The sequence below is a fragment of the Pseudoalteromonas sp. BZK2 genome, from assembly GCF_014349195.1.
GTDB lineage: Bacteria > Pseudomonadota > Gammaproteobacteria > Enterobacterales > Alteromonadaceae > Pseudoalteromonas > Pseudoalteromonas simplex.
The window spans coordinates 57,672-115,342 of record NZ_JACSOG010000010.1; the positions used below are offsets into that span (position 1 = coordinate 57,672).

Genomic DNA, 57,671 nt, shown 5'->3' on the forward strand with positions numbered 1-57,671 from the left:
ATTAAAGAGTCTATTAGCGTTGATGGTGTGATGGATGAGTCACACTGGCAATACGCCACTAAAGTGCCATTAAAATATCAGAACGAACCAACCGAAAAAGGCACACCGCTCGTGCAAACCGATGCTTACATGTACGAAGATGGCAAGTACTTGTATGTGGGTTTTATTGCAAAAGATAATGATCCTTCGCAAATTCGTGCCGCTCTTCGAGATCGCGACACACTTTGGCAAGACGACAATGTTGCCTTGATGATTGATACTTTTAATGATGAACGAACTGGCTATGAGTTTTATGTAAACCCATTGGGTGCGCAAGGCGATATGCGCATGACAGATATTGATGATTGGGTGGAAGATCCATCATGGGATGCTATTTGGGATAGCGCAGGGCAAATAACAGAGGACGGCTATGTTGTTGAAATGCGTATTCCATTCACTGCACTTCGCTTTCCAAAAGACCAGGCCGAATTAACGTGGAGTTTTGCAGTATGGCGAAATTACCCGCGTGATGTGTATTATCAAATGTCGAACGTTGGTTTTGACCGAGATGTAAAATGTAGCTTTTGTCAGTTTGATAAACTCACAGGTTTTGCCAACATGACAGAAAGCCAAAATATTCAGCTTACTCCCACTTTAACGGCGCTTCGTCATGATAGCAAAGACACAGTGCCGGGTGATTGGCAAAATGGCGATATAGATACTGAAGCGGGCTTGGACTTACGTTGGGGTGTGACGCAAGATGCGGTTATTAATGCCACCATTAACCCTGACTTTTCGCAAGTCGAGGCAGATTCACTTGAACTTGATGTAAATACTACTTACTCAATTTATTATGCTGAAAAGCGTCCATTCTTTTTAGATGGTGCGTCTTATTTTAATACCAGCCAACTAGAGCTTTTATATACGCGAATGATTGCTGAACCTGATGTAGGTTTAAAATTAACAGGTAAAACCGGCGCGCACAGCTATGGCTTTATGTACGCTGATGATCAGAATACCAGTGTTTTACTTCCGACAAATCAAGGATCGGGCTTTGCTAATCTGGCAGATAAAACGCAAGCAGTAGCGGGGCGTTATCAATTTGATATTGGCCAAAAAGGCACAATTGGTGTGATGAGCACTCACCGTGAAAATGATGATTACCATAATACCGTGTTATCGATTGATGGTAGTTATTGGTTTAACCAATCAGATAGTTTGCAGTATCAAGTTGCAAGCACAGATACCACTAACTCAGAATTTTTAGTTGATTATTATGGCGTTGATAAGAATCAATCCGATCAAGTTTATGCTATTGAATTTACTAGAACTAAGCGTGATTACGAAGTCTACGCTAATTACGAAAATATAGGTAAAGAATACCGCTCTGATTTAGGCTACCAAGCTAAAGTTGATTACGAACAAGTACAATTAGGTGGTGGGCAAACTTGGTATCGTGATGCTGATGATGCAATCACAGAGTACAGCTACAATGTAGAGTGGGATAAAACGTGGGCACAAAATGGCGACTTACTCGAAGAAGAATACGATGGCTTTATTACTTTTAAAGGTAAGATGCAGTCGCAAACAGAAATTGGCTTTATTCATCGTAATGAGTTTTATGCCGGCGAGTTCTTTAATCAAAATATAGGCTATATCTACGGTGGTTTTAGACCTATTCGTGATGTGCGGTTCTTATTGTATGCTCAATATGGCAGCAAAATTGATTACAGTAATGCAGCTTTAGGTACCATGGTTCGTATTGAACCTGAGATGACATGGGATATTAACGATCATTGGCAGGTTCAACTAGAGCACAGTTACAGCTATCTAGATAACGAACAAAATGATCGTGTTTATACTGCAAATTTAACTGATTTACGTGTTTATTATAAATTTAATATGCGCTCAATGCTAAAACTCGTTTTGCAGTTTGAAGATATCGATCGAAACAACGAAGCTTATCGATTTGATGTCAGTCAAACTAACCGCGATTATGGCAGTCAGCTGGTGTATTCATACAAAATTAACTCTCAGACGCTGTTTTACTTAGGTTATTCAGACAAAGGATATCAAGACGACTCTTTGAAAAGTCTTGAGCGTGACGAGCGTACCTTCTTCACTAAACTAAGCTATGCATGGCAGCTCTAAGTAATTATAAAAAGAGTCAGAAAAAAGCAATATAAACTAATATGTTGGTCAGCTTATGGCTGACCAACCTCTTCGTTAACTTTGCTTCTTACCACCCCTTCAAGGCTTTTTAAGCCCCATTGTTTACCAATCTCAACAGCTTCATCAATTGGCTTTTTCAAGGTTACCGCATTGTATAGCGCAACGAGAGCACCGACACGGTTGCTGCTCGCGCAGTGAAGTAAGGTGGTTTGTTGTTGCTGTTTATTGAGTAAGGCCTGAAGTTTCGTAGCATTTTCAATGGTAATATCAGCTTTAGATTGCACAGGAATATGGTAATAGTTCATACCAAGCTCAGTGACTAACTCTTGCTCAGACCAATTCGTTTCGTTATCACCACGAAGGTTTATGACGTTCTGAACACCAAGTTGTTTTAACTTGGCAAAATCCGTTTGACTTGGCTGCCCAGAAGTTAGCACATTCTCAGACTGCGCCTTAAGATTTAAAATATCCAGTTTTGTAGTAACGGTTTGTGCTGCAAATGCAGAAAAAGACAGCAGCGCAGCACAGGCTAATTGTATGAACTTATTCATGTTACTCCTTAAAGTGTGTTTAATTTTTGCTGTAGACGGTTTCACCACGACTAATGGTTTCTAACACTTGTAAGTTATGTAGCTCTACAGGCTTTATCTTTAGCGGATTCTTATCAAGAATTATCAAGTCTGCTTGCATCCCTTGTTTTAATTGCCCTTTTGAACTTTCTTCAAAATGTTGATACGCAGGCCATGTGGTCATTGCTTGTAGTGCAGTATACACAGAAACACGTTGCTCTGGCCCTAATACTTGATCTGTACGGGTTGTGCGGTTAACCGTTGCATCTAATACACGTAGTGCATCAGGTAGGGCGACTGGTGCATCATGATGGGTGCTAAACATTAATCCTTGTTTGCGAACAGCTTGAGTGGGTGAAATAAAATCGGCACGGGGGTGACCTAGCACTGAATTTACATGCCAGTCGCCCCAATAAAACGTATGCATTGGGAAGAGCGATGGAAATATGCCTAATTCTTTAAGACGATTTACCTGATCTTGTCGAATTGTTTGACCATGAATGAGTACAGGGCGGCGATCTTTTTTGCCGAGCTTGTTATTGGCACTTTCAACGGCATTTAAAAACTGCTCAATGGCGGCATCACCATTTGCATGCGTCATTACCTGCCAGTCATTGGCAAAGGCCGTTTCAATATACTGATAAGCTTGCTCATTATTAAAAGTAGGGTAGCCTGCATAACCTTGCTCTTGGCCTTCGGGGGCTTTTAAGTATGGCTGAGATAACCAAGCGGTTTTACCTTGCGGTGAGCCATCAAAGTTAAGTTTTACACCCCCAATGCGAAAATGATTTGTGTAGTTTTTACTGTTATAGGCTGAGTCCATAAATCCGCTGCTGGTGGCCATATCGGCATAGGCAACTATATCAATCACGAATTTATCTGCCTTTGATGCTCTTACCATCGAGTCATAAGCTTCTTGGGTAGCACGTCCTTCTTGGGCCGTTGTGTAGCCGTATTTTGTATAGAGTTTTTGCCCTTCTTGCAGCATTAAATCTTGTAAATCAGGATCAACAGATTTCATCAGTTTGAACAGTAATCCAAAGTGCGCGTTTTCTTCGAGCACCCCATTAGGCTCTTGTGAGTTTGTCATGCGACGAATTATCCCGCCGTCAGGATTTTCTGTGTTTTCATCGATGCCAGCCATGGCTAACGCTTTAGTGTTTGCCACACTTAAGTGCCCTGAGGTATGAATGATGATCACAGGCTTTTCGGTGCTAACTCGGTCTAAGTCCATTTTTGTAGGGTATCTATCAAGCTCAGCATCATCGTACCCAAATCCTAAGATAGCGCCGGTTTTTTCAATAAAAGTGGTGTAATCAGGGTTGTTCTGTGCAGCTGTGAGAATATTAACGATTTGTTCAACGCTGTTAGCATCACCATCTGGACTAGGTAATACATTGGCTACCATGGCTTGTAAGCCTACCGCGTACACATGACTGTGGCCATCTACAAAGCCAGGCATTAGGGTCTTGCCTTGTAAATCAATCAGCTTCGTTTTACCAAACTTATGCTCAAGGGCTTTAGTTTTATCACCCACAAAGATAATTTTGTCGCCTTGCGTTGCGATTGCTTGCGCATACTCTGGTTCATCGCCAGTCATTGTAAGAATATCACCACCATAATAAATGGTATCTGCTGCACTCACTTGCAGTGGAAGCGTTTTAGCTGTTTGTTCAGAGGTTTTATCGCAAGCCGTTAAGGCAAGCAATGAACATGCAATTGCGAGGTGATGTTTCATATAATCTTCCTTGAATTCTAAGTATGTCTAATAATATAGTCTGTTTGCTCAGTTTGTGTTTTTATATTGGACTTAAATTTCATTAAAGTACAAGACAATAGCGGCGCCATCTAGGCTACTGCCATTGTGAATGTTGATACCAATACCAAAGTTATCGAACCATGACGTCCATTTTCTGCTATCCCATAAAAAGCCAATACCGTATTCATAAAAGTGATCGGTCCCAAATGCTACCCGACTATCGCCGCCTAAATCGATACGTTGGCCTTTGATGTAAAAAGCTTGCTCAAAAACCCCGATTTTGAACATGTTAAATTTAGCTTTAATACCATTGAGTGTGCGCCATGTCTCAGGCGCCGCATTATTTATTCCATCAGGGTGAGAGAGTGCCCAGCCATAGTAATAATTAAAGTTAAGTTTGTACTCGTAATAGCCCCAATGCCTAGGTAAGCGATAGATCATGGTCGCATTAGGGTTTAACACCAGTGCATTACTATTGAGGTTGGTGTAAAGATTTTCAGCTAAAGGCTTAAAATTACGTCTAGACTCGGGAGAGTTGTACTCATAATCATTGTTGTAATGTAAGTAGTGAGTATTAAAACCAAATTGATATGACCATTTAGAGCCAAGTGCTTTTTCGGCATTAAAACCGATCATCCCGTTATACACTGTTTCTGAAATATAGTCGTCAGCCACATTATCAAAAAGCGAAATGAAATCTGATTGATTTAAATAGCTTACTTTGCTGGTCAGGCTTAGTTTGTGTTGATAAACAGGCTCATCAAGCTGCCAAGTGTAAGGAATACTGTAAAGTTTGAGTTCTTTTCTAAGCGCAATACTGTCTTCATCTTTGTTGGCATGTTGCGAGTCAAACAGTGTTTGTGGATCAAAATCACCAAAACCTAAGGTAATACTATCACCATCGGTTAAAACCAACGACGTGGCAAAGGCCGATTCGAGCTGCTTAGTCGGGTTTGCACATAAATTAAATACACTTAAAGTGTGCAGTAGAAGCCACAGCTTAAATAGTTTTCTCATAAAAAATAACAATAAAAATTAATGTCTTAATAATAGTCGCAAAGTTAGCTTTCAACAATCTCAGGTACAAAAAAGCCAAGCTTCAAAGCTTGGCTTTTTTACACCTTTAAGAAGCGCTTTAAGGCTGATAGTAAATCGGTGATTCAGGGCCAACTGGGAAACCCAGAACAAATACCCATAAGTAGAATAACGCGACCCAACCAACAAAGAAGATCATGCTGTAAGGAAGCATGGTCGCAACCAATGTACCAATCCCCATGTCTTTCTTATACTTAGTCGCAACAGCCAGTATCAAACCAAAGTAACTCATCATCGGGGTGATAAGGTTAGTAACCGAGTCACCAATTCGGTACGCCGCTTGAATAGTCTCTGGCGCATAGCCGATTAGCATTAACATTGGTACGAAGATGGGGGCCGTTACAGCCCATTGTGCAGATGAAGAACCTAAGCTTAAGTTTACTAATGCACACATTAAAATGAATAGCACGAATACTTCAGGGCCAGTTAGGTTTAATGCTTGTAAAAGAGCAGCACCGTTAATGGCTAAAATTGTGCCTAGGTTGGTCCATTTAAAGAAGGCAACAAACTGTGCTGCAAAGAAAACCAGCACAATGTACATACCCATCGAGCTCATACTTTTACTCATGGCATCGATGACATCTTTATCGTTTTTCATGGTGCCAACAACGCGGCCGTAAACAAAACCCGGAATACCAAAAGTCACAAAGATAAATACCACAATGCCTTTTAAAAATGGTGAATGTGCCACAAGGCCTGTTTCTGGATTACGTAAAATGCCGTCTTCAGGGACAATTGTCCAAGCAAGTAATAGTGACACCACTAACAGTGACACACCCGCCCATTTTAGTCCTGACTTTTCTTTATCGGTTAAACCGGCAATATCATTTTTAGGCAAATCGTTGCTTGCTTCATCAGGGTTGTACTTACCAAGGCGCGGCTCAACGATTTTCTCGGTAACAAACGTACCTAAAATGGCAATTAAAAATACCGAAATCATCATGAAATACCAGTTTGCTTCAGCGCCAACTTGATAATTTGGATCAATCATTTGTGCTGCTGGCGTGGTGATACCAGCAAGTAGCGGGTCAATGGTACCGAGTAATAAATTGGCACTGTAACCACCAGAAACACCGGCAAATGCCGCAGCAAGACCGGCAAGAGGGTGACGACCAAGGCTGTGAAAGATCATGGCTGCTAATGGAATAAGTACGACGTAACCAAGCTCAGACGCCGTATTTGATAAAATCGCAGCAAACACCACCATAAAAGTAACTAAACGCTTAGATGCGCCCATTACCATGCCGCGCATAGCAGCAGAGAGTAAACCTGAGTGTTCTGCAACACTTACACCTAATAAAGCGACTAATACCGTACCAAGTGGTGCAAAGCTGGTGAAGTTCGTAACAAGGCCAGTAACGATACGCTGCAGGCCTTCGGCACTAAGTAGGCTGACAACTTCAATAACACCATCAGGGTCTCGACCAGCAGCGCCTTCAGGGCGTGGGTCGATAGCGCTTAAACCATACCAATCGGCAATGCCGCTAAAAACGATAATAGCAACGCAGAACATTGCAAATAAAGTGATTGGGTGGGGGAGCATATTACCCAAAAATTCAACGGTGGCTAAAAATCGGTTAAACAACCCATTATTACCACCTTCATGGGTGTTGTGAGAGTTTATAGTTTTTGACATGTCCAGTTCTCGTTATTTCAAAATGGCGCTAACCTAGCATTTTTTACCGGACAGATCATGTTTTAGCGGTGGGAGAACTAATAGGTACGTTCCAAAATGCCCTTGTACAGCAAGGGATAGCGGCGCAAACGTTTGCCAATGTAATCATCGGCTAGAATTTGCGCACAGATTTGCTCTACATCGTTACTTGCTTCAAATACCCAATCAAAGCGCTCAATAGCTAGTAGAAAACCACGCTTGAGGAACTGTTGTTCACGATAGTAACTAAGGTTTTCGCGAATGATATCTAACTTATCTGGGTTAGATTTTAGCTCATTAATAACTTGGTTAATAAACGCTTGCTGTTGCTTTGACTCAGCTTTTACCCGTCGTTTCATTACTTCTTTACAGTTCCTGTTCTGCGATATAAAGCACTTTCTTTAAAAAGTCCTCTTTGTTCTTTTCATGTTGATAGTCAAGGTGATAAGTATTGTGAAAACCAAAGCGCAGTAACACGCCACTGCCTTTTAGATAGACCGTATAACCATCGATATCCGAAAAAGCGCAAATACCCTCATAAAGCTTTCCATCTTCATGGTCTTCACCGTGTTGAATGATTTTTTCATACACTGAGAGGATCAATTTACCGTCTAGTTCATTTTTCATGATGACTCCTTTTTGAAGTAATACGTTTCAGATCTATAAAAAGTTTAGTGCTATTTTATGTAGGTATTAATTGTGTTGTTGTATTTTTAAAACCTTACTTTGCGATAAATCACTAAAATCACATTTAGATAGCAGATGTCGAAAATTTACAATATTTTCTCTTACCTTAAACTTAAGATAGATTTTATTTGAGGGACACACAATGAAATATAAGTTTATACCCCTGATACTACTAACAGGCTTGTTGCTTGTAAGCAAAAGCATATCAGCAAATACAGCTCCCCTGATGTTAGAAAATGAAGCGGGGAAAATAGTTAAACTTGACAGTTACTTAGGCAAGAAGCCCGTTTACTTAAAGTTTTGGGCGACTTGGTGCAAGCCATGTATGGAGCAAATGCCACATTTTCAGCATGCATATGAGCAATATGGCGATAAAATTCAATTTGTGGCTATTAATATTGATCTCAATGATGATGCAGACGCTGTTGCTAAGGTTAAAGAGCGTTTTTCACTTACTATGCCAATTTTTACTGATCACACAGGGCAAGTTGCTAAACATTATGAATTTATGGGCACCCCTTTTCATGTATTGATTGATAGTGATAAAAAGGTGATTTTTCAAGGCCACGAAGCTGATAAACCGCTTGATAACACATTACGTTTGTTATCACACAATGGCAAAGTTGATGAAGCGCGCTTATTAAACGAAAAGCAAGGCCAAGCCACTCCTTTGCTTATTCCGAACAAAGGAAAAAAAGCCGTATTATTTACCGCAACATGGTGCGACTGGTACTTAGTCGACACGCGCCCTGCAATGGCAAAACAGTGTGAATTAGCACAGCAACATGTTAATCAGTTGGCAGAGCAAGGAGTTGATGTCGAGGTTAAAGTGAGTCAGTTATGGACTGACCAAAGCGCAGTGCAAGAATATGTTGATAAATTCTCTGCAACCATGCCAGTTTCAATCGATTATGGTAATGATTTATTTATCGAAAATGGCATTAATTCGGTACCCAGTTTACTTCTCTACAACGACGGAAAATTAGTCTCTAAAAAAGCTAAATTTTAGCTAAAAAACGCTTAATTTTGCTTTGTAATTATGCAAATTTAGCCTATGCTCTAGGCTCATTACACAGTGAGCCTAGAGCATGATAGATAAGGCATTATTAGCAAAAACACGCGAGTTATCTGACCGATTAATCGCACTGCAAACACCCATTCGTATCCTTGATGCGATTAATTGGGATAAACAAATCAAAGAAGAGTTTTTTAAGCATAAGTGCCAAAAGAACCCAACAGTTGATCAAGCCTATTACCAACAGCGTGACCTTGGTTTTGTACCAAGTGAGTTACGTCGTGCGTTTTCTGATTTAAATCGCGATATCATCAGCCAGCTAGGGCAATTAAACCCAATTGCGCAATATATGAGCAAGATGTGTGCTGAATATAAAACCGTACTCAGTATGATTGAATATCGTGGTACTCCTGAATTTCATGATTTGTCTGTTGAGTTGTTTGGTCATCCAAAAGATTTATTCCATGCTGGAGAGCCTTCACTTTCTGAACTTGCAACCATGCTTGAGCAGCCGCTAAAAAGCATGCTTGATGCTGATATCTTGCCTGATGATCCAAAAAACATTGATGCAGAAGATGCAGTAAAAATTTTAGCATCACAAGTAGCTCAAACGATGCCGGGCATCGACGTTGAGGTTATTCTGAGTGATGGTATTGTGAGTGATGCTGCGGCAGGTGCAAATAATATTAAACTTAATCAAGATGTTAAATTCTCTCAAAGAGAGCTAGATATTCTTGAGGTGCATGAAGGCTGGATCCATGTTGGGACCACGCAAAATGGTCTTGCACAGCCATATTTAACTTGCTTAAGTAAAGGCACTCCGAGCTCTACGGTCACCCAAGAAGGTCTTGCTGTCTTGACCGAAATTATTACCTTAAAGTCAACGCCACGACGTTTAGCAAAATTAGTGAACCGTATTCAAGGTATTACTAAAGTCATTGATGGCGCAGAATTTGTTGATATTTATCGTGATTATGTAGCGCAAGGGTTGAGTAAAGACGAAAGCTATACACTTACTCAACGCGTGTTTAGAGGCAGCACAGCAACAGGCTTACCTTTTACCAAAGATATCGCCTACATCAAAGGTTTCGTGTTGGTGTATAACCTTATTCGGGTTGCCATTCAATTAGGCCGAATTGATCAATTGCACTTATTATTAGTCGGTAAAATCTCAATTGATGATTTCAGGCTGATATCGCAATTACATGATTTAGGTGTGATTGAAGACCCTAAATTTATACCACCACACTTTAAAGACTTACGAGGCCTAGCAACGTGGCTAAGCTTTGGCCGTTTTATTGGTAACTTGTCGTTTGAACAATTAGAAAACGATTACAAACCACTCTTTCTTTAAACAAAGAAATAAAAAAATGCAGCTGGAATGAGCAGCTGCATTTTAAGAGTTAAAGCATGTTGCCTTACATGCTTTTAGTCGAGGAAACGATTAACCGGTGAGTGCGTCAACCTGTACTACATCATTCAGTACGATAACTTCTGCACGTTTGAAGAAGTTAAAATCTGTTGCAGTTGCTAATGTGTAAGCACCCATCATACGGCTGATGATTAAATCGCCATTGTTTAATTTTGGTAGCATGATTGATTCACTTACTACGTCGATGCTATCGCAAGTCGGGCCTGCTAACACGGACTCAACACGTTCGTTTGATTGTTTGAACGAGTCGATAGGGTATGAGGCTTCATCAAACAATAAACCACTGAATGATCCATAAATACCATCATCTAAATAGTACCAAGGCTTACCATCACGCACTGCTTGACCCATGACCGATGCAACACTGGTAACCGCACTGGCTACAATAAAGCGACCTGGTTCAGCAATTACGCGAACTGTCTCTGGTAACTGTGCTAAGGCATCATTGATTGGCGCACAAAATTCCTCAATTGGCAGCACGTCTTTGTGGTAAGGCACAGGGAAGCCACCGCCAATATCAAGTGTACTAAGCGCAGGTAATCCTAATGCGGCTACGTCGTTAATCACTTGATTACATGCAGCAATGGCAGTGACATATTTAGCTGGGCTTGCTGTTTGCGAGCCAACATGGAACGACAACCCTTTAATACGAATACCTAATTGTTGCGCGTAGCTAATGATTTCAATAGCCATTGCTGGGCTACAACCAAATTTTTTCGATAAATCAGCGAATGCTTCCGCATTACGAAAACTTAAGCGAACAAGTAACTCAACCTGGTCTTTGTATGCAATGAACTTTTCTAATTCGTTGATGTTATCAACCACAAACACATTACAACCGTATTCAAGTGCATCACGAATATCACGATCACGTTTGATTGGGTGCGTGTGAATAGTATGATCACTTGGTACGCCTTGGCTAGCGACTAAGTCAACTTCACCGCTGGTTGCTAAATCAAAGCTGGCGCCTTCTTCTAAAAGCGTACGAACAACCGCAGGATGAGGAAGTGGCTTTAATGCAAAGTGTAATACAACGCCAGGCAAAGCACGGCTTAATGCACGGTATTGATGACGAATAGATTCACAATTAAGCACCATTAATGGCGCGCCATGTTGCTCAACGAGCTGCTCAATAAATTGGTTTGAAGGTTGTGCTACAGGTTCGTTTGCAGCAACCGACGCTGCAGGTACTTTGATTGTTAAATCTTGTGTAAGTGTTGAAATAGCCATTTTACTCTCCGGCAATTAAGCAACTGCTCGGAAAAAAATGGAAGTCCGAGTCAGTTGAGTGTTATTAAGCGCACAGTTTGTTCTGTGCAATCAAATACACTCTTGGATAGTTGCTCTATCGCCTTGCTACAAACAGGGTTTGTAATGTACTCGGATTGGCTATCATCAAGAAGCGGCGAGATAATAGATCTGCGTTTTAATTTACGCAAGTGTTTTTTGCTAATATTTTGAGTTATTTTTATGCAAAAGTTAGAGGCTGCTTAGTCGTTTTGAAAGAGTATTCCATACTTATTAGAATAGGTTTCAAGCATTGAGTTTAAAACCTGCTCTGAGTTCCCTTCTTTATGGATCTGCTTTAGATATTTAGCCATTCTTTCGCTAAGCATGAAGCTATCCATTAGTTGTATAGCCTTACGGCCTTCAGGGGTTTTACTACAAGTAAAAAAACCATCAATAAATTCTGGATACTCAGCAATTTTTCTTGAAGTTAATCTTGCTAATTGCTCTGAAGATAAGTGAGCTTCTAATGCTTCTCGATAAGCTATTATGTAGTCAATGCGTTTATTCATTAATAATAAACTCAGTTGAAGAAATGCATTTTCACCATAAATATAAGCCACATTAGTTTTTTGGTTCGCAAAAACAGTATCAAGTTCGCGATAGCTTGCGGAGCCAATAACACCAAAAATTCGTTTTTTGTTTAGTAAAGTTACCACCGAGACAGGGTTTAGTTCATCTTGGATTGTTTCATTTAGAGCAAATATTTCACGTTGGACATGCATAAAAGTTGGGATGGTGGAAAAAAGCATGTTTTTAGCGCGTTTAGGCGATTTTATTGCGTTAAAAGTACAACTAGGTTCATTACTGGCTAGTCGTTTCATTAATCTTGCGTGATTTGTTAAGTCAGGTACTAAGTTAAAGTGATCAGCTAGAGCAGGCTGTAAAACATTATCAAGATGGCGGGTAAGAGTTTGTGTATCTACCTCGTTATCATAGTATGCATGAGACAAAATTGTCAGCTTAGGTTTTTCTTTTGCCGTCGCAGTGTTTAGAGTAAATAAAATTACGATAAACCCAATTAGCCTCATACATAAACTCTTTTTAGTTATCGAGCATTGGTGCTCTCAAAAATTTTGTCAGCTGATGCTGCAACAAAGCCAGTGTATAGCTCACCATCTGGTTTTGCGTAGCGCAAAGCAAACTCATAAAAACAACTTGGTACGGCAACAACACCATCGCTAAATTCAACTTCGCTGTCATCAGCAAGGGTTGAAGATTGCTCGAGTAATACCTCTGGTGAACCTTTGATTTCGCCGCCAGATGTATTTAGCGCAAAACCCGCATCTTTAAGTGCTTGGTTTACACTTTCGATATCATCGAATTTAGCCAATTCATTGATGCTCACCGTAAAGTGATTAGCACGGTAACCCCATGCTGACATCCATGCTGCATATTCACTTTCTGCGAGCAGTTTTTTGTAAGTGTCTGAACTTACTTGCCAGTGCGTACCTGAATACAGGAAATTATCGGCTGTAACAGCGTTTTCGTCAATCTGTGCAACCATGTCGTTGACAATCGTTTGCAGCTCTTCTGAACATTGCTCAACAAGTAATTCAGAAATGAAAACTTTAGGTTGCTTAGGATCTGAGTGTTCGAAGTGCTTTGCGTATAGTTTTTTCGCTTCGAAGTGGTACTCGCCGCATTCTTTGTAGCCAACTGCTAAAAAGTGCGCTGCTAGTTTTTCTAAGCCGATTTTTTCATGGTTAAAAGTACGTAAAGCAATGTGATCGTTAATCACGTCATCTTTTTGTGTTGAGCCAAGTAACTCATGTACTTTTACCGCCGATGGCGTAACTGATAAATAGTTGTCCCATAGGTTTTCAAATAGGGCGTTTACATCTGTGTGCATGTTTAATTCCTTCGATTAAGGCGGCGAGGCCGCCAAACAATTATTCAATAATTAAGCCCGGCGCAAGGGTCTGTGGTAAGTTAACTTTTTCGGCTTCAACAGAAGCAACAGGGTATGCACAGTAGTCAGCAGCGTAATAAGCGCTCGCTCTGTGGTTACCACTGGCACCAATACCACCAAATGGGGCAGCGCTTGATGCGCCTGTAATTGGTCGGTTCCAGTTAACAATACCGGCACGAATACGTTTTAAGAAATGCTGGTAGTCATCGCTATCATCACTTAATAAACCAGCAGATAAACCAAATGAGGTGTTATTTGCTTCATTAATCGCGCTATCGAAATCTGTGTAGCGATAAACTTTGATAAGAGGACCAAAGTGCTCTTCATCAGGCATATCTTTAACAGCCGTTACATCAATAATACCAGGGCTTACAAAACCAGTACCCGGTTCAAGATGCTTAAGTTCGACAAGAGAGGTTGCTCCCATATCAAGTAACTGCTGCTGAGCTGCAACCATACCTAGTGCTGCTTTTTCGCTGATCATTGCACCCATAAATGGTTGATCTTCGCTAAAGCTGTCGGCGACTTTAATTTGTTTTGTTGCAGCAATTAATTTTTCTAAAATTGCATCACCATTTGCCGAGTTCTCGATAAATAAACGACGAGAACAGGTACAACGTTGGCCAGAAGTAATGAAACCAGACTGGATAATGTCGTGAACAGCGGCACTTACATCTGCGACATCTTTTACGATCAGTGGGTTATTACCCCCCATTTCCAGCGCTAAAATTTTACCTGGGTGACCTGCAAATTGCTTATGTAATAGGTGACCTGTATTTGAGCTACCCGTAAAGAATAAGCCATCAATATCTTGATGAGAGGCAAGTGCAATACCTGTGTCTACTTCACCTTGAACAAGGTTGATGACACCGGCTGGTAAGCCTGCTTTAAGCCAAAGTTTTAAGGTGAATTCAGCAACATGTGGTGTTAGTTCTGATGGCTTAAATACAACGGTATTACCTGCTAAAATAGCTGGCACAATATGACCATTTGGTAAGTGACCCGGGAAGTTATAAGGACCAAACACTGCAACAACACCATGTGGCTTATGACGAATAAATGCTTTGGCGCCAGGCATTGGGTTTTCTGTGGTACCCGTACGTTCGTTATAGGCTCTGATTGAAATGGCGATTTTACCCGTCATTGCACCTACTTCAGTACGTGTTTCCCAAAGCGGTTTACCTGTTTCGCGGGCAATGATCGTTGCAAATTCTTCGCTATGCTCTTTAAGCTCTGCTGCAAAGTTTTCAAGAATAACGATACGCTCTTCAAGAGTCATATCAGCCCAGCCTAACTGCGCACTACGAGCTGCTTTGATTGCATCAGCGACTTGTTCAGCTGTGGCTGTTTTACCTTGCCAAACAACCTCGCCATTACTTGGGTTGATTGAACTAAAATCATGACCAAGGCCTGCTTGCCATTGGTTATCGATAAGTTGAGTTGTGACACTCATTTTAAACTCCTTAAGTGGTTACAAACGGAAAAACCGTGCTGCATCCCCTTGTTTTAATTTAAGTGCATCTGCCACTTCTTGGCTGACGATTAATGTGTGCTTAGCGTGGTTATAATGAGCATGCTTGGTGAATGTGGCTCTAAAATCATTCACGCCTTGGTTGCAAATAGCTAATGTATCTGAGCTTTGCTCATTGATATGCGCAAGCTCACCAATGCTGATAGGGCAAACTTGTGACTCACGGACACTGCGAATATTGCCAAGCTTTGCTTCTACCGTTGGCCCTGCATCGAATAGGTCGACATAACCACGGTGCTCAAACCCTTCTTTTTCCAAAAGTTTAAGCGCAGGCTTGGTTTTTTCATGAACCTTACCAATCACAGCTTGTGCTTTTTTGCTCAGTAAGTTGGCATAAATAGGGTACTTCGGCATCAACTCGCTGATGAAGACTTTATCGCCTAAACCGACTAAATGGTCAGCCTGTGGGAACTCAATGCTAAAAAAGTGTTCTTGTAACCACTGCCAAAAAGGTGAATGGCCATCTTCATCACTTACACCACGCATTTCTGCGATAATGGTGTCAGCAAAACGCTCGCTATGCTGGGCCATAAATAAAAAGCGAGAACGCGATAAAAAGCGACCTGTTAAACCTTTGCGGTTTTGCTCACGTAAGAACAAGGTACAAATTTCAGAGCAACCAGTGTAGTCATTACACATACTCAGAATATCAACCGTGTTATATACATTGAGAGTAGGTGAATGGTGAACAGTTTTACCTTGGTGGTAATGATATAAAGGAACCGACATTCCTACAGCAGCTTCGATAGCCGTTGTGCCGATAACATCACCCGTTTTACTGTCTTCTAAAACAAATAAATAGGTTTCGTCTTGTGGTTTATTAATGTCTTTTGCAAAACTGCGTTCTGCGCGTTCAATTTTTTCTTGTAGTAAATTGTCGTCAACTGGTAACGAGGTAAAACCATGACCAGATTCAACAGCAATTTGTTTTAACGCAGCAAAATCATTTGCTGTTATAGGACGTAATACTTGCATTAAGTGCACTCCAATGGCGCATGCTTTAAGCATGCGCCAACTAGGATTAACCGTTTACAACGTCTGCAACCGCTTTTTCAAAGCGAGCTAACCCTTCTTTGATATCCTCTAGAGGAATAACTAAAGATGGCGTAAAGCGCACAACGTTTGTACCAGCAACAAGGCTCATTAAACCGTGCTTAGTGCTTGCTACTAGGAAATCACGTGCACGGCCTTCAAATTTGCTGTTAAGAACTGCACCTAATAATAGACCTTTACCACGTACTTCACTAAATACGTCGTATTTTTCGTTGATTGCAGCAAAGCCATCGCGTAACAGCTGTTCGCGCTCTTTAACGCCAGCAAGTACTTCTTCGCTGTTCACAGTATCAAAAGCAGCTTCAGCTACCGCACATGCAAGCGGGTTACCGCCGTAAGTAGAACCATGTGTACCTACTTTTAAATGCGCTGCAATGCTTGCTGTTGTGATCATCGCACCAATTGGGAAACCACCGCCTAACGCTTTTGCTGTTGTAAGGATGTCTGGTGTTACATCTAAGCCTTGGTATGCGTATAAATCACCTGTACGGCCAACACCTGTTTGTACTTCATCAAAAATAAGTAAAGCATTGTGTTTATCACATAATGCGCGAACACCTTTGATAAAATCGCTCGTTGGCGAAATGATACCGCCTTCACCTTGTAGTGGTTCCATCATTACGGCACAGGTGTTGTCACTGATAAGTGCTTCAAACGCAGCTAAATCGTTATAATCACAGTGATCAACAGCAGCAGGCTTAGGACCAAAACCGTCTGAGTAAGCAGCTTGACCACCTACGGTAACAGTGAAGAATGTACGACCGTGGAAACCTTTGTTAAACGCGATGATTTGGTTCTTTTGCTCGCCGTGGACATCTAATGCCCAACGACGCGCTAATTTTAATGCCGCTTCGTTCGCTTCTGCACCTGAGTTTGCAAAATATACTTTATCTGCAAATGTAGCGTCAGTTAACTTTTTAGCTAAGCGAAGTGCAGGTTCGTTTGTCATTACGTTTGATAAGTGCCAAATTTTTTCGCCTTGCTCTTTTAGGGCATTGACAAGCGCTGGGTGACAATGGCCTAAACAATTAACGGCAATACCACCTGCAAAATCGATAAATTCTTTACCGTTTTGATCCCAAACACGTGAGCCTTCACCGCGAACAGGAATAACCTCTGATGGGTTGTAGTTTGGTACCATTACGTCGTTAAAAAGTTCTCTTGTTACTTGCATTTATTACACCTAAATCTGGCTTAGTATGAAAAAAGTTAAATTGCAAAAAATAGGTCAGTTAAGCCGTTCCTGCCTAATTAAGCACGATGAGATTATTTTTCTTATCTATTTTTCTTATTATCTGGGTTAGGAACTTAAATTTGCAGTGCTATTTTGTGAAAAATGACTAAAATAAAAAGCAAATTAACGAAAAGAGTAGTCAAAGTGATAACTTTACAAGATGAAAAACTATTAGCTATCTTAAGAACCAACGCGCGTGCGAGTATTTCAGACCTAGCGAGGGCGCTTAACTTATCGCGCTCAACAGTTCAAAGCCGAATGTTAAAATTAGAAGAAACAGGGGTGATCAAAGGCTACAGCGTAGACTATGGTGATGCCTATTTGAGCCAAATGGTATCAGCCCACGTTTCGATTAAAGTGAAACAAAAACTGACCACCAAAACGAACCTTGAACTAAAGCAGATTGATGCTATTTCACAGCTCTATGCAATTAGCGGTGAATTTGATTTGATCGCCGTTGTGCAAGCTCAAAACCTTGAAAAGTTAAGCCACTTGTTAGATGACATTGGTAACTTAGATGGTGTTGAGCGAACAACGTCGTCGGTGATTTTAGAAACGAAGTTTAAGCGTTAACCTTAACCTTTGATTTAGTTTTTGCCTATAGAACTTAATTTGTATCAGCTTGAGGCGCTTTGCGGATGACCTTCTTTTCGACTTCATCAAGCTTTATAACATAGGCATTACCACCAATGCCTTTAAACTCTTCGTCTGTAAAAACAATCGTGTTGTCATCGTAAAAAGTGATGGCTTCTTTTTGCGTAACAATACCTAAATCAATACGTGATACATCCCCAGAAAAAAACTTATCACCCCGAAAGTTCTCAAATAACCAAATACTGGTGGAATCAAGTAGAACCAACTTAGTTCTATCTGGGCTAAGCGCCGCGGAAGTGATCCAACAAAGCTTTTCCATGGTGGTGCAAGTTTTGAACGAATCAATTAATTCAGCATCAAAATTAGCTGCATGATCGCCAACTTTGTAAACTTTAGTAATGCCATCAAATGGCTCAGTTCGATTTTTGGTAAATAGATACAAATGTCGCCCTAAGGCTACAAAGGCTTCTAAATCAAAATTTCGCTGATCAGGTTGGATGGGGCGACCATCCATTTCGGGGTATGTAAACTTGATAATCTCTGCTTCAGTGGTTTCGCCTTTAATATCGATTGGATTTTCGATTTTATAAATGGTTAACCATTTTCGGTCGTTTTTGTTATTGCCAAAATCACCCAAAAAGAAATGACCAAATTTATTTTGCGTCATATCTTCCCAATCAATGTTTTTAGCATTGGTTACCAAGATTTCTTTTGCAATAGACCCATCTTGATTAAGGCGGTACAACTTGGGTTGATCGCCACTGTCGTTTATGGCCCAAAGTCGATTAAATTTATCAAATTCAATCCCTGAGATTTCTTTGACTTTGGGGTCTACAGACAATCTTTTCTTACTATAGAGAGTGTAAATAGATGAACCAATGAGTAGGCTAGTGATCGCGAAGGAAACTAAAAAAATGGTTAATAGGCTTTTTTTTAACATCAACAGGGTAAAAGTACAGATTAATAGCTGGGATTATAGCGGTTTATGCTATTTTTGTATATTCCAAACACCACGGCCGGTGGCTGATATAAAGTTTAAGTTATCTTGCAAAACTTTGTGCCCTACATTTAAAGATGACTCTGGGTGACTTATCAAATAACCTTGAATACTGTTGATACCCATAGATTTTACCAATTCAAATTGTTTTACATCTTCAACACCTTCAGCCACGACTTTTAAACCGAGCTTAGCACCTAGCTCGCTTACAGAGTGCATTATTTTATGGTATTTAGCGTTATCTTTAGCTTGCGATACGAATAGACGATCTAATTTAATAACATCAATTGGAAGATCTGCAAGCGTACTTAACGAGCTAAAGCCAGTCCCAAAGTCATCAATTGCGATAGTAATACCTTCTGCACGCAATTGTTCGAGTGTTTGAATAATCTTATTGCTTGCTTCAATAAAAGTAGATTCAGTGATTTCAAGCATTAATGCGTGGGCAGGGAGGCCTGTTTTTGATAGTTTATCCATAACCCAATCATAGATATTGCAATGCTTTAACTGTACTCCTGAGATATTTACAGATATTTTAACTTTTCTCATACCTGCGTTGTACCATGCCGACATTTGCCTACATGATTCGAGCATTATCCAGTCTCCAAGTTCTAGAATAATATTCGACTCTTCTGCGATGGGAATAAACTCCTCGGGAGAAATAAGTCCTTCTTTTGGGTGCTCCCACCTAACAAGCGCTTCAAAATAATCAATGGCGCAGTCATCAACATCAACAATAGGTTGAAACGATAAATGAAAATTTTCGCTTGCAATTGCAAGACGCATTTCGTCAAGTAAATAATGATATCGCCTAATTTTCTTGCCCATATCAGGTGAATAGACTTTAAAAATGCCTCGACCATCGGTTTTTGCTCTATACATAGCAACATCAGCCATCTGTAACAGTGATTGTGGTGTGGCTGCACTATCTGGGTAAACCGCAATGCCTATACTTGCACTAATTTTTATTAGTTTATTACCTAAAACGAAGTCACGTTCTATTTCGTGTAAAACATTTTGCGCTACATCTAAGGCTCTATTTTTACATTCTTTAAGGTCAATAAATATCGAAAATTCATCACCACCTAGTCGGGCTAAGTTTTGATCTAGTTGGCTCGTCGGAGATAAGTTAGATAACTTATGGTGTCGCATTATGCTACTTAAGCGTGATGCGACTTGTATTAGAATTTCATCCCCAAAACTATGACCAAAAGAATCATTTACTTGTTTAAAACCATCTAAGTCAATAAAAAGTAATGCGCAACGATATTTTTGTCGCTCTGCGATTCTAAGTTGTTTGGCTAAATGCTCTATGTATGCGTGGCGGTCAAGCAGGTGAGTGAGCTTATCTTGAAATATACTTATTTCAGACTCTTTAGTGTAGTTAGTGATATGCGTGCTAAGAGCGTCATAGTTGACGCGGAGTTGCTCAATATGTGGTTGTTTAGCTGTAGAGCTGGTAGCTAAGTTTAGACTTTTAAGTAAATCAGATGCTTGAGTATTAAGCAATTTGAGAGTGTAACTCTCATTTCGAGTTTGTACTCTTATATTTACTATCCAGCTTACTGCCATTATCAATAATAATAGTATAATTATATTTATTGGAGCTAACAGTGTAGATAATATTATATCTGATGAAAGTGCCGCGACAGTCAGCCCTTGCTCAGAATTTATTACTATATAGGTTTCATTCTCTTTTCTTATTATGTTTTGCCCACTTAACAAAATATTATACCAAGCTGTTTTTGTTATCTGTGATTCTACACCAGTTAAATAGTACAGCTTTATTCCGCTATCAATATAATTTAAATCATTGATTTTTTTTGTTAATAAGATACTCATCCCATAAACGAAAGCAATTATGGTAATAATAATCGTGAATGAAGTTCGTATTGCATTTGTCATCTAGAGTACCATTTTGGTGCATTTTTATAAGTAGTGCTCACCTTTATAATGTCAGTAATTATATTGTTACAGATAAGTTAGCAAAAGCGTTTTATTGATAATGGTGTTTAGATTGGTACAAAATGTGAAAATTCACATCGTTTAGAGTATAAGCTCTATTTGTGGGGTGGTAGTGAGCTAATAATATTCGCTTAGCGTTTACGATGTAAAATAAATTTACTTCACTGGAAAAACGTCCGGTTTTAAATTTTTAAAAGGTTTTTATTTTTATTTTAAAGCTGGGTCTGATGTTGGTTTTATAACTAGTTTTAAATTTTAAATTTACGATTTTGTACTTATTGTTTTTGTCTTTCTGCTTGGGTAGTTTTTAAATAAGTTAATTGGGTAGTAAAAATTAACGGTTGGTTTTGCTTTGTTTTGTAGGTTTTTTCTGGAAGGAATAACGATTTATATATGTCTCATATAGATTTATATAATTTACCTTACAGAAACAATGTAATTTATTTTTGTAAATTATATGCTTATATTTTTTACGAAATGAAATAGTGTCTTTTTAGTGTTTTTGCTCTAATTGTTCACTTCAATTTAATTCACTTTACCCAACCCAATTTGTTATCTACTTTTTATAAGTCATTACGAGAGTAGATAAAACATACTGAAATTAAAGTGTATTTTATCATCAACTTGGTTCAGTTATTGCTCGTAATAATACAGCAATATGATTGTTGTAATTTTTGTTTAATTTACGCACTATCTTGGTGCGAAAAATAAACAGTTGCACTGTCATAATGCGTAAATATAGGTTTGATTTACTTAATGAACTTGATGATTTGGTAATCAAGTTTATGAAACCTGGAACGCACAGCCTCCGCTTATAGAGTCGTTGAATGCGGTACTGTGGCAAGGATTAATTTACCAATTGGTTGAATTGGAGCCCACTATGCTAAGCAAACGTTTTTTTAAAACTAAAGACGAAACCGAAGTTACTTTTGAATTTAAGCATCCTGATGCTGAAGATGTGCAATTAGTTGCGGAGTTTACAGATTGGCAGCCTGTGCCAATGAAGTTCAATAAAAAAGAGCAAGTTTTCAAATGCAAGCAGCGTTTACCACTTGATCAAGAGTTTCACTTCCGTTACCTAATCAATGGCGAGACATGGGACAACGACCACCAAGCTGATGGTTATATTCCTAACGGTTTTGGTACTGATAACAGCATTGTTAATACCCAGCGCGCTTAGGTGTTTTGATGCACTCACTATCTCAGTTATATTACCTGCATGGCATAGGCTATGAATATACTAAATACACTGGTGAGCATGTTATTTTCGATGAAAGTACACGCAAGCAGGCGCTTAGTTGTTGCGGTATAAATACCCAAGATTCTGATGTAATAAACCAACTTAATTTTGCATTAGATGCAGGTACTTGGCTGAACTTGTTGCCTCATACAAGCATTATTGAGGCACACCATCCAATTTTGAAAGTACGCGTTGATGAGCGTTTATTAACACGCTCATGTACTCTAAGCGTGCCTTCGCTTGATATTCATTTTACTTGTGAAAACTTGCAAGGTTTAGCTGTACTAGGTGATTACGGCCTAAACGGCATTCGTTATCTTGAGCTTGCATTGCCAGTTCCTGAAATGCCAATCGGTTACCATGATGCACTCATTACAGTGGCAGATCAGCAAGCTCACAGTCAGCTATGGATCACACCTAAAGAAAGCTTTTCTATTGATGATAAAAAGCGTTTGGGCTTATCCATTCAGCTTTATAGCTTATGCAATGAAGAGGGGTTAGGAATTGGTGATTTCGCTGATTTAACAAAACTTATTAAAGCAGCCGCGACTAATAATATGGATTATGTGTTGCTTAATCCGCTGCATTTACTGTTTGAACACAGTCCTGAGAGGGCGAGTCCTTATAGTCCAAATAGCCGAGCGTTATTGAACCCGCTGTATATTGCTGTGTCATTATGCGAAGACGCCAAAAATAATAATGCACTTGATAAATTATTGGCAAATAAACCGCAAACCGATGCGACTTACATTGATTATACATCGGTTAGTGATTTTAAATATCAAGTGTTTAGCTGTTTATATCAACAATTTTGTGAGTTTGCTTCAGAAGAGCGAAAACAGCAGTTCGCTCGTTTTTGTGAAACCCATAAACGCAGCCTGTCGACCATGTTGGTTGGCGACCGTGATTATGCTAGCTATTTACAATGGCAAGCTCACCTTCAATTAAATATCTGCCAGCAAGCTGCCCGTGATAGCGGTATGGCAATTGGCCTTATTAATGACTTAGCCGTTGGCTGTGCAGGTGATGGCAGTGAGTTCAAAAGCCAAAATGAGCTATTTGCCGAAAATGCTCATGTTGGAGCTCCGCCAGATCCTTGGGCTGAACATGGTCAGAATTGGGGCTTGCCGGCACTGAATCCACAAAAGTTAAGTAAAGACAACTTTGCTTTTTATCGCTCACTTATCCGCGCCAATATGGAAGATGTGGGTGGTCTTAGAATTGACCATGTAATGGCAATTCGCCGTCTTTGGTGGTGTTTTGAGAATAATTCCCAGCAAGATGGTTGTTATGTTTATTATCCGTTTGAACAGTTATTAGCAGTGCTTAAAATTGAATCTCATCTTAATCAATGCGTCGTAATTGGTGAAGATTTAGGTGTGGTACCTAATGAAGTGCGTGAAGCATTAAAAGCAAGTGCAATCTATTCAAATGGGTTGTTCTACTTTGAAAAAGATTATCTAGGCGAGTTTTTAGCGGCTGAGCATTTTGCGCCTCATAGCCTTTTAATGATAGCCAACCATGATGTACCACCATTCAAAGGCTGGTGGATTGGCCACGATATTACGATTAAACAACAATATGGTTTGCTTGATGATGAGCAAACTCGGGCTCAATTCGATGCGAGAAACATTGAAAAGCATCGTATGCTTAATTTTATCGCACGAGAGTCACACCAGCATTTATCGTTAGAAACAGATGCCTTTACGGTTTATGAAGCGTTGGCATCCTCATTAGCGGCAGCACCAGCAAAGTTATTTACTATTCAAATAGATGACTTAGACCAGCAAATACTGCCTGTAAATATCCCCGGTACTGATAAAGAGTACCCAAATTGGCGGCGTTTATTGTCGCGTCCAGCTGCGCAGATTATCGAAGCGCAACAGTCATTCTTAGCCAATTTAATTTCGATAAGGAATCAATAATGCGAAGTCGTGTTCGTCAAGAGCAAAGTGCACAATCTGTTATTTATCAAAAACAAATCGATGCATTAGCCAGTGGTTGTTTTAGAGATCCTTTCAGCTTTCTTGGGGCGCATAAAAGTGGCCCTACAAGCTATGAAATTCGTTGCTTTTTGCCTGGCGCAAGCAGTGTTTCGATTCTGCTTGGCACAGAAAAAATCGTTGCGCAGCAACAAGGTGATAGTCATTTATTTGTCGCAAATATCAAATCAAAAACGAAACCTGACTACCAGCTGGATGTTAGCTATAGCAATGAATTTACTCATCAACAATATGATGAGTACAGCTTTGAAAGCAGCTTAGATGAACAGGCAATGTATCTGTTTAATGAAGGCAGTTTAGAGCATGCGTATCAACATTTTGGTGCACATTTTGTGACTCAACAAGGGGTTGATGGTGTTCGCTTTACAGTGTGGGCGCCGAATGCCAGTAGTGTATCGGTTATTGGTGAATTTAATTATTGGCAGCGTAATCGTCATTTTATGCGTTTTCATCCTGCCAGTGGGGTATGGGAGTTGTTTATTCCTGGGCTTAAAGAGCATCAATGCTATAAATTTGCTATCACCACTGTGACCGGAGAAGTGCTTGATAAAGCTGATCCATTTGCGTTTAAGATGCAACAAGCACCGGGTACAGCGTCAGTGCTACAAAAGCTAAAAACAGGTATTCAGCTTTCTGAAAGGGCGTTAGCAAATCGTGCAAAAAGAAACAGTGTTGATGCGCCTGTTAGTATTTATGAAGTGCATGCGGGTTCTTGGCAAAGACGAGATGACGGCAAGCGCTATCTCACATGGCGTGAACTTGCTGATAATCTTATTCCTTACACTAAAGAGCTTGGCTTTACGCATCTACAATTAATGCCAATCAGCGAGTACCCATTTGATGGTTCTTGGGGTTATCAACCCGTTGGATTATTTGCCCCGACCAGTCGCTATGGCAGCTTTGAAGATTTTGTTTACTTCGTCGAGCAATGTCACGAAGCCGATATTGGCCTTATTCTTGACTGGGTACCTGGTCATTTCCCAAGTGATCCTCATGGTTTACATCGTTTTGATGGCACCCATCTATACGAACACGCTGATGTGAGACAAGGTTTTCACCCTGATTGGAATACCTATATCTACAATTATGACCGCGCAGAGGTTCGTAGCTTTCTGATTGCGAATGCAATGTACTGGCTACATGAATTTGGTATTGATGGCTTACGTGTGGATGCGGTTGCCTCAATGCTTTATTTAGACTACAGCCGTGAAGAAGGGCAATGGGTTGCAAATCAATACGGCGGCAGAGAAAACTTAGGCGCTATTGAGTGCTTAAAACAAGTCAATATGCGCTGCTATGCAAAAAATCCGGGCATTATGATGGTGGCTGAAGAGTCAACTGCGTGGCCGGGTGTTACGCGCCAAGTTGACCATGATGGTTTAGGTTTTGGTTATAAGTGGAATATGGGGTGGATGAATGACAGTTTGCATTATATGCAGCGCGATTCCCTTTACCGTTCGCATCACCACCACGAAATGACCTTTTCGATGGTTTACGCCTACAGCGAGAACTATATTTTACCGCTTAGCCATGATGAAGTGGTGCATGGTAAAGGCTCATTAATTGAAAAAATGCCAGGGGACGACTGGCAAAAGTTTGCAAACTTACGTGCATATTATGCCTTTATGTGGGCGCATCCAGGTAAAAAATTATTGTTTATGGGTGCTGAAATCGCCCAGCGTAAAGAGTGGAATCACGACCAATCGCTTGATTGGCATTTACTTGAGCATATTAGCCACAGTGGCATGCAGCAAACGATTAAAGATTTAAATGCTGTTTACACTAGTACGCCAGCTTTATACGAGCAAGATACCAGCCCAGCGGGCTTCGCGTGGCTCGATAGCAATAATGCTGAGCAAAGTATGTTTAGCTTTATTCGCTATGCAAAGAAAGCAGAAGATTTTGTGGTTGTGATATGTAATTTAACGCCACAGGTGTATCACGACTACGTGATAGGTGTGCCAAAAGCTGGTACTTATCAAGTTATTTTGAACACAGATAAAGCGGACTATTTTGGTTCTGGCGTTGATGCAACTAGTCACGCAGAGCAAATCATCGTAAGCCAAGCGATTGAAAGCCATGGCTTTAATCAAAGCATCAGTGTGTCTTTGCCTGGTCTTGCGACAATTTACCTTAAGAAGGTGAGCGATGAGTCATAGTGTTGAACTCGAAGTTGGGGTGAGCTCGCCTTTAGGGGCATCTGTTGTTGGTGAGGGCGTAAACTTTGCTGTGTACGCACCACAAGCACAACATATGTCTTTATGCTTATTTGATAGCAGTGGTCATTCAGAAATTCTCACCCTAGCGATGCATATGAACGAAGGCGGTATCTGGACACTAAAAGTGAGTCCTCTGAAAAGTGGCGCCTTGTATGGCTTTCGCGCTGATGGTGAGTACGCACCCGAAAAAGGACTATTTTTTAATAATCACAAATTGCTGTTAGACCCTTATGCGCGTGATTTATATGGCGAGTTTACGTGGAGTGAACGTCACTATGGGCAAATGCCTGTAGGAAAGTTAAGCCAGGTTAACAATGCTATTGATATTCCAAAATCTCGAGTTCGTGAGTTGGCACCTTACACAGGTAAAAAGCCGAATCACAGCTGGGGTAAAACGGTTATTTACGAATGTCATGTAGTTGGTGCAACCTGTCGTCATCCTGAGATCCCAAAATCGTTACAAGGTAAGTTTTTAGGTTTAAGCCATCCTAGCTTTATTGAGCATTTACGCACTATTGGGGTGACTTGCCTAGAATTATTACCTATTCATGCATTTATCAGCGAGCAGTTTCTTACCGCTAAAGGTTTACAAAATTACTGGGGCTACAACACGCTTAACTTCTTTACGCCGCATAAAGAGTATCTCGTTAATGATGATATTAGTGAGTTTCAAGAAATGGTGGCAGCGCTTCACAAAGCGGACATAGAAGTAATACTCGACGTGGTTTATAACCACACAGCTGAGGCGGGCACAGATGGGCCTATTTTATCACTACGTGGCTTAGACAATTTAGGTTATTACCGCACTGTTGCTGATAAACCGCAGCATTATATTAATGATACCGGCTGTGGTAACACGGTAAATATTGATTCGCCTCGTTCTTTACAGCTGGTACTTGATAGCTTGCGTTATTGGGTTGAAGTGATGGGGGTCGATGGCTTTCGTTTTGACTTAGCAACCATTTTAGCGCGTAACCCAAATGGCTTTAATCAGGCACATGCGTTTTTCCAAGCGATTAATCAAGACCCCGTACTCAGCCAAGTTAAACTCATTGCAGAGCCTTGGGATATAGGCCCAGGAGGTTACCAATTAGGGGCTTTTCCGGCACCGTGGCGTGAATGGAATGATAAATATCGCGATACGATAAGACGCTTTTGGAAACAAGAACAGGGCGTAATTGGTGAGCTTGCAAAACGTTTACATGGCTCGTTTGACTTGTTTGAGCATAACCTACGTGGGCCACTTAACAGTATCAATTTTATCACTAGTCATGATGGTTTTACGCTTGCAGATTTAGTTAGTTACGAGAATAAACATAACGAAGCCAATGGCGAGCAAAATCGTGATGGACACAGTGACAATCACTCATTCAATTGTGGCGTTGAAGGGTTTACCAATGACCCACAAGTGAGCAAATTACGCTTACAGCAACAAAAAAATATGCTGTTAACTTTGTTGCTTTCTAAAGGCGTGCCTATGCTTTCATTAGGAAGCGAAATGGCACACTCACAAGGTGGTAACAACAACGCCTATTGTCAAAACAATCGCACAAGTTGGCTTGCATGGAAAGACTCACAATTTAGTCATCCTCTTACACGTTTTATTGACGATGTTTTGCGCATTCGTAAGCAGTTCAGCATTTTTAAACACCGCTTTTTTGTTCACGACAATGACCCGCGTTATGACGTCGCGTGGTTCACTGAATCAGGCACCAATATGCAACAAGACGATTGGCATCAAGGCGATCGCCAGGTGCTGATATACAGCCTGACTGACAAGCACACAAATCAAGCTTTATTGATCATATTAAATGCAGGATCAGAGCCTGTAACTTGCCAACTTCCTAACTTAGATAAAGGAAAATGGCAGTTAGCGCTGACCAGCATTCATCCAATGTCAACTCAGTTTGTTGACAAGGAACACGAGATTGCTGCAATGAGCAGCTGGGTTTTTACCGCCAATTCAGAGGATCTTAATCATGGCTAAAAATGCCGATCAAGTATGTGTTGTTAAGGGCTGGCAGGATGCGCCTACAGTTGATGAAAGTACCTTAGACGATGATTTATCACGCCATTTTTATTACACCCTTGGACGTGACAAAGTAGGTAAATCACAACTGTATTTATACCATGCATTAGCATTAACTATTCGTGACCGATTAGTTGCTCGTTGCCGAATAACAAAACAGCAAATTCATGAACAAAAACGCCGTAAAACAGCTTACTTGTCACTTGAATTTTTAATGGGCCGCGCCCTTGGCAATGCGATTTTAAACTTAGATTTAGATGAGCAAGTAGCTAAGGCGTTGCAAGAATACTGCACCGAACTTGAGCAAGTTGCGGAGGCTGAGCATGATGCAGGTCTAGGTAATGGTGGCTTAGGGCGCTTAGCTGCATGTTTTTTAGATAGCTGTGCAAGTCTTGCATTACCAGTGGTTGGCTATGGTATTCGTTATGAATATGGCATGTTTAATCAAGCTATTGAAAATGGTCATCAAATTGAACAACCAGATAATTGGTTACGCGAAGGGCACCCGTGGGAGCTGAGTGCACCTGAGCAATCAAAACGCGTAAAATTCTTCGGTCATGTTGAAAGCTATACTGATAAACAGGGTCGTGAACACCGTCAATGGCTAGATTCTCATGATGTGTTAGCTGTTCCTTATGATGTGCCGATTCCGGGTTACAAGAACGATATTGTAAACACCCTACGTTTATGGAAATCAGAAGCCACTGACGAATTTGATTTAAGCGAGTTCAATGCGGGTAGTTACTCAGAAGCTGTAGCGCGTAAAAACTTAGCTGAACAAATCACAATGGTACTTTACCCAAATGATAGTAGCGAGAACGGTAAAGAGCTGCGTTTACGTCAGCAATACTTCTTATCATCGGCGAGTCTACAAGACATCATTGATACCTGGGTTAGCAAACATGGCGAAGACTTCTCTGACTTTGCTGATTACCATGTTTTTCAATTAAACGATACGCACCCAAGTATTGCTGTTGCTGAGCTTATGCGTATTTTGGTTGATGAGTATGAGCTAGATTGGCAAGAAGCGTGGTCTATCACGACTAAGACCATGGCTTATACAAACCACACTTTACTTCCTGAAGCATTAGAGAAGTGGTCAGTATCTTTATTTGCCCGATTACTACCGCGTATCTTAGAAATTATTTATGAAATCAATGCGCGTTTCTTAGCCGAAGTTGCGTTAGCTTGGCCTGGTGATGTTGAAAAACAGCGTGCACTATCGCTTATCGAAGAAGGCCCTGAGCCGCAAATTCGCATGGCATATTTAGCGATTGTAGGTAGTTATTCGGTTAATGGTGTGGCTGCACTTCACACTGAGCTGCTTAAAGCTGGCTTATTTAACGAGTTTTATCAGCTATGGCCAGATAAATTCAATAATAAAACCAATGGTGTAACACCGCGTCGTTGGTTAGCACATTGTAACCCAGAGTTGGCTAAACTGCTTAATCAACACATTGGTGATGAATGGGTTGCTGACTTTAGCAAAATTAGCCAGTTACGCCGTCTATATGACGACCCTAAATTCCATAAACAATGGCAAGCTGTAAAGCACACTAATAAGCAACGCCTTGTTGAATTAGTAAAAAACCGCTGTGGTGTACAGTTTGACGCTGAAATGATGTTTGACGTGCAAGTTAAACGTATTCACGAATATAAGCGTCAGCTATTAAACGTACTGCACGTTATTCACCTTTACGATCGTATTCGCCAAGGCGATACAGCAAACATTGTTCCTCGTTGCGTGCTACTGGGCGGTAAAGCTGCACCAGGTTACTACATGGCGAAGAAAATTATTAAATTAATTAATAACGTAGCAGAAGTGATCAATAAAGATCCGCTTGCTAAACCGTATTTAAGAGTTGCTTTTTTACCTAACTACAACGTAACAGCCATGGAAACTATTTGCCCAGCAACTGATTTATCTGAGCAAATTTCTACAGCAGGTAAAGAAGCATCTGGCACAGGTAACATGAAGTTCATGATGAACGGTGCTTTGACTATAGGTACGTTAGATGGCGCTAACATTGAAATTCGTGATGCAGTGGGTGCTGATAACTTCTTCTTATTTGGTGCACGTGCAGAGCAAATTGACGATATCAAAGCACATTATAATCCTGAGCAGATTATTCACCAAACTGACAGCCTCTATAAAGTAATGCAATTACTTGAGAGCGGTCATTTTAACCTGTTTGAGCCTAATTTATTTGACGACATTATTGCGGCGATTAAGAGCCCGCACGATCCATGGTTAGTCGCTCATGATTTTGCCAGCTTTGTAGAAGCGCAAGAGCAAGTTGAACAAGCCTACTTAGATACTGCTCACTGGACAAAAATGAGTATTTTGAATACTGCAGCCAGTGGCATGTTTTCGAGCGATAGAACCATTAGTCAATACAGTGATGACATCTGGCATTTGGAGCCATTAATGGATACTAGTGCACAGCAAAACACACAGAAGAAAAGCAGCTAGCTTAAGACGGAGAGAGTTATGCCAAGTTATGCAAACCGATATATAAGTAGTTTAACAAGAGAAACGTATGCCCTCATCCTAGCAGGAGGGCGAGGTTCACGTTTACATGAATTAACAGACTGGCGTGCTAAACCAGCAGTCTATTTTGGTGGTAAACACCGAATCATCGACTTTCCACTGTCGAACTGTATAAATTCAGGTATTCGTCGAGTTGGTATTGCTACTCAATATAAGTCGCACTCGTTAATTCGTCACGTAAATCGTGCATGGGGCCATTTCAAAAAAGAATTGGGAGAATCAGTTGAAATACTTCCTGCCTCTCAGCGAAATGGAGATGACTGGTATTGTGGTACAGCTGATGCGGTATTCCAAAATATGGATATTATCCGCCATGAGCTGCCTAAGTATGTGATGATCCTCTCGGGTGACCACGTTTATTGTATGGACTACGGTGGTTTGTTGGCTAAACACGTTGAGACAGGTGCTGATATGACGGTATGTTGTATTGAGGTACCTTGCGAAGAAGCTGCAGATACATTTGGTGTAATGACAGTTGATGAAAGCAATCGTGTTCGTCGTTTTGATGAAAAACCTGCTGAGCCTACTTCTGTGCCTGGTAAGCCAGGGACCTGTTTAGCATCAATGGGTAACTATATTTTCAATACTGAGTTCTTATTTGAACAATTGAAAAAAGACGCAGAAACTGAAGGTTCTGGCCGAGATTTCGGTCACGATATTATCCCTGCTATCATCGAAGAGCATAACGTATTTGCATACCCGTTTAGAGATGTACATGATGGTCAGCCATACTGGCGCGATGTGGGTACACTTGACTCATTCTGGGAAGCCAACATGGAGCTGGTAATGCCACAGCCACAGCTTGACCTTTATGATCCAAAATGGCCAATTTGGACTTATCAAGAGCAGTTACCACCTGCTAAATTCATTTTTGATGATGATGACAGACGTGGTATGGCTGTTGATTCAACAGTATCAGGTGGCTGTATTATTTCTGGTTCTAAAGTTAAGAAGTCACTACTTTTCTCGAATGTATATGTTCATTCATTCTGTGAAATCGAAGAATCAGTGATATTACCAGGTGTTAAGATCAACCGAAATTGTAAGATTAGGCGTGCTATTATTGACCGTAACTGTGAGATCCCCGAAGGACTTGAAATCGGTTACGATAACAAAGTCGACAAAGAAAATGGCTTTAGAGTCTCGAAAAAAGGGATTGTGCTGGTCACTCGTGATATGTTGAATGAGCTTGCAAAGAAGTTAGAGCAACAAGAGCAAGATAATAAACGCCTTGCTTAAGCAATCGCGCTAAGACAAAAAGGGAGGGCATGCCCCTCCTTTATTTATATTTGAATAATACCAGTTTGCTTAATTAAGTATTATTGCCAATTGGTATAAAAGTTTTATGGAGTACTGCAAAGCATGCATGTATTGATGGTAGCTGCAGAGAATGATGCATTACCGAATGCAAAAGTCGGTGGTGTAGCGGATGTTGTTAGAGATTGCCCTAAAGCGTTAGTAGAAAAAGGCCTTAGTGTTGATGTGGTGATCCCAGATTATGGCTTTGAGTATTTAGAGCGGCATCACATAGGTGTAGTGCACGTGCCCTTTGCAGGTCATATGCAAAAACTGGATGTGTGGAAGCTTGCTAAAAGTGAAGAAGGTATAACGCAACTGCTTATTTCTCATTGGGAATTTAGCCGCCATAACGGCGCTGTTTATTGTAATGATGAACCGGGCCGTCCGTTTGCAACCGATGCAAGTAAGTTTGCTCTTTTTAACGCTGCTGTTTGCGAAGCCTTATTACAAGGGCTTATTCGCACGCCGGATGTTGTTCACTTACATGATTGGCACAGTGCTTGTGTTGCTCTATTACTTAAATCAGATAGCCGCTATAGAAAACTAGCGCACTTATTTTTAGCTTACACAGTACATAACCTTGCATTGCAAGGGATACGTCCTTTCAAAGGTGATAGCTCAAGCCTAGAAGCCTGGTTCCCAAGTTTAGGTTATAACGGCGAAAGGTTATGCGATCCGCGCTATTTTGATTGCTTTAACCCAATGCGTACTGCTATTAACCTGGTTGATAAAGTACACCTTGTTTCGCCAACTTATTGCCAAGAAGTACTGCGTCCAAGTGATGCTGAAAAAGGCTTTTTTGGTGGTGAGGGACTTGAAGCTGACTTGCAGGCTGCCTATGAACAAGGGCGTGTAGTGGGCATTCTTAATGGTTGCGAGTACCCAGGAATGAAGCTTGAAGACATCAGCTTAGCGAGTCTTTATCAACATGCCGAAAATGCGTTATTTCAATGGATGGCAAAAAGCCCAGTATTAGATTCAAGCTATTACATAGCGCATCAACGATTACTTCAATTTAAAACACGGCCGTTTTCTGGGCCATTAGTAACCAGTGTGGGTCGTTTAACGGACCAAAAAGCACTGTTACTTCGCCAGCCTTATGATAAAGGGCTTGTGTTAGATGAGTTATGTCAGCGTTTAAAACAACATAACGGCTACATGGTTATTTTAGGCTCAGGGGATACTGAACTTGAGCACATCATGACATCAGTTATGGCACGTCAAGATAACCTGCTATTTTTAAAAGGTTATGCGCATTATGTTGGTGAATACATGTACCACTTAGGCGATTTATTTTTAATGCCAAGTTCATTTGAGCCGTGTGGTATTAGCCAGATGTTAGCAATGCGAGCAGGACAGCCGTGCTTAGTACATGGTGTAGGTGGTTTACGTGATACAGTAGAACATCATGTGAGTGGTTTTAGTTTCCAAGGCGAGAGTTTGGCATCACAAAGCTACGAACTTGTTACTAGTTTTAGTGATGCGCTTGAACTTAAAAAATCGCAACCAGAAAAATGGTGCTCAATATGTGAACAGGCTAGAAATGCCCGTTTTACGTGGCAATCCGTTGCAGAAGGCTATTTATCTGGCTTATATCAATAAAAAGTAAGTGATTCATGGTAATTAGGTGACTTTTTTACCAATTTCAGCTATTAATTACTTAGTGTGATATAAAATAAGAAAAGTAGGTAAAGTGGCTGTATTTGTTGCTAGGCAAGCGGTCTTTAATCGTCGTCAACAAGTTGTCGCCTATGAGCTACTATTTAGAGATAGTTTACAAAATAGTTTTCCTGATGTGTCAGAGAGCACGGCAACGGCTCGCCTAATTATGGAAAACCAGCTCAATTTAGGTACTCGTCATATAACGTCGGGTAAAAAAGCATTGATTAATATTGGTCCAGAGTCTTTGAAGCTGGACCTTTGCGCATTTTTGCCAACAAATGATGTCGTGATTGAGTTACTTGAAACCATTGAGCCAACGGACGAAAATTACGAATATTGCCGTGAGTTATTTCATAACAACTATAAATTAGCGTTGGATGATTTTGTTTACCAACCCGAATGGGACCGTTTTTTAAAACTTATTCGTTTAATAAAGTTTGATGTTCAGCAAACCCCTTTTGAAGAATTGGCCCCGATTGTTCATAAACTAAAAAAGTATCAAAAGATAAAGCTATTAGCTGAAAAACTCGAAACAGCTGATGATTACGAAAAAGCGCATAAAATGGGCTTTGATTTTTTTCAGGGTTATTTTTTTGCTAAACCGAAGATGATTCAGCATCGTGATATTGATTACAATTATGCGCTGGTATTATCGATTTATGCACAAGTCATGCGCCCAGATCCAGATATCAGTGAAATCGCTGGTTTGTTTTCTTTAGATACTGCACTTGCTTATAAACTGTTACGTTTAATAAATAGCGGTGTTTTTCCTATAAAGAGTAAAATTGGCTCATTAAAACAAGCGCTTGTTTATTTAGGTCATGAACGACTTAAAAAGTTTGTTAGCCTAATTATTACTGCCCACAGTGCCCAGTCAAAACCAGCCGAGTTGACTCGGCTTTGTGTTGTAAGAGCCCGTTTTTGTGAATTAATCGCTCAGCGTGTTGCTAAACAGCAAACTGGTGAAGCATTTTTAACAGGGCTATTTTCATTACTTGATGCCATATTAGATCAACCTATGGAAAAGTTATTGGATAGATTGCCGTTTCCTGACGAAATTCATGCCGCTCTCATGCAAGAAAAAAATATCCTCTATTACATACTTGAAACGGTTAAAGCGTACGAAACTGGTAGCTGGTGGGCGCTTGAACAGGCTGTTGCCTATCTAAGCATTGAAAGCGCAGATCTTCCCAAGATATACGAAAATGCAGTAAATTGGAGTGATAGCTGCAGGCAAAACCTATAAGGGATTTATGCGCAATATAAATATGGATGTGTTACGGGGTATTGCGGTACTCGGCTTGATGTTTATGAACATCTACACCTTTGCTGTGTTTGAGTATGACTATACCCCAAGTGCTACGCCACCCTTTTCAGACTCGCTAATTTTCACTATTAATACCGTGTTTATTGATGGGCGTTTTAGAAGCCTTTTTTGCTTGTTATTCGGAGCATCTTTAGTTATTCAATGGCAGCTTTGGCAAAATGTTGAAAAACAACATAAACGGCTAAAAGTTTTGGCATTTATAGGCCTTGCCCATGGTTTTTTATTATGGGCTGGTGATATTTTGTTTATTTATGCTTGTGCAGGCTGGTTAACGCTTAAATTTAGTCAGCAAGATGAAGAAAAAAACTTGCGTATAGGTCTGTTGTTTTTATTTATCGGCGCCTTTATTTCATTCTTACTTGCCTTTGTAGAGCCAGATTTTAACCCTGTAACGAGAAGCTCTGAGAGTTTCTTAATGGCGTATGATGCAGCGTATTCTTCTTACTTCGCAGGATTCGTCAGTAACTTTTTGATATTTATCATAATGCTTATTGCTGTACCCCTTATCACTGTGTGGATGGCCGCAGGGTTAATGATGATGGGTGTCTATTTATACAAGAAAGGCGTATTTGTTCAGGGTTTAACAAACTCCCAGTTCAAGTTGATTGTTCCAGCTGCGATAAGTTTAACGGCCCTGAGATTAATAATCGATCCAAACCAGAGTGTCTTTATGTACGCGATTGTAGAACCAATTAATTGGTTGGCTGCTTTATCCATGGCTATTTTTTATTGCCACATTATTGTGAAAGTAGTTAAGAATATCCCTAATAACTGGTTGCTGCTACAGCAAGCTGGGCGTATGTCATTGACGTTATATTTGATGCAAACAGTCATATTTATATTGTTTTTTAAAGTTGTATTTCCTACTGCTGCGCTTAGCTTTGATAGAATAGATTACTGGTTAGTTATTGCTGTTATGCTTGTTTTTCAATTGTTTTTTTGTAAAGTGTATAGTATGTATTTTAAACACGGTCCGTGCGAGTTAATTTGGCGAAAATTATCTAATTAATTCCTCGTATACAATAATTATAATAGAGTGAGGCGGTAATGCGGATTTGCTTGTTTGTTCTAACCTTGCTTAGCTATTCACCGCTATATGCTGGCGAGCAATTCTCTGTGCTGTTAGTTAACCCCTCAGTTAAAAGTGATTTATTTTGGCAAAGAGTGACTAATGTGATGCAGGTTGCTGCCAAGCAAAATAATGTCGCTCTTACAACAATTTATGGCGGTGGAAATCGCCACATTCAATTAGCTGAGCTGAAACAATACCTTCAATATAACGCTAAACCCGACTACGCAATTTTAATTAATTACCCAGGTGGTGCAGAGCAGTCAATGACCTTGCTTGAGCAGCACAAAATTAAATTTATCACCCTTGAAGAAACGATTGTTGGCGTAGAGCGAAACGAAGTCGGTAAACCCCGTCAGCGCTTTAAGTATTGGTTAGGTGAAGTATTTCACGATAACTTCAAAGCCGGTGAGCAACTTGGCAAAGCCTTACTTGATGAGGCAATAAATACAAAGCAAACGCCTCATTTTGTTGCTATTAATGGCCATTATGGTACTGAATCTGACACCCGCAGTGATGGCCTCGTTCATTATTTACGTAAACAAGATGTTGAGCTTGAGCAAGTTGTCTATGCAAATTGGAGTAAGCAGGAGGCTGCGAATAAAGTAAGCCGATTATTGCAACGACACCCTGATAGCAATGTGATTTGGTGTGCGTCTGATTTAATGGCGCAAGGCGCCCTAGAAGCTGTGAAAGGTAAAACAGATAAAGCCTATTTCATAGGTGGCATAGACTGGCTTGATGATAATTTAGACTTAATTGAACAACAAAAACTCACGGCCAGTGTTGGCGGGCATTTTATGATGGGAGCGTGGGCACTAATTAGCGTGGTCGATCATCATAATGGCAACCCTTATTGGCAGAATCACGATGCGATTAAGTTTAAGCTTGGGGTGATCACAAAGCACAATATTCAAAGTTACCGCTGGCTAAGAAACATCAAAGATTGGTCGGTTATCCCTTTTGAAGCCTTCTTACTGCAAAACAGTAAAAGCACTGAGTACGCCTTCGATTTTGATACGCTACATAGTTTATTGAGCGAAAAGCCCAAAAACGCAGCGCAACACTAAAAGTGTAGTCAAAGAGCCTAGATTCTACCTAGCTTGGTAAAGGCTTCTGGTATAAACTAGCGGCTTTAAAATCCAGACAGAAGTGTGCCATGACAGAGTTAAAGCGATTAAATAAATTTATCAGTGAAACAGGTTTTTGTTCACGCCGTGAGGCAGATAAATATATTGAAGAAGGTCGTGTTACTGTTAATGGCAACTTGCCTGAAATGGGCGTAAAAGTCAGTGATGCCGATGATGTACTCATTGATGGCAAGCCTTTAAAAGCAAAGCCTAAGCTGGTTTATATTGCCTATAACAAACCAGTTGGTATTACTTGTACGACTGAGCGAAAAATCCAAAGCAATATTGTTAAAGCAGTTAATTACCCCGAGCGTATTTTCCCAATTGGACGCTTAGATAGACCTTCAGAAGGCTTAATTTTCTTAACTAACGAAGGCGACATCGTTAATAAAATTCTTCGCGCTGGTAATAATCATGAAAAAGAATACGTAGTAACGGTTGATAAACCACTTAATCGCCAGTTCGTTAATAAGATGGCAAATGGTATCCCTATCCTCGATACCGTTACTAAAAAGTGTAAGGTTAAACAAACCGGCCCGCAGCAATTTACCATCGTGCTAACACAAGGCTTAAACCGCCAAATACGCCGTATGTGTGAATATTTAGGCTATGAAGTGGTGACTTTAAAGCGCACACGAATTATGAACGTGACCCTAAAGGGTTTAAAAGTAGGGCAGTGGCGTCACTTAACCGAACAAGAAATGGCTGAGATCAATAACTCAATTGCCGACTCAGGTAAAACGGAAGAGCGTTCAATTGATGAAAACAAACAGCCAACGCAAGCTCGTGCGAAGCAAAAGCCACGCAATGAAGAAGAAAAAAAGCGCGACTTTTCTAAATACGTGAAAAAAGCACGCAATGATGCCAAGCAAGGTCAATCAAGAACAAAGGCTGGCAATTCTCACTCATCAAAACCAAATCAAACGAAGCGAAGCAGTACTAAACGCACCGGCACATTAAGTCTGAAAAAGTAAGCTTCAGAGTATAGAACCCTGACTAGTATTTGCTCGTAATCTTCAGGGTTCTAAATGATACTGATTTCAACCTTAGCGTTTATTAGGGTAAATAGCATCTTCAAGACGGTCTCTTTTCTGTTTAAATTCTTTTTTAGTGAGTTTTTTCGCGATAATATCGATAAGTTGATGTTTTCTTACAAAGAATAGCTCTTTTGTATGGTCATCTTCAATTAGTAATGTAATAGCGCTACTTTATTGTTTTTAACACTTGCTTCAATCAATTTGAGTCCATTCACAATCAAGTTAGGTCTAAAATACAGAGCAATTTGACTGTGTTGTGGAAAGTCGTAATGAGATTCAACAGCGCGGTTTGAAACAGAATCACACCCGAACTCAAAATCGGGTGATTGTTGCCCTTCACAAATATCTGCGACTGGCGTGCCTATTTCCCCAAAAATCCATCTTGAGTTAGATATCAATCCATTTTGTCCTTCAATTGCTAAAATAGCATCAGATAAAGTTTCAACGGCAACGTGAAAAGCCACATTAGACTCATGCTGATAGTATGCTTTTTCATTGGCACTTAAAGTACCACTGAGTATTGCAATCAATAAGTAAAATACTTTTCTACGCATCTTAGTCCTTCAAGTATTAAATCAGCAGCAATAGGTTAGCACACAAGTTGAACAGTTAATCGTTAAATAGACACCCACCTTAAAATCATTAAATAGACACCCACTTTATTCACAACCATAACCAGACCACCATAAATAGACACCCACTTTAAGCAAACCTTTGGAAGCTAGGAGCTTACCTGCTAAGGTACTATCACTGATAAGCTGACTTATTAAATAAAGCTGGTGCTAATTCTAGGTAGTTAGTGTTGATATTTGGAGAGGCTGTACTGGTTTTATCTGTATAGCATTTTTTAAAGATTGGTGATGGGTTGAATCAGGTGAAAAAATAAATGTTATTTACTTTTCTTGTAATCTCATTTTTGGGATTTATATATTTTAAGTTATTTGCGAGGAAAAGAAATGGGCTTGCGACTTGGTTATTTTATATTTCTACCGTCATTTTTGGCGTCTTTTCGATGAATGCTTTTATGGAGAGTGAAGAAATGTTTTACCTTGGAGTTTTCTCTTTTTTTATCTTCGTAATTACTATTTATTTGATGAGTATGAGAATAAAAAAATAAGTAGAAGCGCATATTTCCATTTCCCATTTGTTACCTTTTAAAAAAATATCAAGCACAGTTAACCTCAGTAGAACTGATGAGCACTTGCTGACATTTGCAATACAATCAGTGCCATTAAGTTAAATAGACAGCCACTTTATTCACAACCATAACTAGACCACCATAAATGGACACCCACTTTATTTAAAACCACAATCAGAACATCAAAAATAGACACCCACCATAAACGGACACCCACTTTAAACGCCGTTAACTAGACACCCACCTTAAAACTAGACACCCACCTTAAATAACAAAATACTTATGCTAGACACAGGCGAGCTCTCGGCATTCGACTTTACCGAGAATAATAAATAAGTTAATGATTGATAGCTGACCAATGTTTCACGACTAATAAACTGGGTTATCAATGGCTACTTTTCAGAATGTATTTATCTTTATTGCATCTCTATTGTTTGTTGGTTATGGGGTGTTGGGATTACTAACGAATAAAATTCGTGTAGGTAGCCGAAGTTATACAGGGAGCATTAGCACCATCCATAAGCACCAAGAGCCAGTGCGTTTTTATTTTTGGTGTTGCTTATTTTTATTTGCTGGCTGTGGCGGATTTTAATACCTTTTAAAATAATAGGTAATAAAGAAAAAGCCCTAACAGTTTGCTGATAGGGCTTTTGGTTGAGAGTCAATCTGTATTAATTAGCGTGACGCTGCTTTGGTACTTTGATCTTAAACAGCATGGTATAGAGCACTGGCACAACAATCAGTGTCAGCACTGTCGCAAAACCAAGACCAAACATAATGGTTACCGCCATTGACTGGAAGAACACGTCAAATAGCAGTGGGATCATGCCTAAGATGGTCGTAATTGCAGCCATCGCTACAGGGCGAACACGGCTTACACCAGAGTCGAATACTGCTTTGTAAGGGTCTTTACCACTATCAAGTTCAAGGTTAATTTGATCAACTAATACAATGCCGTTTTTAATGAGCATACCGCTTAAGCTCAGTAAGCCAAGCAATGCCATAAAGCTAAATGCTGCATTCATTAGTAATAAACCAGCTGATACACCTACAATGGCTAGTGGCACTGTTGCCCAAATCACTAAAGGTTTTTTAACTGAATTGAATAGTAATACAGTTATAGCGAACATAGCTAAGTAACCAAGAGGTAATGAGCCGAAAATCGCTTTTTGCGCATCTGTTGATGACTCATATTCGCCGCCCCATTGCAATTCATAACCACGTGGTAGTTCAATAGCTTCAATGTCTTTGCGAACACGTGCAAAGAGCTTCGCTGGAGTCTCATCGCCAATAACATCGTGGTCAGCCATTACAGTGATGGTACGCTTACGGTCACGTCGCATGATCAAGCTGTCTTCCCACTCAACAACAAAATCATCAACCACTTGTGTCACCGGAACAAACACTCCTAACACTGGGCTGTAAATTTGTAAGTCGCGCAAGCTTTCAACGTTTAAGCGCTCTTCAGCAGGTGAGCGAGCAATAATAGGCAGCATTTGCGTGCCGTCTTTATATACGCCGACTTGTTTACCCGATAAGCTAGTTAACAGCAGCTGATCAAGGTCTGATTTAGCAATCCCTAAACGACGGGCTTTTTGCTCGTTAAATTGTGGACGAATTAACTTCGAGCGAGCACGCCAATCGTCACGAATATTAAATGCCCCCGCATCTTGATGCAGAATGTCTTTCGCTTCTTTTGCTAATTGGCGAAGTACCACAGGATCAGCACCAGAAAAGCGCGCTTCAATTTTTGCATCTGTTGATGGGCCAATTTCCATACGTTTAACTTTAAGCTGAGCATCAAGTACATGTTCATGTTGGTAATCGCGTACTTTTTTAATCATGGTTGTAACAGCTTCGCGGTCTTTTACTCGAATAATCAATTGCCCATAGGCTGGGTATGATTTCTCAGGTGCGTAAGTCAGCATGAAACGCGGTGCACCTTGACCAACCGTTGTGGTTATTTCTTCAACCAGTGGGTCGGCTTGTAAGAATTTTTCGAGCTTTGCAACACCATCCATAGTGGTATGAATATCAGCGCCTTGTGTATGCCAATAATCAACATAAAACATAGGAGTATTCGATGCTGGGAAGAACGACTGCTTGATAAATTTAAAGCCATAAACTGAGCTAACAAGCATGATCACCATCAGCAGTAGCGTGGTTTTACGGTACCGCATTGCTGTATGTAACACGCCTTTATAAACATTAAAAATAACACCTTGATAAGGGTCTTCATCGTGATGCGGCTGTTTTTCAGTGGCTTGTTTAAACATTAAATCAGCGAAAAAAGGCGTTAAGGTAATGGCGGTGATCCAGCTTAGTAACAAGGAAATAAACAACACCCAGAACAAGCTGCCAGCAAACTCACCACTGGCATCTGAACTCAAGCCAATCGGCGCAAAGGCAGTAATTGCAATAACCGTAGCCCCCAGTAATGGCCACTTGGTTTGATTAACGATGTTAGTCGCCGCTTGCAGTTTTGTTTGACCGCGTTTGAGGTTTATTAATATGCCTTCGGTTACTACAATGGCATTATCTACCAGCATCCCTAAAGCTATAATCAAGGCGCCAAGCGAAATCCGCTGTAAATCAATGGCAAACAACTTCATGAAAATGAAGGTACCTAATACGGTCAGTAGCAGTATTACACCAATCAGTACGCCACTTTTAAAGCCCATAAATATTAAAAGTACAATAATAACGATGGCAACAGCTTCAAGTAGGCTGATAATAAAGCCACTAACTGACTTCTCAACCTCTTCTGGTTGGTTATAAACGCTGTTAATTTCCATACCATGTGGTCGTTGATACTCTAGTGACGCTAAATGGGCATCAATATTTGCACCTACATCAACAACGTTAACGCCAGTGCTAAACGACACACCTACCAGTAGTGCTTGCTGCTGGTTATAGCGAATAATATTGTTAGGGACTTCTGCGTACTCACGAAAAACGGTGGCAACGTCACCTAAGTAAATAAGCTCATTTTCACCAGGCTTAGAAATCAGTAGGTTTTCGAGCTCTTTTACGTCTTTAAATTCACCGGTTGGGTGTAAGCGAATTGATTCATCGCCAACACGCACTTTACCAGCGTTCGACACGCTATTTTGAGTTTGTAAAAGTTGATAAATACGATTAGGCGAAATACCTAACTGGGCAAGCTTGCGGGTTGAAATCTCAACCATAACTTGTGCTTGTTGCTCACCACCCACTGTTACTTTACTAACGCCATCAACCAAAACAAGCTCACGTTTTAAATAATCAACGTAATCTTTTAGCTCATCGTAAGAGTAACCATCGCCAGTGACTGCATACATCACCCCGTATACATCACCAAAGTCATCCATAATCTTGCTTGGATAAACACCTGAGGGCATCGACGATGCCTGATCATTGATTTTACGACGCAGTTCGTCCCATATTTGGCGTAAGTCTTGTTTACGATAATTGCTTTTCATCTCGACGGTAATTTGCGATTTACCCGGTGATGAAATACTGGTTACGTAATCAACATACGGCAGCTGTTGAATTGCATTTTCAATAGGGAAGGTGACTTCTTCTTCAACCTGCTGTGGTGACGCGCCCGGATAAAGGGTGATCACCATGGCTTTTTTTAGGGTGAATTCAGGGTCTTCAAGTTGTCCTAAGCCAAAGTAAGCGACGGTTCCACCAATAAGTAGAAACAGCGCGAACATCCAGCTAATGACTTTTCTTTCAATAGCGAGTGCAGCAAAGCTCATTATAAGCCTCGCTCTTTTTGCCATGGACGCACTTTCATGCCTTCTTCTAAAAAGTGCACACCAGCAGCCACAACGATTTGGCCTTCTTTAATACCTGATAGTACTTCAATGCCATCACGGTGTAATTGGCCAACTTCAACAGCTTGCTTGTGCACTAAACCGGTGTTTTCGTCATAAAGCCACACATAGCTGTTGTTGTTTTCGGACTTAGTAGGTTCTGAGAATACCGCCTCAACTGGCAGCAATGTATAAGGTGATTGTGAGCTGGTGATTTTGCTTAAATCTATATCAACGCGGCCAGTCATGCCGGCAAGTAGATTAAAATCTTCTGGCACAGGTAATGAAAACACGACTTTATACGTTAAAGTAATTGGGTCGGCTTGGGTATCGAACTCTTTGACCGTTAATTGATATGACTTGTTTGGGTAACCATCAAATACAACATCAGGTTGGTAGTGAACATCTTTATCGATGCGTGCAATGAGTTTTTCGGGTACTTGAATAACCACGTCCATTAGGTCGCGGGTTTCAAGGCGAAGGATGTTTTGTTTTGCTTGAATGTTTTCAAAGTTTTTCACAAACACTTTTGCCACAGTACCGGCGAACGGCGCGCGTAATTCGCTATTATCTAGGTTGGTTTTGGCAATTTTTAGCGCTGACTCAGCAACCTGTTTATTAGCAAGCGCTTGGTCTAACTCAGATTGGCTGGCAATTGAGCGGTTAAATAGCTTTTGCACACGCTCAAGTTGAGACTCAGCAAGTTCATAGCGTGCTTTACGCTCATCATATTGCAGTTGAAAATCTTCAGGATCGAGTTTGGCTAAAAGCTGGTCTTTCTCAACGTGTTGGCCCGCAAGAGCAGGGAACTCAAGTAACTCACCATTCACACGAAAGGCAAGATAAGAACCTTGGTTAGCAACCACTTCAGCAGGAAAGCTGCGAATGCTTTGCTCTGAATTATTGCCAATATTAAAAAGTTTAACAGGACGTACTACCGGCTCTGCTTCATTGTGCTGTGCTTGCTCTGAACATGCCGCAAGTAACAGAAACATGCTGCTCATTAACACGGCGGGTGCCAATCTCATTGTCTTCTCCATAGATAAGAAAGCATAAATTTGCTGCAGGATACGCTGCAAAGATATAAAATAAAAATTATTAAATTTTAGAAACAGCATAAGTTTTATTTATATAGTTTGCCATTAATGAATTTAAATCAATTAATCATTCTAGATGCTATTGTGCAAAGCTCTAGTTTGAGCCAAGCCGCACTTAAATTGCATAAGACTCAACCCGCGCTCACGTTAGCAATCAAAAAGCTAGAATCAGAGCTAGGGTTTGAACTACTAGACCGCAGTCAATACAGGTTACACCTCACAGAAAAAGGCCGTATTTTTTATCGTGAGGCCCGCTTATTACTTAATGCAAACAGTGAGTTAAGTTCACTTGCTAAAGAGCTGGCACTAGGTAATGAAGCCAATTATAAAATTTGCTATGAGCAGCTTTGCCATCAAAACAGCTATAACCAAGTGATCAGCCAAACCTTCAAACGTTTTGCCAGTACAGAGTTTAGTATTTCTTCAGGGAAGCGCTTTGTATCTCTTGAGCAGGTTAATAGTCATCAGGCTGATTTAGGAATTGGCCCTTGGTTTGATTTGTTTCATGCAACAGGGGATCTCGAAAGTTTACCGATTGGTAAATTTGATATCGGTATTGTCAGTGCGCCTGATGTGGTGCCTTGTGAAATCAGTTTTGCAGATATTCAAAATTACCCGTGTTTGGCCATGTTTGAAAGCGACTTGAGTTTTGACAGTGATAGGCTTTCTTATACGCTAGGCTCTGCATTAATGAAAATTGACGATATAACCAGTGTTAAGTCATTTTTACTTTCTGGTGCGGGCTGGGCAATGATCAGTTTGCAACATTGCCAAGCAGAAATCGACGCAGGTTTATTGCAGCAAATTAAAATTGTCGACCGTGAACACCAGTTTGGCGCAGAAATTCGTGTATTTAGACAGCACTCGGTTCATCATGGCCCTGTTGCAAGAGCTATTTGGCAAGATTTTAGCGAGGTCAGTAAACATTATTTGGAGTCGAGTCGTGCAGCAGGCAACTAAAGAAGAGTTAATTTATACCATTATTTGTGCCATTCCTGAGGGAAAAGTTGCCAGTTATGGGCAAGTAGCAAAGCTTGCAGGATACCCTAATAACTCAAGGTTAGTGGGCAGGTTATTAAAAGTAATGCCCGAAGGCTCAAACATTCCTTGGCATCGGGTAGTTAATAGCCAGGGGAAAATATCGTTTCCTGAAGGCAGCAATAAGCATCTGGAGCAACGACAAAAACTACTCAGTGAAGGTGTTACCTTTAATAAGACTAAAATTAATATGCGCCTGCACCAGTGGGACTAATAAACATACAAGCTAATTGATAGGTAATGACAAACACAGCCAATTAACACGAATACGTGCCAAATTGCATGGCTGTAATGGCGGGTTTTAGCGCTGTAAAAAACAGTGCCTAAACTGTACGCAATCCCGCCAGCTAGCAACCACCATAAAGCGCTTAAATCAAGATTCAAATAAAGTGGGTAAACAAGTGCTAATGCAAACCAGCCCATTAATAAATAGGTAGCGAGAGAGACTTTTTTATTCGTGTTTTTGACCAGTAATTTATATGCAACACCACCAAGCGCTAAAGACCAAATAAACACTAAAGCAGCAATTGCCCAAGCCCCAGATAACGAAATAACTAAATAAGGCGTGTAGGTTCCGGCAATAAGCAAGTAAATCGCACAGTGGTCACATTTTTTATAAATGGCTCGTATACGCTCTCTGGTACTGGCGTGATATAAGGTCGAGGCTAAAAATAATACCAGTAGGCTTGAGCCGTACACGATGGCGCTCACCGTAGCTGACACAACTTTAGATTGTGAAATTAAATCCCACAGCACATATACCGCAAACAGGACTCCCATGCCGTGAGTAAGCACGTTAAGTTGTTCTTCTTGGCGTGAATAAGGGAGTTGTTCTGTCATATCTATCTACTAAAAATGAGTGAATAAAACAGTTTCAGTGTACAAGTGTGCGCTGAAGTTGGCAATGCTTATTTTTTCACTAAATATTGGTCAAAATATTTAAATTCGTTGGTTATATTAACCAATCCTGAATGAGGTTGAAAAATAAAATTATATTTAAATCTTTAAAAATCAATTGGTTAAAAAATATTTTCAGTGTGGCACAACCTTTGATTAAGTAATTACGACTAATTACTTAAAGAGACAAGGAATACCACTATGAATAACTCACTTAAATTAACTACTGCTGCGTTACTTGTATTAGGGTCAACTCAAGCAAGCGCTACTGACTTTGAATTAGATATCAGCAACACCATTACACAATCTGTTAAAAGCTATGTTCAACAAGCAAGCATTGAATTGAAAGAAAGCGTAATGAACAGCATTGAGTTTGATGCTCAAAAGTTACTAGATACTTACATGAGTGAAGATGCAATTGCTTCGAAAGAAGACGAAGTAAAAATTGCTCAAGCTCCTAAAGCAACAAACAAGCAGTAAGGAAACAAGACAATGAGTAGTGAAATCAGCTTATTTTTACTTATGGTTGCACCGGTTTTGAGTTTACTCAGTGCGTATGCATCAATCGAATTATTTCGTAACGTTGCGCAATGGTTCAATTTCTAGAGTACAAAGTAGATATTAAGATTTCATGAAATATTGATCGGCGGATTAAAAGCGCACGTAATTAAAGGCATGTGGTTTTAGAATAGTAGACTTTATGAAGCGTGCGATTTTTCCTTTACCGGTTTTTATTTTACCTGAAGGGTTCACCAAGCTAAGAATTTTTGAGCAGCGTTACTTAACGATGGTCAAAGAAGCGGTACAAGATAATACAGGTTTTGTGCTGTGCACTTATCAACACGATACAGATCTTAACTTGCCCGAAATAGGTTGTTTAGTGCAAATAACCGACTTCAATCAAGATGATAGTGGCCAATTACTAATTGATGTTTATGCTGAACATGCCGTGTCTATGCATAACGCGTATCAGGATAAGCAGCAACTACGCCATGCTGACATCGAACTAATTACATCGCCTTCATGGTATGTAAACACACCAATCAATGACGAAAACACTCTATTGAGCGACACGCTTCGTGCTGTGTTTGCAAATCAGCCTGATTTAGCTGGCCTTTATAAAACCCCACAATTTGATAACCTTGCTTGGGTTGTTGCCCGCTGGCTCGAAATTTTGCCTATTTCATTAGTTAAAAAACAACAACTTGCCTTTAAATCTAATTTTGAAAACTTGCTAAGTTTCCTCCATACTCTAATTAACAACGAATTTACTGATTAATGTGATCTCACATCAACTTTTTGGCGTATAAGTTTTTACGACAATAATTGGATGACACAAAGATGGTAAGTCAACAACTTCAAACCGGTTGTAAACCTAACACAGGTCAATATTCTGCCATGCCAGATACACCAAGCAAAGAGCTTGCTGATGCCTTATTTGCTGTAGCAACGCACCGTGATAAGCGTGCGTTTGCTGTGCTGTTCCAATATTTTTCGCCAAAAATAAAACGTTTTGGAATCAAACAATTTGGCTCTGAAGCGCAAGCGATGGAATTAGTTCAAGAAACACTAACCTCAGTTTGGCGTAAAGCGCATCTTTATCACAAAGAAAAAGGGGCGGCGACAACCTGGGTATACACAGTAATGCGTAATGCTTCTTTCGATATGCTCAGAAAAATGAAGAGCAGCAAAGAAGAGTGTATTAGTGAAGATATTTGGCCATTGATAGATGAAGCCGAGCCGGGCCAACACGAATTTAGTGACCATTTAGAAGATAAACAGATTAAACAATACCTTGATAAATTACCCCTTGCGCAACGTGAAGTTGTGCGCGGTGTATATTTCCAAGATATGTCGCAAGAACAGCTTGCTGAACATTTAAATATTCCCGTAGGCACAGTGAAGTCTCGTCTTCGCTTAGCCTTGCAGAAGTTACGCAATGAAATGGGAGATCACCATGATTAAGCACCATCCTAGCAACGAATTACTTGCCAAGTTCAGTGAAGGGAATCTACCTGCCTCTTTGAGTGTTGCAGTCGCTATTCATGTTGAAATGTGTCCTGTGTGTCAAAAAGAGCTTGCTGCGCTTGAAGCGAAAAATGCAGACAATGTATTTGCCGAATCTGATGTTGATCTGGATGATATGTTCGATTCTAGTTTGTTTGATGCGATCACCGCTGATGAAACGATTGATGAAGTGTACGAGCAAGCGCAGGTATCGGTTAATGTTAAAGACAAAACCTACACCTTACCCAGAGCGCTCACGCGTATTGGCCACAGCAAGTTTATGCAAATTGGTAAGCTTGCCCGCTCTCGTATTGATTTAGAGGATGGTCCATTACGAGCAAGCTTGCTTCATATTGATGCGGGTGGTGAAATTCCAGATCACACACATACAGGTTTTGAGCTCACTTTATTATTAGATGGGGAGTTTAGTGATGAAGACGGACACTATGTACCAGGTGACTTTATGATGCTTGATGGTCGTCACAATCACACACCAAAAACGATTGAAGGGTGCTTGTGCTTTACAGTTGTAAGTAGTGCCCTACACTTCAATAAAGGTATTAGTAAATTACTGAACCCAATTGGTAATCTTATCTATTAGTAGAGTTTATATGCAGCAATCGACAATTAAAATTGGTTTAAGCGCCTGCTTAGCAGGCGACAAGGTTCGCTTTGACAGCGGGCACAAAAAATCTAATTTTTGCATGGATGAGTTGGCTAACCATGTTGAATATAAAAAGTTTTGTCCTGAAGTAGCGGTAGGGTTGCCAATCCCTCGGCCAACGATCCGCCAAGTGCGTGTTGGCGATACTATTAAAGTGTGCCGCCCAGATGGTACTGGCGATGTTGGTCCTAAGTTAACAGAATACGGTAAACGCGTTGCCACAGAACAAACGGCAGAATTAAGTGGCTTTGTATTTTGCGCGAAAAGTCCTAGTTGCGGTATGGAACGAATTAAAATCTACAATGAAGCGGGTACAGGTAACACCTCGGAAGGCGTTGGCTTTTTTGCAGAGCAAATAATGGCACATAACCCATTGTTACCATGCGAAGAAAACGGTCGTTTAAATGATATGCACCTTCGCGAAAACTTTGTAATGCGTGTTTATACCTACAAGCACTGGCAAACATTAAGCGAACAACCACTCACAGTACATCGATTGACTCAGTTTCATGCCCAATATAAGTACTTATTGATGGCGCATAACTACGAGGCTTACCGTAGCTTAGGAAATCTACTTGGCACTTTTGACGGTGAAGATATCCAAACATTGGCTGATGAATACATTTTAGGGTTAATGATAGCCCTTAAAAAACCAGCTTCTCGTAAAAATAACGCCAACACCTTAATGCATTTACAAGGTTACTTTAAAAAATCGCTTTCCAAGATTGAAAAGCAAGAACTGCGAGATGCCATTGATGAATACCGTCAAGGTTTAGTGCCACTTTATGTACCTCTTACGTTAATTAAGCATCATTTAAAAGTGCATCCAAATGAGTACCTTGCAAAGCAAGTGTACCTTGACCCTTATCCGAACGAATTAAAACTACGCTACGGAATTTAATGAACACATTATTTTGGTTTAGGCGCGATCTGCGCCTTTTTAATAACGATGCCTTGTATCAGGCAATCGAAAATGGCTGTCGAAATGCAGTGTTTTTTATTACTGAAAAGCAATGGCAAAAGCATGATGTAGCTGCTATTCAGCTAGATTTATTGAAGCGTAGGCTTCACTTTTTAGGTGAGCTTTTAGCCAGTAAAGGCATTCAATTACATATTATTGATGCAGCCGATTACGCTGGTTGTGTTGAAAAATTAGCGTCATTTTGCGAGCAACATCAAGTAAAAAATGTCTACGCTAACAACGAATATGAGCTTAACGAAGTAAACCGAGATAAAGCCTTTTTACAGCACGCTGACAGCAATGGGATTGCTTTTTACGCATACGACGGCGATGTGATTGCGCCGCCGGGAAGCATTAAAAATCAAAGCGGTGAGATGTTCAAAGTATTTACGCCATTTAAAAATGCATGGCTAAAAGTTTATCAAGACACCCACTTTTATTTTGCTGAGCCGCCACAGATGTTTGAGCCCACTGAGTGGCAGCCAAATGAGTTATTGGCCCCAGACGGCAGCTCAGAAAAATGGCCTGTTGATGATGAAACACTCAGCCACGTTTGCGCGCGCTTTATTGAAGAAAAACTCGCAACATATCAAGACCAACGAGATATCCCAAGCATTAAAGGCACCTCGGGTTTAAGCCCTTATTTAGCCCTTGGTATTGTCAGCGTTCATCAATTATTGGCACTGATCCAGCAGCGTCACCCTGATGTACTACGTAGCAGTAAAAGTAACTTGTTTTGTTGGGTTAACGAATTGATTTGGCGTGAGTTTTATCGCCATCTTATCGCGATTTATCCAAACCTAAATAAGTACGAAAATTTTAATGATAAATACAACGCTGTGAAATGGCGTGATGATGACAGCGACTTTAAAGCATGGTGCGAAGGTAAAACAGGCTACCCGTTAGTTGATGCTGCAATGAGGCAGCTTCTGCAAACTGGCTGGATGCATAACCGATTACGCATGGTGGTTGCGAGCTTTTTAACCAAGCATTTATTAATTGATTGGCGTAAAGGCGAGCGTTTTTTTATGCAGCACCTAATAGACGGCGACCTTGCATCTAATAACGGTGGCTGGCAATGGGCTGCAAGTACGGGGTGTGATGCTCAGCCATATTTCCGAATTTTTAACCCTATCACCCAAAGCGAGCGGTTTGATCCAGATGGTGAATTTATCCGTAAATATTTACCAGAGCTGGAAAAAATACCTGCTAAGCAAATCCATTTTCCGCATGATTATCTAGCGAAACAGGGTAAGTCGAGCAGTTATTGGCCAGCAATTGTTGATCATAAAGCCGCACGAGAGCGAGCGCTTAACGCATTTAAGGTGTGACATGGACAAGGCGATCCTTGATAGGTTTATTGATGTTTATCAAACACTCAATAAAGACAATTTACAGTTACTGAATGAAATCTATCATACAGATATTAATTTCGCAGATCCCTTGCATGCGGTAAATGGTCTTGGGGAACTGCGTGAATACTTCAAAAACCTTTACGCCAATGTACTTTCTTGCAAATTTGTTATTGAAGACAGCTATGTTACTGAAAATACCGAGGGCAAAGACGACATCGCGTTTATCTATTGGACTATGCAATATCGACATCCAAAGCTTAACAAAGGCCAAGCAATCTCGGTTGCAGGCCATAGTCGTTTAAAGTTTGCTGGCGATAAAATAATTAATCATCGCGACTATTTTGACGTAGGCGCTATGCTTTACAGGCATATTCCCGTGCTTGGCTCGGCTGTGAAATACATTGATAAAAGAGCGAGTGCATAATGACGACATTAATTACAGGTGCAACTTCAGGTATTGGCGAGTCATTAGCAACGCTTTATGCAGACAATAATGAACAGGTCATTGCATGCGGTAGAAATTCAGAAAAGCTTGCTAAATTGAGCCAACATCAAAATATTGAGTCTTGCCAGTTTGATGCAACAGACCTTCAAGATATTCGTTCGAGCACAGTGGCTTATACGCAATTTGACCGGGTTATTTTAAATGCTGGCAATTGTGAGTACATTGATGATGCTCGCAATTTTGACAGTAGCTTGTTTGAACGGGTAGTCACGACCAATCTGCTCAGTATGGGCTATTGTCTTGAGGCGCTATTACCAAAAATAAAGCCCGGTGGTCAGCTGGTGCTCGTAAGCTCTAGTGTGACTTATTTACCCTTACCGCGCAGCCAAGCATATGGTGCGTCTAAAGCCGGTGTAAGTTATTTAGCTAATAGCTTAGCGGTTGATTTAAAAGATATCGATGTCACTTTAGTTCACCCTGGTTTTGTTAAAACGCCGCTGACTGATAAAAACGACTTTCCTATGCCTATGGCGGTGAGTGCAGAAAAAGCGGCAAATTATATTTATAAAGGGGTCGCGAAAAGGCGCAAAGAAGTGCACTTTCCGCACCGTTTTACCTTCATTTTAAAATTTTTAAGAATGCTTCCTACGCCACTTTGGCTGAAGCTTGCAAAAGGATTATCACGTTGAAAAAAGTGGCTGTTATTGGATCTGGCATAGCGGGTTTAAGCTGTGCACACCTATTGCATAAACACTACGATGTAACCGTATTTGAAAAAAACGACTACATAGGTGGCCATACTGCAACCATAGACGTAAAAGTTGATGGCGTTGAGTACGCTGTTGATACAGGCTTTATTGTCTTTAACGACCGAACTTACCCATATTTTGAAAAGCTACTAAAGCACTTGGGCGTTGACCGTCAGAAGACCCAAATGAGCTTTAGTGTGCATAATGAGCAAACGGGCTTTGAATACAACGGCCACACTTTTTGGAGCTTGTTCGCACAAAAGCGCAATATCTTTCGTCCTAAATTTTGGAAACTTTTAAAAGACATTGTGCGTTTTAATGATGTATGTAAATCATTGCATGCTGAAAAAAATTACAAAGAAAATCAAACTCTAGGCGAGTTTTTAGACGAGCATGACTTTAACGAGTTTTTCCGTTTTCATTATATCTTGCCGATGGGCGCTGCTATTTGGTCAACAAGCATTAAAGAGATGGCGCAAGTTGGCGTAGAGTTTTTTGTTAAGTTCTTTTATAACCATGGTTTGTTGGACATCACTAATCGTCCGCAGTGGTATGTTATTCCGGGTGGCTCTCGCGAATACATTAAACCTATGATCCAAGGTTTTGCTGATAAAATTCGTTTAAATAGTAATATCAGCTCGGTATCTCGTAAAGATGACAGTGTGCATGTTCATTTTGATGATGGCCACAGTGAATCATTCGATAAAGTTGTGTTTGCTTGCCACTCAGATCAAGCTTTAAAGCTGTTATTAGACCCAAGCGAAGACGAAAAAAGTGTTCTCTCAGCGATACCTTATACGGCTAATTCAGTGGTACTACACACTGATACTTCACTGCTACCAAAACGCAAAGCAGCATGGGCGAGTTGGAATTATCTGTTAAATAACAACACAGACAAAGCTGCTGTTGTGACTTATCAGATGAATATTTTGCAAGGCATTAAGAGCAACACGCAATTTTGTGTCACGCTTAACCACCTTGATGGCATTGATAAAGATAAAATTTTACGCGAGTTTACCTATCATCACCCGGTATTTAATAAGCAGTCGATTGCCGCTCTGCAGCAAAAGTCTCTTATTGACGGTAAAAATAATAGCTATTTTTGCGGTGCTTATTGGTACAACGGTTTCCACGAAGATGGTGTAAGAAGTGCTGTAAATGTGGCAAAGCAACTCGGAGTCGAGTTTGAATAGCGCCATTTATGTAGGTGATGTTCGCCACAGGCGCTTTGCCGTCAAAGAGCATCACTTTAAATACCCGCTTTATATGATGTGGGTCGATTTAGCTAAGCCTGATGAGCTTAATGGAGTTCATCCTTGGCTTGGCTTAAGTGGTTTCAAGGCGCTTAAATTTAATCAGAGCGACTATTTTAATTATCAAACCGATATGCAGTTGCCACTCAAGCAGCGTGCACTTAACAAAATTAAAGAGCTTGGCATTGACGATGAATTTACCCATGTTTTTATGCTCGGACAGGTGCGCTGTTTAGGAATTTATTTTAGCCCGGTTAACTTTTTCTTCTTCCAAACTAGTCATGGCGAGTTCACTCACATGCTTGCTGAAGTCAGCAACACGCCCTGGAATGAACGTCATTATTATGTCGTACCCCTTGAAAAAAAAGTGAACTTTAAAAAGGTTTTCTCCGTATCACCTTTCATGAACTTAGATATGAACTATCATTGGCATATTAGAATGAATTCTGATAACACCATGATTCATATTGAAAATAAAAAAGACGACACTCTTTTGTTTGATGCAACCCTGCGTTTGCAAAAGCAGCCTCTCACGAAAGAGCAGGTTAGTGCCGTGCTTAAACAGTTTCCGGCTATGACGTTAAGTATTTTTAAAGGTATTTACCTTCATGCTTTGAAGTTGTTTTGCAAACGTGTGCCATTTATTGGCCACTCGGGCAAATAAGAGAATTCAACTAGGTGATGTGATGGAAAAAGTATCAAATTTAACACAAGCCCAAACGACCGGCTGGATGACAAAGCTTTATAAAAAACTGGTAATAGGTGCATTCAACAGTATCAACATCGGTTGCATTACTCTTAAAGAGGGTAACCAAACAGAGCAATTCGGTGACATTACAAGTGATTTACACGCAACGGTCACGGTAAATGATGCTGCTATGTATAAGTCATTTGCGTTATCTGGCAGTGTGGGTGCCGGAGAGGCTTATATTCTCGGCTATTGGGATTGTGACAACCTCACTAAACTTATCGAAATATTTGCCCTTAATCAAGAGCAGCTAGATGCATTCGAGAAAAAATTCGCCTTCTTGAGTGGCATTGCGCACCGAGTTAATCACATTAAAAATAAAAACTCAGCAAGCGGTTCAAAAAAGAACATTGCGGCTCACTATGATTTAGGCAACGATTTATACAGTGCATTTTTAAGTGACGAAATGTTGTATTCATGTGCTGTTTACCCGTCAAAACAAGCTAGCCTTGAACAGGCCCAAGCGCACAAACTCGCATTGATTTGTGAGCAGGTTGATTTACAACCAGGTGATTCGGTGATTGAGATTGGCACAGGGTGGGGCGCATTTGCGATTTATGCAGCAACACATTTTGATTGCCATGTAACAACGACCACCATTTCTGATGAGCAACATGCCTATGTTGAACAAAAGGTTAAAGAGCTTAACCTTGAGCATAAAATAACGTTATTAAAGCAGGATTACCGCCTCTTAGAGGGCAAGTACGATAAGCTTGTATCAATTGAAATGATTGAAGCTGTTGGTCATGAGTATTTGCCTGGCTTTTTTGCAAAATGTCAGTCTTTATTAAAAGACAGTGGTGCCATGCTTATTCAAGCAATCACCATAGCTGATCAGCGTTATAGCCATTACCTCAAAAATTCCGATTTTATTCAGCAGTACATCTTCCCAGGTGGTTGTTTGCCTTGCTTAGACGAAATGAATAAGCAAATAAAGCAGCAAACAGACATGGTTGTGCACAGTGTAAAAGATATTGGTGTTCACTATGCAAGAACACTGGCTGATTGGCGCGAGCGCTTTGTCGCTAGCTGGCCTGAAATAGATAAAGTTAAATTTGACCAGCGATTCTATCGTTTATGGTTATTTTATTTAGCTTACTGTGAAGGTGCGTTCAGAACCCGTGCTATAAGTACAGTGCACTTAGTTGCCCGTAAACCTCGTTTTGGCCATTCTGGCGATGATATCGCGCTCGATTATTAATTTTGTTTTGTTTCAAGGAGTCTGGTTTATGGCCTTACTCCTTGAGCAAAACTCTCTGATACCCGCTTTAGCTGTTGTCGCTTTGATGATTTATCTATCAAAGCAACGCCAGCAAGATAGTTGGCTACTCTTATGTGGTTTGCCTCTCGCACTGGGCTATGAATGGCTTGCCAGCAGCTTAAATTTACTTGCCTTTAAAGTAAGCCCTTTTCCTCTATGGCTTGCTGTACTTTGGGCTGCACTACTTTTAACCATTAATACTTCGATGCACTTTCTACAAAAGCTGCCTTGGTATATTGCTTGGGGTGTTTGCGCGCTATTTGCTCCTGCTAGTTACTATGCTGGAATGCGCTTTGAAGTGCTTAATACTGAGCTCGTTCTTTGGCAGTTTTGGCTCGTTTATGGTTTGGGTTGGGCAAGTATGTTTATGGCGATAATCGCTATTAATAAGCGATTTTTAGCGGCTAAATGATCAGTTTTAGGTGGTTTTTCGTAGTGTTTTACAACACAACTTTAAGGATTATTCGATGAAACAGTCACTTAATTTAAGTTTATTTGTTGCGTTATTGTTCTCTGCGGGCGTGTATGCAAATGGCTTTAAAACGGTGGGCCAAGCGAAAATGGAGTATCTGTTTTGGGATGTTTATAACGCTAAATTAGAGACCCCATCGGGTTCGTATCAGTTTGGCCAACACCCCAGCAAACTAACACTCACTTATTTGCGGGATTTCGATGCGAAAGACATCGTCAAAGCAACCAACGAGCAATGGCAACATTTAAAGCTCAATGACATGGTAGGTGCTTACGATAAACAATTATTAGCCCTTTGGCCTGATATCAAAAAAAACGATTCTTTGTCGTTTCTGACAAACGAGCAAGGAGTCGGTACTTTTTACTTTAATGATAAAAAGCTAGGTCAGATCGATGATAATAAATTCGCTGATAACTTCTTAGCAATTTGGTTAAGCGCCGACACGTCTGAACCATCACTTCGTAAACAGCTTATTGGAGGGAAACATGATTAAGCTCAAAGCACTCTTTATTTTTGCTATGGTACTGTTAATTACCAGCTGCTCTGCGCCTGATGTTGATTATTATCAAGGAACAGAGCCTAAGTTTGACTTTAAGCAGTTTTTTAGTGGAGAGCTCAAAGCCTACGGCGTTGTGCAAGACCACAAGGGCGAGTTAACACGTAAGCTGGTAGTTGACATGCAAGCATCTTGGAACGGCAATCAGGGAGTGATTGACGAGCAATTTGTTTATGATGATGGCGAAACGCAAACCCGTGTTTGGTACATCACCATTAATGATGATGGCAGTATCACAGGGACAGCATCAGATGTGATTGGCGAAGCAAAGGGTGAGAGCAATGGAAGTGTGTTCCATTGGACATATTCTGTCGAGCTTCCATATGATGGTAGTACTTTAGTGGTAAATTTCGATGATTGGATGTACTTGGTAACACAATCACGCTTGATAAACCGTACCGCTATTGATAAGTTTGGCTTTGAGGTCGGGGAAGTTACCTTGGTTATCGAGAAAATTGAATGATGGTTTGGCTATCATAAAATTTTGTGATGGAAGTTTAATTAAGCCTTTATTAATACTGATGTCACTAACCTTGTGATTGATAGTTAAATAGTAGTCATTTTTGAATAAATTACGTAAAAATAGCAATTAGCTGTTGCTAACTTCTCAAAAATGCATAAAGATAGGTTTTGCGAAGGCAAAATAATAACGAATAGGAATCTAACAATGAATAAAGCTCAATTAGTTGAAAAAATTGCTACTGATGCAGAAATCTCAAAAGCGGCAGC

At 40.4% G+C, this 57,671-nt stretch carries 51 protein-coding genes (2 of these 51 cut by a window edge); 33 read left to right on the plus strand and 18 right to left on the minus strand.

What is annotated here, in order from left to right:
* On the plus strand, positions 1 to 2,130 hold the 3' portion of the coding sequence (locus BIZ38_RS07750) for a carbohydrate binding family 9 domain-containing protein (protein WP_187490030.1). The gene continues 117 nt to the left of window position 1, outside the view; 2,130 of the gene's 2,247 nt are visible here — the last part of the coding sequence; its start codon lies beyond the left edge, outside the window; its stop codon occupies positions 2,128 to 2,130.
* Between the two features lie 53 nt (positions 2,131 to 2,183).
* Here the strand turns inward: BIZ38_RS07750 and BIZ38_RS07755 are convergent, their stop codons facing one another.
* The 6 genes from BIZ38_RS07755 to BIZ38_RS07780 form a co-directional block, all read right to left on the minus strand.
* On the minus strand, positions 2,184 to 2,702 hold the full coding sequence (locus BIZ38_RS07755; protein WP_138599450.1) for a protein tyrosine phosphatase family protein: 519 nt from the start codon (positions 2,700 to 2,702) through the stop codon (positions 2,184 to 2,186).
* A 19-nt stretch (positions 2,703 to 2,721) separates the two neighbouring features.
* Positions 2,722 to 4,458, minus strand: coding sequence for an amidohydrolase (locus BIZ38_RS07760; protein WP_187490031.1), 1,737 nt, complete (start codon positions 4,456 to 4,458; stop codon positions 2,722 to 2,724).
* A 72-nt stretch (positions 4,459 to 4,530) separates the two neighbouring features.
* Entirely contained in the window at positions 4,531 to 5,496 is a 966-nt protein-coding gene (locus tag BIZ38_RS07765) for a Solitary outer membrane autotransporter beta-barrel domain (protein ID WP_138616525.1), read from the minus strand.
* 118 nt (positions 5,497 to 5,614) lie between these two features.
* Complete coding sequence (locus tag BIZ38_RS07770) at positions 5,615 to 7,210, minus strand: AbgT family transporter (RefSeq protein ID WP_135926342.1); 1,596 nt, start codon at positions 7,208 to 7,210, stop codon at positions 5,615 to 5,617.
* A 77-nt stretch (positions 7,211 to 7,287) separates the two neighbouring features.
* Entirely contained in the window at positions 7,288 to 7,587 is a 300-nt protein-coding gene (locus BIZ38_RS07775; RefSeq protein WP_054554529.1) for a hypothetical protein, read from the minus strand.
* Positions 7,588 to 7,594: 7 nt separating this feature from the next.
* Positions 7,595 to 7,855 (minus strand): DUF3081 domain-containing protein, encoded by a 261-nt coding sequence (locus tag BIZ38_RS07780; RefSeq protein ID WP_054554528.1) that lies wholly within the window; start codon positions 7,853 to 7,855, stop codon positions 7,595 to 7,597.
* Positions 7,856 to 8,057: 202 nt separating this feature from the next.
* On the opposite strand from BIZ38_RS07780, the gene BIZ38_RS07785 reads away from it, so the two are divergent.
* Complete coding sequence (locus BIZ38_RS07785; protein ID WP_187490032.1) at positions 8,058 to 8,924, plus strand: TlpA family protein disulfide reductase; 867 nt, start codon at positions 8,058 to 8,060, stop codon at positions 8,922 to 8,924.
* A 79-nt stretch (positions 8,925 to 9,003) separates the two neighbouring features.
* Positions 9,004 to 10,284, plus strand: a complete 1,281-nt coding sequence (locus BIZ38_RS07790; protein WP_187490033.1) for a flavohemoglobin expression-modulating QEGLA motif protein — start codon at positions 9,004 to 9,006, stop codon at positions 10,282 to 10,284.
* A gap of 90 nt (positions 10,285 to 10,374) precedes the next feature.
* Here BIZ38_RS07790 and BIZ38_RS07795 read toward each other — a convergent pair whose 3' ends face one another.
* The 6 genes from BIZ38_RS07795 to BIZ38_RS07820 form a co-directional block, all read right to left on the minus strand.
* Positions 10,375 to 11,592: a type III PLP-dependent enzyme gene (locus BIZ38_RS07795; RefSeq protein WP_187490034.1), complete on the minus strand. Its 1,218-nt coding sequence runs from the start codon at positions 11,590 to 11,592 to the stop codon at positions 10,375 to 10,377.
* Between the two features lie 260 nt (positions 11,593 to 11,852).
* Positions 11,853 to 12,473: a hypothetical protein gene (locus BIZ38_RS07800; RefSeq protein WP_187490035.1), complete on the minus strand. Its 621-nt coding sequence runs from the start codon at positions 12,471 to 12,473 to the stop codon at positions 11,853 to 11,855.
* Between the two features lie 224 nt (positions 12,474 to 12,697).
* A complete protein-coding gene (locus BIZ38_RS07805) occupies positions 12,698 to 13,501 on the minus strand; it encodes a DUF1338 domain-containing protein (RefSeq protein WP_138616539.1) in 804 nt (267 codons plus the stop codon).
* Between the two features lie 40 nt (positions 13,502 to 13,541).
* Positions 13,542 to 15,014 carry a succinylglutamate-semialdehyde dehydrogenase gene (gene astD, locus BIZ38_RS07810; protein WP_138616541.1) on the minus strand — a complete coding sequence of 491 codons (1,473 nt, stop codon included), beginning with the start codon at positions 15,012 to 15,014 and terminating at the stop codon, positions 13,542 to 13,544.
* Between the two features lie 18 nt (positions 15,015 to 15,032).
* Positions 15,033 to 16,067 carry an arginine N-succinyltransferase gene (gene astA / locus BIZ38_RS07815; RefSeq protein WP_054554521.1) on the minus strand — a complete coding sequence of 345 codons (1,035 nt, stop codon included), beginning with the start codon at positions 16,065 to 16,067 and terminating at the stop codon, positions 15,033 to 15,035.
* A 46-nt stretch (positions 16,068 to 16,113) separates the two neighbouring features.
* Entirely contained in the window at positions 16,114 to 17,319 is a 1,206-nt protein-coding gene (locus BIZ38_RS07820; RefSeq protein WP_187490036.1) for an aspartate aminotransferase family protein, read from the minus strand.
* A gap of 204 nt (positions 17,320 to 17,523) precedes the next feature.
* On the opposite strand from BIZ38_RS07820, the gene BIZ38_RS07825 reads away from it, so the two are divergent.
* The gene (locus BIZ38_RS07825) at positions 17,524 to 17,952 is read left to right on the plus strand and encodes an Lrp/AsnC family transcriptional regulator (protein WP_187490037.1); all 429 of its coding nucleotides are present in this window, start codon (positions 17,524 to 17,526) and stop codon (positions 17,950 to 17,952) included.
* Between the two features lie 34 nt (positions 17,953 to 17,986).
* On the opposite strand, the gene BIZ38_RS07830 is transcribed toward BIZ38_RS07825, so the two are convergent.
* On the minus strand, positions 17,987 to 18,913 hold the full coding sequence (locus BIZ38_RS07830) for a hypothetical protein (protein WP_054554519.1): 927 nt from the start codon (positions 18,911 to 18,913) through the stop codon (positions 17,987 to 17,989).
* A gap of 48 nt (positions 18,914 to 18,961) precedes the next feature.
* The gene (locus BIZ38_RS07835; protein ID WP_187490038.1) at positions 18,962 to 20,875 is read right to left on the minus strand and encodes a putative bifunctional diguanylate cyclase/phosphodiesterase; all 1,914 of its coding nucleotides are present in this window, start codon (positions 20,873 to 20,875) and stop codon (positions 18,962 to 18,964) included.
* A gap of 940 nt (positions 20,876 to 21,815) precedes the next feature.
* Between BIZ38_RS07835 and BIZ38_RS07840 the strand changes: the two genes are divergently transcribed.
* From BIZ38_RS07840 to rluF, 11 genes are all read left to right on the plus strand, one after another.
* Complete coding sequence (locus BIZ38_RS07840) at positions 21,816 to 22,115, plus strand: isoamylase early set domain-containing protein (protein WP_054551968.1); 300 nt, start codon at positions 21,816 to 21,818, stop codon at positions 22,113 to 22,115.
* 8 nt (positions 22,116 to 22,123) lie between these two features.
* A complete protein-coding gene (malQ, locus tag BIZ38_RS07845) occupies positions 22,124 to 24,100 on the plus strand; it encodes a 4-alpha-glucanotransferase (protein ID WP_187490039.1) in 1,977 nt (658 codons plus the stop codon).
* On the plus strand, positions 24,100 to 26,337 hold the full coding sequence (gene glgB / locus BIZ38_RS07850; protein WP_187490040.1) for a 1,4-alpha-glucan branching protein GlgB: 2,238 nt from the start codon (positions 24,100 to 24,102) through the stop codon (positions 26,335 to 26,337). Before malQ ends, glgB begins: the two co-directional genes overlap by 1 nt.
* Entirely contained in the window at positions 26,327 to 28,384 is a 2,058-nt protein-coding gene (gene glgX / locus BIZ38_RS07855) for a glycogen debranching protein GlgX (RefSeq protein ID WP_187490041.1), read from the plus strand. The genes glgB and glgX overlap by 11 nt, the downstream gene beginning before the upstream one ends.
* Complete coding sequence (locus tag BIZ38_RS07860) at positions 28,377 to 30,899, plus strand: glycogen/starch/alpha-glucan phosphorylase (protein WP_138616555.1); 2,523 nt, start codon at positions 28,377 to 28,379, stop codon at positions 30,897 to 30,899. Before glgX ends, BIZ38_RS07860 begins: the two co-directional genes overlap by 8 nt.
* An 18-nt stretch (positions 30,900 to 30,917) precedes the next feature.
* Positions 30,918 to 32,216 (plus strand): glucose-1-phosphate adenylyltransferase, encoded by a 1,299-nt coding sequence (glgC, locus tag BIZ38_RS07865; RefSeq protein ID WP_054551973.1) that lies wholly within the window; start codon positions 30,918 to 30,920, stop codon positions 32,214 to 32,216.
* A gap of 123 nt (positions 32,217 to 32,339) precedes the next feature.
* The gene (locus BIZ38_RS07870) at positions 32,340 to 33,878 is read left to right on the plus strand and encodes a glycogen synthase (RefSeq protein ID WP_187490042.1); all 1,539 of its coding nucleotides are present in this window, start codon (positions 32,340 to 32,342) and stop codon (positions 33,876 to 33,878) included.
* 91 nt (positions 33,879 to 33,969) lie between these two features.
* Positions 33,970 to 35,184 carry an EAL and HDOD domain-containing protein gene (locus BIZ38_RS07875; protein WP_054551975.1) on the plus strand — a complete coding sequence of 405 codons (1,215 nt, stop codon included), beginning with the start codon at positions 33,970 to 33,972 and terminating at the stop codon, positions 35,182 to 35,184.
* Positions 35,185 to 35,191: 7 nt separating this feature from the next.
* Positions 35,192 to 36,274: a DUF418 domain-containing protein gene (locus BIZ38_RS07880; RefSeq protein ID WP_187490043.1), complete on the plus strand. Its 1,083-nt coding sequence runs from the start codon at positions 35,192 to 35,194 to the stop codon at positions 36,272 to 36,274.
* Between the two features lie 50 nt (positions 36,275 to 36,324).
* Positions 36,325 to 37,404, plus strand: a complete 1,080-nt coding sequence (locus BIZ38_RS07885) for an ABC transporter substrate-binding protein (protein WP_262387576.1) — start codon at positions 36,325 to 36,327, stop codon at positions 37,402 to 37,404.
* Positions 37,405 to 37,493: 89 nt separating this feature from the next.
* Positions 37,494 to 38,438: a 23S rRNA pseudouridine(2604) synthase RluF gene (gene rluF, locus BIZ38_RS07890; protein ID WP_187490045.1), complete on the plus strand. Its 945-nt coding sequence runs from the start codon at positions 37,494 to 37,496 to the stop codon at positions 38,436 to 38,438.
* Positions 38,439 to 38,650: 212 nt separating this feature from the next.
* Here rluF and BIZ38_RS07895 read toward each other — a convergent pair whose 3' ends face one another.
* Positions 38,651 to 39,055, minus strand: coding sequence for a hypothetical protein (locus BIZ38_RS07895; protein ID WP_187490046.1), 405 nt, complete (start codon positions 39,053 to 39,055; stop codon positions 38,651 to 38,653).
* Positions 39,056 to 40,027: 972 nt separating this feature from the next.
* On the opposite strand from BIZ38_RS07895, the gene BIZ38_RS07900 reads away from it, so the two are divergent.
* Positions 40,028 to 40,231: a hypothetical protein gene (locus BIZ38_RS07900; protein WP_187490047.1), complete on the plus strand. Its 204-nt coding sequence runs from the start codon at positions 40,028 to 40,030 to the stop codon at positions 40,229 to 40,231.
* Between the two features lie 79 nt (positions 40,232 to 40,310).
* Here the strand turns inward: BIZ38_RS07900 and BIZ38_RS07905 are convergent, their stop codons facing one another.
* The gene (locus BIZ38_RS07905) at positions 40,311 to 43,382 is read right to left on the minus strand and encodes an efflux RND transporter permease subunit (RefSeq protein ID WP_187490048.1); all 3,072 of its coding nucleotides are present in this window, start codon (positions 43,380 to 43,382) and stop codon (positions 40,311 to 40,313) included.
* On the minus strand, positions 43,382 to 44,467 hold the full coding sequence (locus tag BIZ38_RS07910) for an efflux RND transporter periplasmic adaptor subunit (RefSeq protein ID WP_187490049.1): 1,086 nt from the start codon (positions 44,465 to 44,467) through the stop codon (positions 43,382 to 43,384). The genes BIZ38_RS07905 and BIZ38_RS07910 overlap by 1 nt, the downstream gene beginning before the upstream one ends.
* Positions 44,468 to 44,584: 117 nt before the next feature.
* Between BIZ38_RS07910 and BIZ38_RS07915 the strand changes: the two genes are divergently transcribed.
* Positions 44,585 to 45,496, plus strand: a complete 912-nt coding sequence (locus BIZ38_RS07915) for a LysR family transcriptional regulator (RefSeq protein ID WP_119852979.1) — start codon at positions 44,585 to 44,587, stop codon at positions 45,494 to 45,496.
* Positions 45,480 to 45,788 carry an MGMT family protein gene (locus BIZ38_RS07920; RefSeq protein ID WP_316247577.1) on the plus strand — a complete coding sequence of 103 codons (309 nt, stop codon included), beginning with the start codon at positions 45,480 to 45,482 and terminating at the stop codon, positions 45,786 to 45,788. The genes BIZ38_RS07915 and BIZ38_RS07920 overlap by 17 nt, the downstream gene beginning before the upstream one ends.
* Here the strand turns inward: BIZ38_RS07920 and trhA are convergent.
* Positions 45,785 to 46,414 (minus strand): PAQR family membrane homeostasis protein TrhA, encoded by a 630-nt coding sequence (trhA, locus tag BIZ38_RS07925; protein ID WP_187490051.1) that lies wholly within the window; start codon positions 46,412 to 46,414, stop codon positions 45,785 to 45,787. The genes BIZ38_RS07920 and trhA overlap by 4 nt on opposite strands.
* A 258-nt stretch (positions 46,415 to 46,672) precedes the next feature.
* Here trhA and BIZ38_RS07930 point away from each other — a divergent pair, with 258 nt between their 5' ends.
* From BIZ38_RS07930 to BIZ38_RS08000, 15 genes are all read left to right on the plus strand, one after another.
* Positions 46,673 to 46,951 carry a hypothetical protein gene (locus BIZ38_RS07930; RefSeq protein WP_063707548.1) on the plus strand — a complete coding sequence of 93 codons (279 nt, stop codon included), beginning with the start codon at positions 46,673 to 46,675 and terminating at the stop codon, positions 46,949 to 46,951.
* 220 nt (positions 46,952 to 47,171) lie between these two features.
* Positions 47,172 to 47,750: an LON peptidase substrate-binding domain-containing protein gene (locus tag BIZ38_RS07935; RefSeq protein ID WP_138599476.1), complete on the plus strand. Its 579-nt coding sequence runs from the start codon at positions 47,172 to 47,174 to the stop codon at positions 47,748 to 47,750.
* Positions 47,751 to 47,812: 62 nt separating this feature from the next.
* Complete coding sequence (locus BIZ38_RS07940) at positions 47,813 to 48,436, plus strand: sigma-70 family RNA polymerase sigma factor (protein WP_054551986.1); 624 nt, start codon at positions 47,813 to 47,815, stop codon at positions 48,434 to 48,436.
* Positions 48,429 to 49,079: a ChrR family anti-sigma-E factor gene (locus BIZ38_RS07945; protein WP_187490052.1), complete on the plus strand. Its 651-nt coding sequence runs from the start codon at positions 48,429 to 48,431 to the stop codon at positions 49,077 to 49,079. The genes BIZ38_RS07940 and BIZ38_RS07945 overlap by 8 nt, the downstream gene beginning before the upstream one ends.
* 10 nt (positions 49,080 to 49,089) lie before the next feature.
* On the plus strand, positions 49,090 to 50,043 hold the full coding sequence (locus tag BIZ38_RS07950; protein ID WP_187490053.1) for a YbgA family protein: 954 nt from the start codon (positions 49,090 to 49,092) through the stop codon (positions 50,041 to 50,043).
* A complete protein-coding gene (gene phrB, locus BIZ38_RS07955; protein WP_187490054.1) occupies positions 50,043 to 51,434 on the plus strand; it encodes a deoxyribodipyrimidine photo-lyase in 1,392 nt (463 codons plus the stop codon). The genes BIZ38_RS07950 and phrB overlap by 1 nt, the downstream gene beginning before the upstream one ends.
* Position 51,435: 1 nt before the next feature.
* Positions 51,436 to 51,882, plus strand: a complete 447-nt coding sequence (locus BIZ38_RS07960) for a nuclear transport factor 2 family protein (RefSeq protein WP_187490055.1) — start codon at positions 51,436 to 51,438, stop codon at positions 51,880 to 51,882.
* Positions 51,882 to 52,592: an SDR family NAD(P)-dependent oxidoreductase gene (locus BIZ38_RS07965; RefSeq protein ID WP_054551991.1), complete on the plus strand. Its 711-nt coding sequence runs from the start codon at positions 51,882 to 51,884 to the stop codon at positions 52,590 to 52,592. Before BIZ38_RS07960 ends, BIZ38_RS07965 begins: the two co-directional genes overlap by 1 nt.
* Positions 52,589 to 53,845, plus strand: a complete 1,257-nt coding sequence (locus BIZ38_RS07970; RefSeq protein WP_187490056.1) for an NAD(P)/FAD-dependent oxidoreductase — start codon at positions 52,589 to 52,591, stop codon at positions 53,843 to 53,845. The genes BIZ38_RS07965 and BIZ38_RS07970 overlap by 4 nt, the downstream gene beginning before the upstream one ends.
* Entirely contained in the window at positions 53,838 to 54,569 is a 732-nt protein-coding gene (locus tag BIZ38_RS07975; protein WP_138616594.1) for a DUF1365 domain-containing protein, read from the plus strand. The genes BIZ38_RS07970 and BIZ38_RS07975 overlap by 8 nt, the downstream gene beginning before the upstream one ends.
* 22 nt (positions 54,570 to 54,591) lie before the next feature.
* A complete protein-coding gene (locus tag BIZ38_RS07980; RefSeq protein ID WP_187490057.1) occupies positions 54,592 to 55,854 on the plus strand; it encodes an SAM-dependent methyltransferase in 1,263 nt (420 codons plus the stop codon).
* Positions 55,832 to 56,326, plus strand: coding sequence for a DUF2878 family protein (locus BIZ38_RS07985; RefSeq protein WP_187490058.1), 495 nt, complete (start codon positions 55,832 to 55,834; stop codon positions 56,324 to 56,326). The genes BIZ38_RS07980 and BIZ38_RS07985 overlap by 23 nt, the downstream gene beginning before the upstream one ends.
* A gap of 55 nt (positions 56,327 to 56,381) precedes the next feature.
* Positions 56,382 to 56,879 (plus strand): chalcone isomerase family protein, encoded by a 498-nt coding sequence (locus tag BIZ38_RS07990; protein ID WP_187490059.1) that lies wholly within the window; start codon positions 56,382 to 56,384, stop codon positions 56,877 to 56,879.
* Positions 56,872 to 57,405 carry a DUF3833 domain-containing protein gene (locus tag BIZ38_RS07995; protein WP_054562353.1) on the plus strand — a complete coding sequence of 178 codons (534 nt, stop codon included), beginning with the start codon at positions 56,872 to 56,874 and terminating at the stop codon, positions 57,403 to 57,405. The genes BIZ38_RS07990 and BIZ38_RS07995 overlap by 8 nt, the downstream gene beginning before the upstream one ends.
* Before the next feature lie 204 nt (positions 57,406 to 57,609).
* Positions 57,610 to 57,671, plus strand: partial view of an HU family DNA-binding protein gene (locus BIZ38_RS08000; RefSeq protein WP_004586404.1) — the 5' portion only. 214 nt of this gene lie beyond the right edge of the window; 62 of the gene's 276 nt are visible here — the first part of the coding sequence; it begins with the start codon at positions 57,610 to 57,612; its stop codon lies beyond the right edge, outside the window.

Excerpts from the sequence above, each read along its gene's own strand:
- BIZ38_RS07755 (WP_138599450.1), bottom strand. The coding sequence starts at position 2,702 with ATGAATAAGTTCATACAATTAGCCTGTGCTGCGCTGCTGTCTTTTTCT.
- BIZ38_RS07760 (WP_187490031.1), bottom strand. The coding sequence starts at position 4,458 with ATGAAACATCACCTCGCAATTGCATGTTCATTGCTTGCCTTAACGGCT.
- BIZ38_RS07765 (WP_138616525.1), bottom strand. The coding sequence starts at position 5,496 with ATGAGAAAACTATTTAAGCTGTGGCTTCTACTGCACACTTTAAGTGTA.
- BIZ38_RS07770 (WP_135926342.1), bottom strand. The coding sequence starts at position 7,210 with ATGTCAAAAACTATAAACTCTCACAACACCCATGAAGGTGGTAATAAT.
- BIZ38_RS07775 (WP_054554529.1), bottom strand. The coding sequence starts at position 7,587 with ATGAAACGACGGGTAAAAGCTGAGTCAAAGCAACAGCAAGCGTTTATT.
- BIZ38_RS07780 (WP_054554528.1), bottom strand. The coding sequence starts at position 7,855 with ATGAAAAATGAACTAGACGGTAAATTGATCCTCTCAGTGTATGAAAAA.
- BIZ38_RS07785 (WP_187490032.1), top strand. The coding sequence starts at position 8,058 with ATGAAATATAAGTTTATACCCCTGATACTACTAACAGGCTTGTTGCTT.
- BIZ38_RS07790 (WP_187490033.1), top strand. The coding sequence starts at position 9,004 with ATGATAGATAAGGCATTATTAGCAAAAACACGCGAGTTATCTGACCGA.
- BIZ38_RS07795 (WP_187490034.1), bottom strand. The coding sequence starts at position 11,592 with ATGGCTATTTCAACACTTACACAAGATTTAACAATCAAAGTACCTGCA.
- BIZ38_RS07800 (WP_187490035.1), bottom strand. The coding sequence starts at position 12,473 with ATGAAACGACTAGCCAGTAATGAACCTAGTTGTACTTTTAACGCAATA.
- BIZ38_RS07805 (WP_138616539.1), bottom strand. The coding sequence starts at position 13,501 with ATGCACACAGATGTAAACGCCCTATTTGAAAACCTATGGGACAACTAT.
- astD (WP_138616541.1), bottom strand. The coding sequence starts at position 15,014 with ATGAGTGTCACAACTCAACTTATCGATAACCAATGGCAAGCAGGCCTT.
- astA (WP_054554521.1), bottom strand. The coding sequence starts at position 16,067 with ATGCAAGTATTACGTCCTATAACAGCAAATGATTTTGCTGCGTTAAAA.
- BIZ38_RS07820 (WP_187490036.1), bottom strand. The coding sequence starts at position 17,319 with ATGCAAGTAACAAGAGAACTTTTTAACGACGTAATGGTACCAAACTAC.
- BIZ38_RS07830 (WP_054554519.1), bottom strand. The coding sequence starts at position 18,913 with ATGTTAAAAAAAAGCCTATTAACCATTTTTTTAGTTTCCTTCGCGATC.
- BIZ38_RS07835 (WP_187490038.1), bottom strand. The coding sequence starts at position 20,875 with ATGACAAATGCAATACGAACTTCATTCACGATTATTATTACCATAATT.
- BIZ38_RS07840 (WP_054551968.1), top strand. The coding sequence starts at position 21,816 with ATGCTAAGCAAACGTTTTTTTAAAACTAAAGACGAAACCGAAGTTACT.
- malQ (WP_187490039.1), top strand. The coding sequence starts at position 22,124 with ATGCACTCACTATCTCAGTTATATTACCTGCATGGCATAGGCTATGAA.
- glgB (WP_187490040.1), top strand. The coding sequence starts at position 24,100 with ATGCGAAGTCGTGTTCGTCAAGAGCAAAGTGCACAATCTGTTATTTAT.
- glgX (WP_187490041.1), top strand. The coding sequence starts at position 26,327 with ATGAGTCATAGTGTTGAACTCGAAGTTGGGGTGAGCTCGCCTTTAGGG.
- BIZ38_RS07860 (WP_138616555.1), top strand. The coding sequence starts at position 28,377 with ATGGCTAAAAATGCCGATCAAGTATGTGTTGTTAAGGGCTGGCAGGAT.
- glgC (WP_054551973.1), top strand. The coding sequence starts at position 30,918 with ATGCCAAGTTATGCAAACCGATATATAAGTAGTTTAACAAGAGAAACG.
- BIZ38_RS07870 (WP_187490042.1), top strand. The coding sequence starts at position 32,340 with ATGCATGTATTGATGGTAGCTGCAGAGAATGATGCATTACCGAATGCA.
- BIZ38_RS07880 (WP_187490043.1), top strand. The coding sequence starts at position 35,192 with ATGCGCAATATAAATATGGATGTGTTACGGGGTATTGCGGTACTCGGC.
- rluF (WP_187490045.1), top strand. The coding sequence starts at position 37,494 with ATGACAGAGTTAAAGCGATTAAATAAATTTATCAGTGAAACAGGTTTT.
- BIZ38_RS07895 (WP_187490046.1), bottom strand. The coding sequence starts at position 39,055 with ATGCGTAGAAAAGTATTTTACTTATTGATTGCAATACTCAGTGGTACT.
- BIZ38_RS07900 (WP_187490047.1), top strand. The coding sequence starts at position 40,028 with ATGGCTACTTTTCAGAATGTATTTATCTTTATTGCATCTCTATTGTTT.
- BIZ38_RS07905 (WP_187490048.1), bottom strand. The coding sequence starts at position 43,382 with ATGAGCTTTGCTGCACTCGCTATTGAAAGAAAAGTCATTAGCTGGATG.
- BIZ38_RS07910 (WP_187490049.1), bottom strand. The coding sequence starts at position 44,467 with ATGAGATTGGCACCCGCCGTGTTAATGAGCAGCATGTTTCTGTTACTT.
- BIZ38_RS07915 (WP_119852979.1), top strand. The coding sequence starts at position 44,585 with ATGAATTTAAATCAATTAATCATTCTAGATGCTATTGTGCAAAGCTCT.
- trhA (WP_187490051.1), bottom strand. The coding sequence starts at position 46,414 with ATGACAGAACAACTCCCTTATTCACGCCAAGAAGAACAACTTAACGTG.
- BIZ38_RS07930 (WP_063707548.1), top strand. The coding sequence starts at position 46,673 with ATGAATAACTCACTTAAATTAACTACTGCTGCGTTACTTGTATTAGGG.
- BIZ38_RS07935 (WP_138599476.1), top strand. The coding sequence starts at position 47,172 with ATGAAGCGTGCGATTTTTCCTTTACCGGTTTTTATTTTACCTGAAGGG.
- BIZ38_RS07940 (WP_054551986.1), top strand. The coding sequence starts at position 47,813 with ATGGTAAGTCAACAACTTCAAACCGGTTGTAAACCTAACACAGGTCAA.
- BIZ38_RS07945 (WP_187490052.1), top strand. The coding sequence starts at position 48,429 with ATGATTAAGCACCATCCTAGCAACGAATTACTTGCCAAGTTCAGTGAA.
- BIZ38_RS07950 (WP_187490053.1), top strand. The coding sequence starts at position 49,090 with ATGCAGCAATCGACAATTAAAATTGGTTTAAGCGCCTGCTTAGCAGGC.
- phrB (WP_187490054.1), top strand. The coding sequence starts at position 50,043 with ATGAACACATTATTTTGGTTTAGGCGCGATCTGCGCCTTTTTAATAAC.
- BIZ38_RS07960 (WP_187490055.1), top strand. The coding sequence starts at position 51,436 with ATGGACAAGGCGATCCTTGATAGGTTTATTGATGTTTATCAAACACTC.
- BIZ38_RS07965 (WP_054551991.1), top strand. The coding sequence starts at position 51,882 with ATGACGACATTAATTACAGGTGCAACTTCAGGTATTGGCGAGTCATTA.
- BIZ38_RS07980 (WP_187490057.1), top strand. The coding sequence starts at position 54,592 with ATGGAAAAAGTATCAAATTTAACACAAGCCCAAACGACCGGCTGGATG.
- BIZ38_RS07985 (WP_187490058.1), top strand. The coding sequence starts at position 55,832 with ATGATATCGCGCTCGATTATTAATTTTGTTTTGTTTCAAGGAGTCTGG.
- BIZ38_RS07990 (WP_187490059.1), top strand. The coding sequence starts at position 56,382 with ATGAAACAGTCACTTAATTTAAGTTTATTTGTTGCGTTATTGTTCTCT.
- BIZ38_RS07995 (WP_054562353.1), top strand. The coding sequence starts at position 56,872 with ATGATTAAGCTCAAAGCACTCTTTATTTTTGCTATGGTACTGTTAATT.